This window comes from Nocardiopsis terrae (genome assembly GCF_014651695.1).
In the GTDB taxonomy this organism is placed as follows: Bacteria; Actinomycetota; Actinomycetes; order Streptosporangiales; family Streptosporangiaceae; genus Nocardiopsis; species Nocardiopsis terrae.
Map to the genome: position 1 here is coordinate 1 of NZ_BMXJ01000004.1, position 57,671 is coordinate 57,671.

At 71.5% G+C, this 57,671-nt stretch carries 42 protein-coding genes and 1 pseudogene (1 of these 43 running past the window's edge); 19 read left to right on the forward strand and 24 right to left on the reverse strand.

The features are described from left to right. The 9 genes from IE195_RS11600 to IE195_RS11640 form a co-directional block, all read left to right on the forward strand. On the forward strand, nt 1-2,747 hold a 2,747-nt coding region (locus IE195_RS11600; RefSeq protein WP_191270573.1), incomplete at its 5' end, for an SDR family NAD(P)-dependent oxidoreductase. Between the two features lie 29 nt (nt 2,748-2,776). Further along, the gene (locus IE195_RS11605) at nt 2,777-9,037 is read left to right on the forward strand and encodes a type I polyketide synthase (RefSeq protein WP_191270576.1); all 6,261 of its coding nucleotides are present in this window, start codon (nt 2,777-2,779) and stop codon (nt 9,035-9,037) included. After that, nucleotides 9,027-10,148: a DNA alkylation repair protein gene (locus IE195_RS11610; protein WP_191270578.1), complete on the forward strand. Its 1,122-nt coding sequence runs from the start codon at nt 9,027-9,029 to the stop codon at nt 10,146-10,148. Before IE195_RS11605 ends, IE195_RS11610 begins: the two co-directional genes overlap by 11 nt. Further along, the gene (locus IE195_RS11615) at nt 10,145-13,894 is read left to right on the forward strand and encodes a bifunctional SDR family oxidoreductase/pyridoxal phosphate-dependent aminotransferase family protein (RefSeq protein ID WP_191270580.1); all 3,750 of its coding nucleotides are present in this window, start codon (nt 10,145-10,147) and stop codon (nt 13,892-13,894) included. Before IE195_RS11610 ends, IE195_RS11615 begins: the two co-directional genes overlap by 4 nt. Nucleotides 13,895-13,956: 62 nt before the next feature. After that, on the forward strand, nt 13,957-14,259 hold the full coding sequence (locus tag IE195_RS11620) for a hypothetical protein (RefSeq protein WP_191270583.1): 303 nt from the start codon (nt 13,957-13,959) through the stop codon (nt 14,257-14,259). A gap of 1 nt (nt 14,260) precedes the next feature. After that, a complete protein-coding gene (locus IE195_RS11625) occupies nt 14,261-15,358 on the forward strand; it encodes a class II histone deacetylase (RefSeq protein ID WP_191270584.1) in 1,098 nt (365 codons plus the stop codon). Nucleotides 15,359-15,363: 5 nt separating this feature from the next. Then, complete coding sequence (locus IE195_RS11630) at nt 15,364-16,161, forward strand: thioesterase II family protein (protein ID WP_191270585.1); 798 nt, start codon at nt 15,364-15,366, stop codon at nt 16,159-16,161. 366 nt (nt 16,162-16,527) lie between these two features. Then, nucleotides 16,528-18,099, forward strand: a complete 1,572-nt coding sequence (locus IE195_RS11635; RefSeq protein WP_191270586.1) for an MFS transporter — start codon at nt 16,528-16,530, stop codon at nt 18,097-18,099. A gap of 89 nt (nt 18,100-18,188) precedes the next feature. Next, nucleotides 18,189-18,641: a helix-turn-helix domain-containing protein gene (locus IE195_RS11640; RefSeq protein WP_191270587.1), complete on the forward strand. Its 453-nt coding sequence runs from the start codon at nt 18,189-18,191 to the stop codon at nt 18,639-18,641. Between the two features lie 272 nt (nt 18,642-18,913). On the opposite strand, the gene IE195_RS11645 is transcribed toward IE195_RS11640, so the two are convergent. Continuing rightward, on the reverse strand, nt 18,914-19,531 hold the full coding sequence (locus IE195_RS11645; protein WP_191270588.1) for an FMN reductase: 618 nt from the start codon (nt 19,529-19,531) through the stop codon (nt 18,914-18,916). Beyond that, complete coding sequence (locus tag IE195_RS11650) at nt 19,531-20,631, reverse strand: LLM class flavin-dependent oxidoreductase (RefSeq protein ID WP_191270590.1); 1,101 nt, start codon at nt 20,629-20,631, stop codon at nt 19,531-19,533. Before IE195_RS11650 ends, IE195_RS11645 begins: the two co-directional genes overlap by 1 nt. Before the next feature lie 463 nt (nt 20,632-21,094). On the opposite strand from IE195_RS11650, the gene IE195_RS11655 reads away from it, so the two are divergent. Next, nucleotides 21,095-21,265: a hypothetical protein gene (locus tag IE195_RS11655; RefSeq protein ID WP_191270592.1), complete on the forward strand. Its 171-nt coding sequence runs from the start codon at nt 21,095-21,097 to the stop codon at nt 21,263-21,265. Between the two features lie 60 nt (nt 21,266-21,325). Here the strand turns inward: IE195_RS11655 and IE195_RS11660 are convergent. Then, nucleotides 21,326-21,609 (reverse strand): annotated as a pseudogene (locus tag IE195_RS11660) (ADP-ribosylation/crystallin J1). Nucleotides 21,610-22,290: 681 nt separating this feature from the next. Next, a complete protein-coding gene (locus tag IE195_RS11665; protein WP_191270595.1) occupies nt 22,291-24,630 on the reverse strand; it encodes a serine/threonine-protein kinase in 2,340 nt (779 codons plus the stop codon). Between the two features lie 250 nt (nt 24,631-24,880). Between IE195_RS11665 and IE195_RS11670 the strand changes: the two genes are divergently transcribed. Then, nucleotides 24,881-25,864, forward strand: coding sequence for a LacI family DNA-binding transcriptional regulator (locus IE195_RS11670; RefSeq protein WP_191270597.1), 984 nt, complete (start codon nt 24,881-24,883; stop codon nt 25,862-25,864). A gap of 329 nt (nt 25,865-26,193) precedes the next feature. Then, nucleotides 26,194-27,402 (forward strand): MFS transporter, encoded by a 1,209-nt coding sequence (locus IE195_RS11675; protein ID WP_191270599.1) that lies wholly within the window; start codon nt 26,194-26,196, stop codon nt 27,400-27,402. 38 nt (nt 27,403-27,440) lie between these two features. Here IE195_RS11675 and paaI read toward each other — a convergent pair whose 3' ends face one another. The 10 genes from paaI to IE195_RS11725 form a co-directional block, all read right to left on the reverse strand. Beyond that, nucleotides 27,441-27,863 (reverse strand): hydroxyphenylacetyl-CoA thioesterase PaaI, encoded by a 423-nt coding sequence (paaI, locus tag IE195_RS11680; protein ID WP_191270601.1) that lies wholly within the window; start codon nt 27,861-27,863, stop codon nt 27,441-27,443. Further along, entirely contained in the window at nt 27,860-28,963 is a 1,104-nt protein-coding gene (gene paaE, locus IE195_RS11685; RefSeq protein ID WP_191270603.1) for a 1,2-phenylacetyl-CoA epoxidase subunit PaaE, read from the reverse strand. The genes paaI and paaE overlap by 4 nt, the downstream gene beginning before the upstream one ends. 2 nt (nt 28,964-28,965) lie before the next feature. Next, nucleotides 28,966-29,499 (reverse strand): 1,2-phenylacetyl-CoA epoxidase subunit PaaD, encoded by a 534-nt coding sequence (paaD, locus tag IE195_RS11690; protein ID WP_191270606.1) that lies wholly within the window; start codon nt 29,497-29,499, stop codon nt 28,966-28,968. Then, the gene (gene paaC, locus IE195_RS11695) at nt 29,493-30,371 is read right to left on the reverse strand and encodes a 1,2-phenylacetyl-CoA epoxidase subunit PaaC (protein WP_191270608.1); all 879 of its coding nucleotides are present in this window, start codon (nt 30,369-30,371) and stop codon (nt 29,493-29,495) included. Before paaC ends, paaD begins: the two co-directional genes overlap by 7 nt. 48 nt (nt 30,372-30,419) lie before the next feature. After that, on the reverse strand, nt 30,420-30,731 hold the full coding sequence (paaB, locus tag IE195_RS11700; protein WP_191270610.1) for a 1,2-phenylacetyl-CoA epoxidase subunit PaaB: 312 nt from the start codon (nt 30,729-30,731) through the stop codon (nt 30,420-30,422). Continuing rightward, a complete protein-coding gene (paaA, locus tag IE195_RS11705) occupies nt 30,728-31,702 on the reverse strand; it encodes a 1,2-phenylacetyl-CoA epoxidase subunit PaaA (protein WP_191270613.1) in 975 nt (324 codons plus the stop codon). Before paaA ends, paaB begins: the two co-directional genes overlap by 4 nt. A 139-nt stretch (nt 31,703-31,841) precedes the next feature. Continuing rightward, nucleotides 31,842-32,630, reverse strand: a complete 789-nt coding sequence (locus IE195_RS11710; protein WP_191270615.1) for an enoyl-CoA hydratase/isomerase family protein — start codon at nt 32,628-32,630, stop codon at nt 31,842-31,844. Next, nucleotides 32,627-33,514: a 3-hydroxyacyl-CoA dehydrogenase family protein gene (locus tag IE195_RS11715; protein ID WP_191270618.1), complete on the reverse strand. Its 888-nt coding sequence runs from the start codon at nt 33,512-33,514 to the stop codon at nt 32,627-32,629. Before IE195_RS11715 ends, IE195_RS11710 begins: the two co-directional genes overlap by 4 nt. Beyond that, nucleotides 33,511-34,311, reverse strand: a complete 801-nt coding sequence (locus IE195_RS11720) for an enoyl-CoA hydratase/isomerase family protein (protein ID WP_191270620.1) — start codon at nt 34,309-34,311, stop codon at nt 33,511-33,513. The genes IE195_RS11715 and IE195_RS11720 overlap by 4 nt, the downstream gene beginning before the upstream one ends. Further along, nucleotides 34,308-35,543: a thiolase family protein gene (locus tag IE195_RS11725; RefSeq protein WP_191270622.1), complete on the reverse strand. Its 1,236-nt coding sequence runs from the start codon at nt 35,541-35,543 to the stop codon at nt 34,308-34,310. Before IE195_RS11725 ends, IE195_RS11720 begins: the two co-directional genes overlap by 4 nt. Nucleotides 35,544-35,875: 332 nt before the next feature. On the opposite strand from IE195_RS11725, the gene paaK reads away from it, so the two are divergent. Beyond that, nucleotides 35,876-37,234, forward strand: coding sequence for a phenylacetate--CoA ligase PaaK (gene paaK, locus IE195_RS11730; protein ID WP_191270624.1), 1,359 nt, complete (start codon nt 35,876-35,878; stop codon nt 37,232-37,234). Between the two features lie 33 nt (nt 37,235-37,267). Here paaK and IE195_RS11735 read toward each other — a convergent pair whose 3' ends face one another. Continuing rightward, nucleotides 37,268-38,536: a serine hydrolase domain-containing protein gene (locus tag IE195_RS11735; RefSeq protein ID WP_191270626.1), complete on the reverse strand. Its 1,269-nt coding sequence runs from the start codon at nt 38,534-38,536 to the stop codon at nt 37,268-37,270. A gap of 22 nt (nt 38,537-38,558) precedes the next feature. Next, nucleotides 38,559-39,362: an SAM-dependent methyltransferase gene (locus tag IE195_RS11740; RefSeq protein ID WP_191270629.1), complete on the reverse strand. Its 804-nt coding sequence runs from the start codon at nt 39,360-39,362 to the stop codon at nt 38,559-38,561. 250 nt (nt 39,363-39,612) lie between these two features. On the opposite strand from IE195_RS11740, the gene IE195_RS11745 reads away from it, so the two are divergent. After that, entirely contained in the window at nt 39,613-40,386 is a 774-nt protein-coding gene (locus tag IE195_RS11745; protein WP_191270631.1) for a nucleotidyltransferase domain-containing protein, read from the forward strand. A gap of 327 nt (nt 40,387-40,713) precedes the next feature. On the opposite strand, the gene IE195_RS11750 is transcribed toward IE195_RS11745, so the two are convergent. From IE195_RS11750 to IE195_RS11765, 4 genes are all read right to left on the reverse strand, one after another. Next, nucleotides 40,714-41,931 (reverse strand): MFS transporter, encoded by a 1,218-nt coding sequence (locus IE195_RS11750; RefSeq protein ID WP_229826177.1) that lies wholly within the window; start codon nt 41,929-41,931, stop codon nt 40,714-40,716. Between the two features lie 338 nt (nt 41,932-42,269). After that, on the reverse strand, nt 42,270-43,520 hold the full coding sequence (locus IE195_RS11755) for an ABC transporter substrate-binding protein (RefSeq protein WP_191270633.1): 1,251 nt from the start codon (nt 43,518-43,520) through the stop codon (nt 42,270-42,272). 36 nt (nt 43,521-43,556) lie between these two features. Then, nucleotides 43,557-44,381, reverse strand: a complete 825-nt coding sequence (locus tag IE195_RS11760) for a carbohydrate ABC transporter permease (RefSeq protein ID WP_191270636.1) — start codon at nt 44,379-44,381, stop codon at nt 43,557-43,559. After that, a complete protein-coding gene (locus IE195_RS11765) occupies nt 44,378-45,220 on the reverse strand; it encodes a carbohydrate ABC transporter permease (RefSeq protein WP_229826178.1) in 843 nt (280 codons plus the stop codon). Before IE195_RS11765 ends, IE195_RS11760 begins: the two co-directional genes overlap by 4 nt. A 515-nt stretch (nt 45,221-45,735) precedes the next feature. Here IE195_RS11765 and IE195_RS11770 point away from each other — a divergent pair. The 4 genes from IE195_RS11770 to IE195_RS11785 all read left to right on the forward strand — a co-directional run bounded on the left by IE195_RS11770 (nt 45,736) and on the right by IE195_RS11785 (nt 51,833). Continuing rightward, nucleotides 45,736-48,342, forward strand: coding sequence for a family 78 glycoside hydrolase catalytic domain (locus IE195_RS11770; RefSeq protein WP_191270640.1), 2,607 nt, complete (start codon nt 45,736-45,738; stop codon nt 48,340-48,342). 140 nt (nt 48,343-48,482) lie between these two features. Next, complete coding sequence (locus IE195_RS11775) at nt 48,483-49,457, forward strand: LacI family DNA-binding transcriptional regulator (protein WP_191270642.1); 975 nt, start codon at nt 48,483-48,485, stop codon at nt 49,455-49,457. A gap of 157 nt (nt 49,458-49,614) precedes the next feature. Further along, a complete protein-coding gene (locus tag IE195_RS11780) occupies nt 49,615-51,360 on the forward strand; it encodes a hypothetical protein (RefSeq protein WP_191270644.1) in 1,746 nt (581 codons plus the stop codon). A 245-nt stretch (nt 51,361-51,605) separates the two neighbouring features. Next, nucleotides 51,606-51,833: a hypothetical protein gene (locus tag IE195_RS11785; protein ID WP_191271632.1), complete on the forward strand. Its 228-nt coding sequence runs from the start codon at nt 51,606-51,608 to the stop codon at nt 51,831-51,833. 265 nt (nt 51,834-52,098) lie between these two features. Here the strand turns inward: IE195_RS11785 and IE195_RS11790 are convergent, their stop codons facing one another. Further along, nucleotides 52,099-53,493, reverse strand: coding sequence for a GH1 family beta-glucosidase (locus IE195_RS11790; RefSeq protein ID WP_191270646.1), 1,395 nt, complete (start codon nt 53,491-53,493; stop codon nt 52,099-52,101). Between the two features lie 140 nt (nt 53,494-53,633). On the opposite strand from IE195_RS11790, the gene IE195_RS11795 reads away from it, so the two are divergent. Next, the gene (locus IE195_RS11795; protein ID WP_191270648.1) at nt 53,634-55,175 is read left to right on the forward strand and encodes a hypothetical protein; all 1,542 of its coding nucleotides are present in this window, start codon (nt 53,634-53,636) and stop codon (nt 55,173-55,175) included. A gap of 57 nt (nt 55,176-55,232) precedes the next feature. Here IE195_RS11795 and IE195_RS11800 read toward each other — a convergent pair whose 3' ends face one another. The 3 genes from IE195_RS11800 to IE195_RS11810 all read right to left on the reverse strand — a co-directional run. After that, nucleotides 55,233-56,321: a CorA family divalent cation transporter gene (locus IE195_RS11800; RefSeq protein ID WP_191270650.1), complete on the reverse strand. Its 1,089-nt coding sequence runs from the start codon at nt 56,319-56,321 to the stop codon at nt 55,233-55,235. Nucleotides 56,322-56,477: 156 nt separating this feature from the next. Further along, on the reverse strand, nt 56,478-57,125 hold the full coding sequence (locus IE195_RS11805) for an alpha-ketoglutarate-dependent dioxygenase AlkB family protein (protein ID WP_191270651.1): 648 nt from the start codon (nt 57,123-57,125) through the stop codon (nt 56,478-56,480). A 64-nt stretch (nt 57,126-57,189) separates the two neighbouring features. Further along, on the reverse strand, nt 57,190-57,671 hold the 3' portion of the coding sequence (locus tag IE195_RS11810; RefSeq protein ID WP_191270654.1) for a hypothetical protein. The gene runs 1,321 nt beyond the window's last position; the window shows 482 of its 1,803 coding nt (coding positions 1,322-1,803); its start codon lies off the right edge, out of view; the stop codon is at nt 57,190-57,192.

The window sequence follows — 57,671 nt, forward strand, 5'->3', positions numbered from 1 at the left end:
TCTCCCCGACGGGGCGGTCCCGAGCCTTCGACGCCACCGCCGACGGATTCGTCCCCGGAGAAGGCGTCATCACCCTCCTGCTCAAACCCCTCCACCACGCCCTACGCGACCACGACCACATCCACACCATCATCAAGGGCACCGCCGTCAACCACGGCGGACGCACCAGCGGACTCACCGTCCCCAACAGCACCGCACAACAACAAGTCATCACCGCCGCGCTCCGCGACGCCGACACCGACCCCGACACCATCACCCTGCTCGAAGCCCACGGCACCGGCACCCCCCTGGGCGACCCCATCGAAATCGAAGGCCTCACCCACGCCTACCGCCAACACACCCCACGCCACCAGTACTGCGCCATCGGCTCCATCAAAACCAACATCGGCCACCTCGAACCCGCCGCCGGACTCGCCGGACTCGCCAAAATCATCCTGGCCATGCGCCACCACACCATCCCCCCCACACTCCACCTCCACCACCCCAACCCCAACATCAACTTCGAAACCACCCCCTTCTACACCACCACCCAACCCACCCCCTGGACCACAAACCCCCACACCCCCCGACGCGCCGGCCTCAGCGCCTTCGGCATGGGCGGAGTCAACGCCCACATCATCCTCGAAGAACCCCCCAACGAGGCCGCCCAGGACTCGAAGCCGCTCGGGGAGTACCCGATCAGGGTCAGCGGCGCCACCGAGGAGGCCGTGCGGGAACTCGCGCAGTCCTACGCGGAACGGATCGAGTCCTGCCGGAGCCCGGTCGAACTGGCGAACGTGTGCCACACCATCAACACCGGACGCGCCGAGCTGGGGTTCCAGACGGCCGTACTGGGCGAGGACGCCGCTTCGCTGGCCCGTGCCCTGCGCGAAGCAGCGGAGACCGGCGGCGCGATCGTGCCGGCTGTCGGCCCGGCCGGGGGACCAAGCGCCACGGACCCGGACGCCGCCGTGCGACTGGCCCGTCGGGGGCACACGGGAATCGACTGGGCGGCCGTGTCCGCGCCCGGCGCGCGGGTCGTACCGGACGTTCCCTCCTACCCCTTCGCCCGACGGAGCTTCTGGTCGACCCGTGACCACGCCGTGGAGGTTCCCGCCCCGCGGGAGGCCGTCCCGGCGACGGTCACCACCGAAACACCCAGGGCGCTGCGCACCCGGTGGCGCCCCTCACCCGCCCCCACCGCCCCGCACGGTGCCGGCGGACGGGTCCGCCTCGTGTGCGAGGAGAGCGACCCGCTCGGCCGCGCCCTGCACGAGGAACTCCTCTCCGCGGGGTACACCGTCTCGACCCGGGCGTCCGACACGGCCGCGCCCGTCCTGGTGGTCGTCGACCGCGGGTCGGAGGGGTTCTGGTCCGACCTGGGCGAGTGGACCCTCGCGCTGGCCCCGGGCCAGCGCCTGTCATGGATCGGCCGGGGGACGGCCGCGGTGACCCCAGGGGAACCGGCGAAGCTCGACCCCGGGGCCGCGGCGCGCGCGGCCGCGGTGCTGGCAGCCGCGGCCGAATCCCGCCTGACCGCCACCGCGACCGACCTGCTGCCGGACGCGGACCCGGCCGCTTCGGCGCGCGCGATCGTCGCCGACCTCGCGCGAGAGCAGGAGGGACCAGAGGCGGTGGCCGTGCGCGAGGGCGTCCAGTACCGACCCCACCGGGAGGCGCTCACCGAGCCCGCTCAGCTCCCCGACCTCTCGCAGGGTTTCGTGTTGGTCACCGGTGGTTCAGGGGGCGTGGGACGCCTGCTGGTGGGCCGGCTGGCGGAACTCGGTGCCCGGCGGGTGGGGATCATCGGCCGCAGAAGGCTGGACACGGCGGACCTGGCCGAGCTGTCCGACCTCGCCCCCTCCGCCGATGTGGCCTACCTGCCCTGCGACGTGACCGAGGAATCCGCGCTCAGGGCGGCCGTGCACGAATTCTCCCAGCGGTGGGGGCGCCTGACCGGAATCGTGCACGCCTCCGGGCGGGCACTGGCCTTCGGCTCACACCGCAGACGCGGCGCGGAGGAGGCCGCCCGGACCCTCTCCCCGAAGACGGCGGGCTCGGATCACGTCCTGGCCGTCGCACGGGAGCGGGAGGCCGCGTTCGTGGTCCTGGTCTCCTCGGTGGCCGGCGAGGACCCCGCGGCAGGACGGGGCCTGGTCGACTACGCCATGGCCAACGCCTACCAGCTCGGGCTGGCCGAACGGGCCGGGTCGGAGGCCGGTCCGACGGTGGTGACCGCACACGCTTGGCCCGACTGGTCCGGCGTGGGTCTGGAAGCGGACGCCTCCTTCTCGGCCACCGCGTCACTGAAGGTCCCCGAAGCCCTCGCCGGCTTCTCCGCCCACCTGTGTTCGGGCGGTCGGGTGTCCTTCCCGGGCCGCGCCTCCGCGGAGAAGCCCCCGGAACACTCCGCGCAGGCGCCGCCCGAGACCCGGAGCGCTGCGCACGCAACGGTAGGGGTGAGCGAGGGAACGGTCTCGCTGGTGCGTTCCTGCCTGTCCGAGCTGTTGGGTGAGGATCCCGGCGACCGGCCTGTCAGCGATATGGGGCTGGACTCACTGGCCATCGCCGACCTGGTGGCCCTACTGGAACGGCGCCACGGGCGCACTGTCGACCCCTCAGCCGTCATGCGGGCCCGAACGGTGGAGGACGTCGCCGCGCTCCTCGACGGTGGGGCGGCCCCCGAGGGAACCGCACCCGTCGAGAGGGATGCCTCCGCCGGATCGGCCTCCCTCAGCGCCCTACTGCGGCCCCTCGCGCGCAGATGATCCCAGACGCCCGACAAAGGAGGAGCCCCATGACGGCAGCAGGAGAGGTTTCCGGTGGAAGCACCGACACGAACGGCGACGTAGCGGTCATCGGGATGGCGCTGCGCCTTCCCGGAGCCGAAGACGTCGAGGACCTGGGCTGGCTCCTGTCAGGGGACCGGCACGAAGTGGGCCCTGTGCCTCCCGGCCGGTGGGCCCGGGGCCTGTACCCGGAAGCGACCGGGCAGGGTGCCTTCCTCCAGGGCGCCTACTGCTTCGACCACACCAGGTTCGGGCTGACCGCCGAGCAGGCCCGGCGGCTGGACCCCCAGCACAGGATGATGATGGAGGTCGGTGCGCTGGCCATGGAGGAGGCCGGACTGCTGGTGGAAGGCTCGCGGCGGCGCACCGGGGTCTTCGTCGGAAGCCGGATGAACTCCTACGGCTTCGAGAAGGGCAGGTCCGAGGACGAGGGCCGGGGGCCGGAGCGCGCCGCGGCGCTCTGGGGCCGCTCCCAGAACTTCGCCGCCGCCTGGCTGTCGGACCGGCTCGACCTGCGCGGCCCCAGTCTGGTCGTGGACACCGCGTGCTCGTCGTCGCTCACCGCGGTCTGGCTGGCCTGTCAGAGCCTGAGCTCCGGCGCGTGCTCGACCGCCCTGGTCGGGGGCGTGGACCTGTTGGTCGATCCGCTGACCCTGACCATGCTCACCAACGCTGAAGCGCTCTCCCCCGAAAGCCGCTGCCGGACCTTCGACGAACGCGCCGACGGCTACGTGCCGGGCGAAGGGGCCGTGGCTCTGGTCCTCAAACCCCTACGCGAGGCACTCGCCGACGGTGACCCCGTACTGGCCTCGATCGTGGGAGCCGCGGTCAACAACGACGGGAGGACCATGGGGGTGACCACCCCCAACCTGGACGCCCAGGTTGAACTGCTCTCCGAGGTGTACTCCCGGGTGGACGCGTCGACCGTCGGTTACGTGGAGGCCCACGGCACCGGGACCGCGATAGGCGATCCCATCGAGGTGCGGGCCCTGAGCGAGGTGTTCGGCCGGGCCGGGGCCGGACCGGAGTCGGTGGCACTGGGCTCGCTCAAACGCCGGACAGGACACCTGCACTCAGCCGCGGGGCTGGCCGGTCTGGCCAAGGCCGTTCACATCGTGCGCTCCGGCAGGGTTCCGCCCACCGCGGTGGAACGGCCCAACCCCCGGCTGCGGCTGGAGGGCAGCCCCTTCCACCTGCCCGAGCAGGAGTCCGTCTGGACCCTGGAGGGTCCGCGCCGCGCAGCGGTGAGCGGATTCGGTTTCGGCGGCACCAACGCGCACGTGGTGGTGGAGGCTCCCCCGGAGCGGCCCGGTCCCGTGGCCGGGCCCCCGTCCCTCGTACTGCCCCTGTCCGCCGACACGCCCGAGGGACTGCGCGAGCTGGCCGCACAGTGGCTGGAGCTGCTGGAGACACAGGAGGGCTCCGCCGCCGACCTGTGCGCGACGGCCCAGCTGAGGCGTCCGCACAGAGCCGTACGGGCGCTGGTGAGAGGCGGGGACGCCACCGCCCTGGCCCTGGCCCTGCGCGCCCGGCTGCTCAGCCCGGACTTCGCCGAACCCCTCCCGCACGGGACCGTGAAAGCGGGCTGGGGGGCCTCGGCCATGGACTCCCCTCCCCCCTGGCTGCCGGCGCTGTGCGCGGCCTACCGGCCGGTGGAGGAGGTCACGGCCCGCTTCGAGGAGGCGACCGGACTGGGACGGTCCGAGTTCAGCGGTCAACTCCTGGAGTTGTGCACGGGAGTAGCCGTCACCACCGCTCTGCGCGAAGCCGGGTTGGACGCGGAGTCGGTGGCCCTGCCCCCGGAGTGGGGCCCGGTCGCCGCCCACGTGTGGGAGGGGACGCCCCTGGAACAGGCGTTGGCCGAGGTGCTCGCGAGCAGACCGGGCGAACCCGAGCCCCCGGAGGGGACGGATCTCCGGGCACGCCTGTCGGCCCCCGGTGCCGACCCCGTCGAGGTCCTGGAGGCCGTCGTCGGCGAGTTCTTCGAGCGGGGGCACCGAATCGACTGGGAGAGGCGCCGCGGCGGCCTGCCCTGGGTTCCTCGCGGCCTGCCCAGGGAACAACCGCAGGGACCCACCCTGGACCTGGCCGAACAGCACCGCTCCGCCGAACCCGGAGGGCAGCTGCGGACAGAGCCCGGCCCGGGTTCCGCCTTCTCCTTCTCACGCGTGTTCGGTCCGGGTGAGGACCCCATCGCCCAGCACTGGGTCCACGGCGACTCCATGCTTCCGGGGGTCGGCTGGTTCGACTTCCTACGCGAGGGTGTCCAGGCTGCCGGAGGCCGCTTCAACGGGGTGGACGACGTCGTCTTCCACCGCCCGCTCATCCCCTCCGGGGCACACGAGGTGAGGGCCTCCGTCGAGGCCGACCGGCGCTTCACGGTGCGGGGAGAGGACGGTTCGCTCCTGGTCACCGGTCTCCTGGCCGACGCCGAGGAGTCGGACCGGGAGGGCGAACCGCTGGCCGAACTGCTCGCCGAGTGCTCCTCGCTCCGCTCGGGTTCGACGGTCTACCGGTGGCTGCGCAGGATCGGTTACCGCCACGGCCGCTACTACCGCAATGTCTCGTGGGTGGCGGCCCGCCCGGGGGGCACCCTGGCCAGGGTCGAGGGGGGAAGGCAGAAGGGGCTCAACCGGGAGGGGACGGTCCTGTACCCGGGCCTGCTCGACAGCGTGACGATCGTCGCCATCTCCCCGGAGAACCCGGTCTTCGGCAGTGAGGACTCCTCCGCCTTCATCCCCCTGTCGATCGGGCGGATGCGGGTGTTCGGCTCCATGGACGAGGCGGCCTTCGTCCGCACCGACGTCGCCTTCTGGAACGAGGAGGCGTGCCGGTGCACGCAGGTGGTGACCGATGCACGGGGCATCGTGCTCCTGACCCTGGAGGACATCACCGCCAAGAGGGTCGCGGTCGACGCCTTCACCGGGGACGGCGCCCGCACGAAACCGGTCTCCGCTCCCGGAGCGGAGACCGCGCCCAAGCCCCCGCCGCCCCCGCGGCAAGCGCCGGCCACGGGGGCGGCAGGGGTGTCGGGAGCCACGGCCTCCCGGGCCCTGGCCTGGTTCCTGGCCGTCACCGGTATCCCCGAGGAGGAGGCGGACACCGAGTTCATGTCGGCGGGCTTCGACTCGGCGGGCCTGGTCGAACTCAGCGACCGGCTCTCCACCGAGTACGGCCTGGACCTCTACCCCACCGAGTTCTTCGAGTTCCCCACTCCCGCGGCCTTCGCCGAGAACCTCGCCGAACAGCAGCCCGGGGCGGTCGCGGGTCTCGGGGTGCCGGAAGGCCCGCAGACCCGGGAAGTCCCTCCGTCGCCCGCCGGTTCCCCGTCGGAGGCCTCCGACGGGGAACCCGACCCCGGCGATCCGCCCGCCGACACCGCGGAGCCGTCACCGCGCCCGCCCCACACCGACCGGGGGTCCTCAGCGGCCAGCGGAGTGACCGCCCCGGGGACACCGGGGGAGGAGGCGTCCCCGACCCCGGACGGGAGCGGGACCACGGTCGCCGTGACCGGTATGGCACTGACGCTGCCCTGCGGGGAGGACATGGAGGACCTGTGGAAACTGCTGAGTGAGGGACGGGTGAGCGTCGGCCCGCTCCCCCGTACGCGCGAAGGCGGGGACTTCGGCGGTGAGCTCCCCCGCGCGTCCTTCCTGGAGCGGGTCGACCTCTTCGACCCGGCGCCCTTCCGCATATCACCGCGGGAGGCGCCGCTGATCGACCCGCAGGCACGACTGCTGTACGAGACCGTGTGGCGGGCCCTGGAGGACGCCGGATGGATGGGAGAGCGGTCCCGGGGCAGTCGGACCGGCCTGTGGGTGGCCTACAGCCACGACCACTACCACGAGGAGCGCCAGCGCGCGGGAGTCGCGCAGGGGCGGGGCCTGGGCCTGGAGGCGATGATCCCCAACCGCCTGTCCCACGTGATGGACTGGACCGGACCGAGCGTTCTGGTCAACACCCTGTGTTCGTCCTCGCTGGTGGCCCTGCACCAGGCGGTGCGGCACCTGCGCTCAGGGGAGATCGACACGGCGGTGGTCGCGGGCGTGCACGCGGGGATCTGCCCGGAGTACTTCAGTTCGATGCGCGAACTCGGGGCCCTGTCCCCCTCGGGCCTGTGCCGGACCTTCGACGCCACCGCCGACGGAATGGTGCCCGGAGAGGGATCGCTGGCGGTCGTACTCAGACGGACCGACGACGCCCTGGGCGAGCGCGAGCGCATCCACACCATCATCAAGGGCACCGCCGTCAACCACGGCGGACGCACCAGCCGCTACTCGGCGCCCAGCCCCCGGGGACAGCGGGAGGTCATCGCCGCGGCGCTCCGTGACGCCGACACCGACCCCGACACCATCACCCTGCTCGAAGCCCACGGCACCGGCACCCCCCTGGGCGACCCCATCGAAATCGAAGGCCTCACCCACGCCTACCGCCAACACACCCCACGCCACCAGTACTGCGCCATCGGCTCCATCAAAACCAACATCGGCCACCTCGAACCCGCCGCCGGACTCGCCGGACTCGCCAAAATCATCCTGGCCATGCGCCACCACACCATCCCCCCCACACTCCACCTCCACCACCCCAACCCCAACATCAACTTCGAAACCACCCCCTTCTACACCACCACCCAACCCACCCCCTGGACCACAAACCCCCACACCCCCCGACGCGCCGGCCTCAGCGCCTTCGGCATGGGCGGAGTCAACGCCCACATCATCCTCGAAGAACCCCCCACACCACCCCCCACCACACCACTGCCCCAACAAGCCCACCTCCTCAAGATCACCGCACCCAACGAAACCGCACTCCGCCAACTCGCCACGGACTACGCGGACGCGGTGAGCGGGAGGGACCGGGGAACAGCCGCCGGAGCACAGGAGGAGGGGGCACAGGCCTCCGAGCGGGCGAACGGGATCAGGCACAGCAGCGACCTGGCGGACTTCGCCTACACGGTGAACACCGCGCGCCCGTCGTACCGGCACCGCGCGGTGGTGGTCACCGACCAGGAGCACGTGGAGCAGGACCTGCGCGCCGTGGTGTCGGGGGAAACCCCCATCACCACCACACACAACCAACCCCCACCCACCGCCTTCATCTACACCGGCCAAGGCTCACAACACCCCAACATGGGCCACACCCTCTACACCACCGAACCCACCTACCAACACACCATCAACCACTGCGAACACCTCCTCCAACCCCACACCACCACCCCCCTCACCCAACTCCTCTACGGCAACCAACAACACCTCCTCAACCACACCCAACACGCACAAATCGCCATCGTCACCACCCAAGTCGCCCTCACCACCCTCCTCAACCACTGGGGCATCCACCCCCACATGGCCATCGGCCACAGCCTCGGAGAACTCACCGCCGCCTGGGCCTGCGGCACCCTCACCCTCCCCGACCTCCTCCACCTCACCGCCACCCGCGCCCACCACATGCAACAACAACCCACCACCGGCACCATGGCCACCATCACCGGCCCCACCCAAGACACCACCCAACTCCTCCACCACCACCCCACCATCGAAATCGCCGCCTACAACTCCCCCACCCACACCACCATCACCGGCCCCACCCCCCACATCACCCAACTCGTCCAACAACTCGGCCCCACCAAAGCCCACCTCCTCAACGTCTCCCACGCCTTCCACTCCGCCCACATGGACGGCGCCCTCACCCCCTTCACCAACACCCTCACCACCACCCCCCTCACCCCACCCCACACCCCCCTCATCAACGGACTCACCGGCACCTGGCACACCCCCACCACCGCCACCAACCCCACCACCTGGGCCCACCAAATCCGCCAACCCGTCCACTTCCACACCGGCATCACCCACCTCCACCACCACGGCGCACGCCACTACTGGGAAATCGGCCCCCAACCCCACCTCACCCCCCACGCCCGCACCACCCTCAACGACCCCACCACCCACTGGCACACCACCCTCCGCAAAAACCAACCGGAACAGCGAAACCTTCTGGCAGAGGTCGCCAAGTACCACCGCGCTTCGGGAGAAGAATTGAACTGGGCCGCACTCCACGAGGGGAAAGGCGATAGCCTGACCCGCGTCCCGGGGCACCCTCTGGAACGGAGAAGTTTCTGGATCTCCGCCCCCCAGAGGCACGAAGGCCCCGTTTCCAGTGGTGGCACCGACAGCGCCCCAGGCTCTCGCGAACTCCCTTCCGGGAACTTCCGAAGCCACCCGCTCCTCGGTGACCTCAAAACCCCAGAGGGAGACGACCATGTCCAGTGAATACGGCCTCAAGAAACACTTCACGGGAGAAACTGCGACGATCCTGGGCGATCGGATCCAGGCCTCCCTCCCCCATTTCGACACCCGGGGGTACGCCGCCGAGGTGGACCGCAGGGTCCCGGGCCTGGAGCTCAAGGACCGCGTTCTGATCCTCGCCGAAGGCCTGCGGTCGCGACTGCCCGAGAGCTACCCGAAAGCGCTTGAGGTCCTGGGAAGCACCCTCGGGGACGAACTCCCCGAGGGGCGCGGGATGTTCACCGCGAGTTGGTTCCTGATGCCGGTCGCACGTTACGTCGAAGAATACGGGCTCGGGCATCCGCAGGAGTCCCTGGACTTCCTGGAGGCCGTGACCCGTTGCCACACCGCGGAATACGCCATTCGCCCGTTCATCACGGAACACCGCGAACTCACCATGGCCCGGATCAGGGAATGGGCACACGACAGCAGCCATAATGTCAGGCGCCTGGCCAGCGAAGGAACCAGGGCCAGGCTTCCCTGGGCAAGCCAACTGCCGTTCTTCATCGAGGACCCGTCCCCCGTTCTGGAAATCCTTGAGGTGCTTCGCAGCGACCCCTCGGATTACGTGCGCAAATCCGTGGCCAACAACCTCAACGACATCTCCAAGGACCACAGTGGAACCGCTCTGGCCACCGCGGAGCGCTGGTCGAGGGAAAGCCCGACACACGAGACCGCCTGGATCGTCAGGCACGCCCTGCGCACCCTCGTCAAGAAGGGGGACCAGGAGGCCCTGGCACTCCTCGGGACCACGGGCGGCGAACACATCAGGGTGCACGACCTGAGCGTTCGGCCCGCGGTCATCAGGCTGGGCGACACCCTCACCATCCGCTTCACGGTCGAGAACACCGACACGCGCCCGCACCACGTGACCGTGGACTACGTCGTCCACCACGTACGCAAGAACGGACAGCTCATCCCCAAGGTGTTCAAGCTCTCCGAGCTCGGCCTGGCCCCCGGACAGGCCCAGAGCCTGGAGAAGTCGCACACGGTGAAGGAGGTGCAGACCCGCAGGTACTACCCGGGTGAGCACCCCGTCGACGTCCAGGTGAACGGACTGGCCATGGCCACCGACAGATTCGAGCTCCTCCTATGACCGTATTCCGCAACCTCGTGCGGCGGGACGAGCCCCTGGCCGCCGACCACCTGGTCGGCGACAGGGCGGTCCTGCCCGCCTCAGCACAACTCGATTCCCTGGTCACAGCACTGGACGCGGTGCACCCCGGAGGGTCCTGGCGCCTCGAACGCACCCATTTCCTGGCCCCGCTGGCCGTGGGCGAGGACGGTGTCGAGGTGGAGACCGCCCTGGAACAGAGCGGCACGTGCACCGTGCGTTCGCGTCCTGTCGGATCCGGGGCGTGGACCGAGAACTCCCGGGGCACCGCCGTGCGCGAGGTGTTGGCCCCGCCCCCCTACGAAGACCTCGCCACCGTCACCGGGAGCTGCCCCGACCCCGTCGACCTCGACCTCTTCCGGGAGTGGCAACAGCAGAGCGGTATCACCTACGGCCCCCACTTCCGGGCGGTGCGCTCACTGCTGCGCGGACCGGACCGCGTCCTCGCCCTCCTGCGCACGGGGGAGGAGCCCCTCAGCCCCCACACAGTCCCGCCCCCGCTGCTGGACGCCGCCTTCCAGTGCCTGGGGTTCCTGGACGGGGGACGGGCCGGCGCCTGCCTGCCCTGGGCGGTGCACACGTTCTCCGTCCGGCGCCGGATCTCAGGCAGCGTCTGGTGCCTGGCCGAACGCACCGGCGGTGACGGAAGCATGGTCAGGGGAAGGTTCAGCCTCTTCAGCCAGCAGGGCGAGATCCTGCTGGAAGCGGAGGGGGTGACGCTCCGGTCCGCGTCCCCGCCCCCGGAGGGCGCCCCGGACCCGGCCGCACGCATCGCCGCGGACCCGGCACGACTCACGCCGACGGCTCCCGCGGAGACGGTGGGCCACTTCGTCTGGGACCCGGTGGAGCCCGCCCCGGAGCCGTCCAGCGCGGACGCGGCAGAGGTGGTCCTTCGGCCGGACGCGGAAGCGGCCGGGGAACTGCCCGAGATCACGCGCACCGTCGAGGAGCTGGTGTACGTCGCCCCCCGGGGCGTACGCGGGGCCGAAGGCGCGAACGCGCTGATCCGGGGATTCTTCCGGATGGTGGCGACCGTCACGACGCAACGCCCGACTCCCTCCCTCACCGTGATCACGGACGGCGCACACGAGAGCGAACCCGCGCACACGGCACTGTGGGGGCTCGTACGCAGTCTGCGCAAGGAGCTGCCCCGGGCACGGTTGCGGCTGGTGGACTTGGGCGGCTCGCCGGAACCGACCTCGGTGCCGCGTTTCGCCGAGCCCGAACTGCGCCTGATCGACGGAGTCTGGCACCGCCCCAGGCTGGCGACCGCCCCGCCGGCGCCCGTCAAGCCCCCCACGGTGGAGGACAAGCGCTTCCTGGTCACCGGAGGCATGGGCGGGATCGGTCTCCACGTGGCCGAACACCTGGTCGACCTGGGCTGCGCACACCTAACCCTGGTCGGCAGGTCGCGGCCGGGACCGGGTGAGCGCTCCGAGCGCCTGCGCCGCCTCGCCGAACGGTGCGAACTCGTACTGCACACGGGTGACGTCTGCGACCTCGGTCCCCTGCTGGCCGGCTCCGAGCGCTTCCACGGCGTCTTCCACTGCGCGGGCGTGCTCCGGGACGGTCTGGCCCGCTCCCTGGAACCGGAACAGGTGGCGGAGGTACTCCACCCCAAGATCGGCGGTGTGCACACCCTGGCCGACGGCCTCGGGGAACGGGCCCCGGACTTCGTCGCCCTCTTCTCCTCCGTCGCCGCCGTGCACGGCAACCTGGGCCAGACCTCCTACGCGGCGGCCAACGCCTACATGGACGGGTTCGCCGCCTCCCTGCGGGAGAAGGGGCTGCCCTGGTACGGGCTGGCCTGGGGGCTGTGGGAGGTGGGCATGGGCGAGGCCGTCGGTGACGGGGCCTCCCTGCGGGGAGTACCGGCCCTGTCGGTGAAGACGGGCCTGGAGATGCTCGACACCGTCCTGGCCCACCCTCCCGGAAATTACGTGCTGACCCCAGCCGACGCAACCAAGGAGCACGACATGGCCCCCGTGACGACCACCGACGACCTGTGGGCACCACTGCGCGACATCCTGGCCGAGGCACTCCGACTGGAACGCGTGGAGCCCCAGGACAACCTGCTCGAACTCGGTCTGGACTCCATCACCGCGGTGGAGGTGGGCGCCGCGTTGGGCGCACGCGGGATCGACATCGACACGGCCGTGCTCTTCGAGCGGCCCGACATCACCGACCTCCTCGCCCACCTGTCCTCACTTCCCGCAGGTACCGCGCCCGCGCGGCCCGGGGCCCAGACCGCACCGGCAGCCGCCGGCGCCGTCCCCGGGGCGAGCACGTTCAACGCGCCCTGGGACCAGTACAGGAACGGCTCCGCTCCGGCCGAGCCGTCAGCCGGCTCGCCGGCGGTGCCGCGGACGGCACCCCCGCCCTCCCCTCCCGCAGCGCCCCCGGCGCCCCCGGCGCCCGCCGTGCGCGTACCGGAGCCGTCAGCACCCGAGCGGTCGGGCCGTCCCTCCCCCGGGCCGGCGGGACCGCACCTGACACCCCGGCGCACGCTTCCCGCGCGCCTGTCCAACCGCGCCGAGGGCACCTTCCTGGAAAGGCGCATCGACTCCCTCTCCGCCGAGGACCGCGAGATCGTCGCCCGAAACGACTACTTCTACGAGCCCGTGATCGAGGCGGCCGAGGGCCCGCGTATCCGATTCGACGGGAAGTGGTTCCTCAACCTGGCCTCCTACAGCTACCTCGGACTACTGGGGCACGACTACATCAGCGCGCAGGCCCAGGCGGCTGTGCGACGCTTCGGGACCGGAGCACACGGCGTACGCCTCCTGGCGGGAACGTACGACCTGCACCGGGAGTTGGAGCTGGCAATCGCGGACTTCCTCGGAGCCGAGGACGCCATCGTCTACTCCAGCGGCTACATGGCGAACCAGGCGACCCTCGGAGCGCTGCTCGGCCCGGGGGACGTCGTTCTCGGCGACGTGTACAACCACGCGAGCATCCTGGACGGCTACCGGCTGTCAGGCGCCCAGGTGGTCACCTACGCCCACAACGACCTCGGCGACCTGGAGCGCGTCCTGCGCCGGACCGAGGGGTCCGGACGCATACTGGTCACCGACGCGGTCTTCAGCATGGACGGCGACATCGCGGACCTCCCCGGAATCCTCGACCTGTGCGAACGCCACGACGTTCCGGTGATGGTGGACGAGGCCCACAGCATCGGTGTCCTCGGGGCGACCGGCAGAGGAATCGTCGAACACTTCGGGCTGGATCCGCATCGCGTCGATATCAAGATGGGCACCCTGTCCAAGACCATCCCGAGCTCCGGCGGCTACGTGGCCGGATCCCGGGACCTGGTCTTCGCGTTGAAGAACAACGCGCGCGGCTGGATGTTCTCCGCAGCGTCCACACCCGCCCAGATCGCGGCGGCCAGGGCCGCGTTGGAGGTCATCGACGCCGCACCGGGGATGGTCGGCCGCCTGGGCCGGCTCGCCGACCGGTACCGGGACCGGCTTCACGCACTGGGTTTCGACACGCTCAAGAGCGCCTCGCCGGTCGTCCCCGTCCTCTGCGACTCCGCGGAACAGGCTCAGGAGATGGCCCGCCTCTGCCAGGCGGACGGCCTGTTCGTGCAACCGATCGTCTACCCGGCCGTGCCCCGAGCCCTGCCCCGCCTGCGCACGATCGTCAACCTCAGTCACTCCGCCGCCGACCTGGAGGAGGCGGCCTCGGTCCTGGAGAGGGCCGGACGGCGGCTCGGCCTCATCAGGTGAGTCCGCGGTCCCGACAGCAGAACCCGCGCACCAGTACGAACACCCAGTGGAAAGGAACGGACATGAGCGAGGTCAACAGCAGCGCGTTCTTCGGTGCGGTACTGAAGGGGATCGCGTGCACCAGGAACAACGGCCCCGACGGCGAGGACTACGAGCGCGGCGTCATCGAACCCGCCCGGCGCATCCGGGAACTGGAGAAGGAGGCCTCCGGCCGTGAACTGACCTCCGCCGAGGCCGAGCGCGTGCTCGGCTGGCTGGAGACCGTGCTGGACACCAAGCGCACGCCGGCCGAGGAGCGTGAGCACCACATCCGGCACGTGTGCGAGGCAGGCGGTCTCACCGTCGTCGCACGGGTCTCGGTCTGACGTGCCCGGCTTCGCGTGGTACAGCCACGAACTCTGCCACTGGCACGACCCCGGGCCCGGTTCGGGTTACGTACCGGTGGGCCCGTGGGTCGAGCCGCTGCGGCAGTTCGCCGTCGATCCCGACCTGCGCCGTGCCGAGGGTCTGGTCAGGGCGTACGGAGTGTTGGACAGGTTCGACTGCCTGACTCCCGAGGCCGCCACGGACGAAGAACTGGAGACCGTCCACAGCGCGGCACACGTGTCCAGGATCGAGGAGGCCTCAGCCCGGGGCGGCGGCGACGCGGGAGTGTACGCCCATGTGAACTACCACAGTTCGAGGGCGGCCCGGCTGGCAGCCGGGGCGTGCGCGGCCGCGGTACGCGATGTGGTCGGGGGCGGCCACGACAGGGCCTACTGTCTGGTCCGGCCCCCCGGGCACCACGCGGAGCCGGACCGGGCCATGGCCCTGTGCCTGTTCAACAACGTGGCGATCGGGGCCCGTGCCGCCCAGGGGATGGGGCTCTCCCGGGTGATGGTGCTCGACTGGGACGTACACCACGGAAACGGCGTCCAGAAGGCGTTCGAGGAGGATCCCGATGTTCTGTACGTCTCGATCCACCAGGACGGCCTCTTCCCGCCGAACTCGGGCTCCGTCACGGAGACCGGTGTCGGAGCGGGCGAGGGCAGCACCCTGAACATCCCCCTGCCTGCGGGTTCGGGTCATGACGCCTACCTGGCGGCCTTCACCGACGTGGTGGCCCCGGCCGCACGCAGGTTCCGTCCCGAGCTGATCCTGGTGGCGGCCGGGGTGGACGCGAGCGGGCACGACCCGATGGGACGCATGCTGTGCACGAGCCTGACCTTCCACACCCTGGTCAGGAAGGTCTGCGACCTCGCCGGGGAGTTGTGCGGCGGACGTTGCGTGTTCGTGCACGAGGGCGGCTACTCAGCCTGGTACCAGCCCATGCTCGTACTCGGCACGGCGAGCGCCATCGCGGACCTGCCCGCACCGGAGGACCCGTTCCGGCACTCCCTGGACCACCTGCCCGGTCAGCGCGTCCAAGCCCACCAAAGGCGGGTACTCGACTTCCTGCGCGACCACCATCCCCTGATCCGGTGAGGACCATGTCGAACTGGCTGACACGCGTGGGCAAGGCCCACCCCCCGTTCCGAGGACGTCTGATCGCGCTGCCGCACGCAGGGGGATGGCCCTCCGCGTTCACACCTTGGCGTGCTCTGGTACCTGATGACGTGGACCTGCTCGTCGCCCAACTGCCCGGGCACGGCGCACGCATCTCGGAGGATCCCCTGCGCCGGGTGGAGCCGATGGTCGAAGGCCTGGTGGAGGCGCTGCTGGCTCGTGACCCCCTTCCTCTCGCGGTGGTCGGACACAGCTTCGGAAGCGTCCTGGGCTACGCGTTGGCCCGGGCCCTGGAGGAGCGGGGCCGACCACCGAGGCTGTTGGTGGTCTCGGCCCGGCAGCCACCGTGCTTCCCCGACGTCGCCCCCTTCGCGCACCAACGCCCCGAAGAGGAGTTGGTGGAGCACCTGGTGCGTATCGGCGGCCTGCCCTCGCGTCCGGACAGGCACAAGGTGATGACGGGACCGGTGCTGGACGCGGTGCGGGCCGACCTCGAGGCGATGGAGACCTACAGGCGTCCGGCCGAGGAAACGGGGGTACCGATCCTGGCGGTGGGCGCGGCCGACGACCCGGTCGTCGTGACGGAGCGGATGCCGCTGTGGAGCCTGGAGACGGCGTCCGCGTTCCGGTGGGAGCTCTTCGAGGGAGGGCACTTCTTTCTCTACACCCCGCAGGTCGCGTCCAGGGTCATCGCCCACGCCGTGCGCGCCCTGCCCCTCGGGGGCGGCCAGGCCGGTGAACAAGCTCTCGCCGACACGAACCTTCAGGTCGCCCGTCCCTGACCGGGGCACACCGGTCATACCTTTCCCCGACACCCATTCTTCAACGAATCTCAATACAGGGTTCGGACACGCACCCCAAAAGGGACAAAGATAATCAAGACTCCGAAGCAAGCACGAAAAACAAGAGGAACAAAGGTCTTTTTTTAACCACAAAACTAGCGATAGCATGCCCAAACCCCCCTAGGTGAAGGGTTCCCAACCGCACCGACCCCTGACGAAAACGTTCCGAAAACCCCAAAACGGGGCGAATCTGCCATGCCACTCCCCCAACCGGATCCGGGGGTGACATCCGCAAAATGTCTTACCCCCGAATGAGGATGGATCGAACCGGGGACAAGCCCCGGACACGTCAGAGAAGAAGGAAAAATGCACAACGCCCCCCCGACCCCGGCGCGAGCCGGGGCCAGGCAGTGGACCGGACTGGCCGTCCTGGCCCTGCCCACCCTGCTGGCCTCGATCGACATCAGCGTGTTGAACCTCGCCGCCCCCCACGTCAGCGCTGACCTCGGTGCCGATGGCACACAGATGCTGTGGATCATCGACATCTACGCCTTCATGATCGCCGGGTTCCTGGTCACCATGGGTACCCTCGGTGACCGGATCGGTCGGCGCAGACTCCTCCTGGTCGGCGGCACGGCCTTCGGGATCGCCTCGGTGTTGGCGGCCTACTCAACCTCTCCCGAGATGCTGATCGCCGCCCGCGCCCTGCTGGGCTTGGCCGGCGCGACCCTGATGCCGTCCACACTCGCCCTGATCAGCAACATGTTCGTGAACCCGGGTGAACGCGGAATGGCGATCGCCCTGTGGGCCACGGTCTTCTCCGTCGGCATCGCCCTGGGACCGATCGTCGGAGGCGCCCTGCTCCAGTCCTTCTGGTGGGGGTCGGTCTTCCTCATGGCTGTGCCGGTGATGATCCTCCTGCTGGCCCTGGCCCCCTTCCTGCTCCCCGAGTTCAAGGACCCCGGCGCCGGCAGGATCGACCTGTTCAGCGTCCTGCTCTCCCTGGCCGCCCTGCTGCCGTTCGTCTACGGCCTCAAGGAGTTCGCCCGGAACGGCTTCTCCGCCGTGCCGCTGGTGGCGGTCCTCCTGGGCCTGGCCGTGGGCGTCGCCTTCGTCTACCGCCAGCGGTCGCTCAGCAGCCCGCTGCTGGATCTGAGCCTGTTCCGCAGCCTTCCGTTCAGCGTCCTGCTCTGCGCCATGCTCCTGACCATGTTCGTCGCGGGCGGCACCTATCTGTTCGTGACCCAGTACATGCAGCTGGTCGTAGGCCAGTCCCCCCTGGGCGCGGGCCTGTGGCTGCTGCCCGGCGCGCTCCTGCTGATCGTGACCTCCATGACGGCACCGGTCATGGCCGCGTTCGTGCGGCCCGCATACGTGGTGGCGGCCGGTCTGCTCGTCTCCGGAGCCGGTCACGCCGTCCTCGCCTTCGTCGACGGTTCCTCGTCCGTGACCGTGGCCGTGGTGGGCTTCACCCTCATCCTCGGCGGCGGCGGCCCCCTCATCGCCCTGGGCACCGACCTGGTCCTCTCCTCCGCTCCGGACGAGCGCGCCGGATCCGCGTCAGCCCTGGCGGAGACCAGCACTGAACTGGGGACCGCATTGGGAATCGCCGTGCTGGGCAGCATCGGGGCCTTCGTCTACCGGAGCGCGGTCCTGGTGCCTGAGGACCTTCCGGCACCAGCCGCAGACTCGGCCCGGGACTCGCTGGCGGCCACCGCCGTGGCCGCCGAGGAACTTCCCTCCAGCGTCGCATCGCCTCTGCTGGAAACAGCTCAGGCCGCCTTCACCAGCGCGGTCACCGCGATCGGCGGGATCAACGCGGCCCTGTCCGTCGTGCTCGCCCTGCTGATCCTGGCGACTCTGCGGCACCTGCCTGCCATGGGCGCACAGGAGGAGGCCGCTTCCGAAGCAGCCCCGGCCGCCACCGAACAGGGGTAACCGGATTCCTCGGACTCAGCGGTGGCGGCCGCCACCGCTGAGTCCCGTCAACCGGCCAGTTCTCCGCACGACTTCAGAGGAGATGGTGCATGAAGCGTCCCGGACCCAAGCTCACGCCTTTGGAGCTGACCGATGACGAGCGCGCTGAACTACAGCGATGGACCAGGCAACGCAAGCTCTCCCAGGACGTGGTCCTGCGGGCCAGGATCGTCTTGGCCTGTGACCGGGTGGACTCCGGCGGCCTCCCCGTGTCCCAGTCCCAGGTAGCCCGTGACCTGCGGGTGAGCGTGGTGACCGTCAGAAAATGGCGTCGGCGCTTCACCGAGATGCGCCTGGCGGGCCTGGCTGATGCCCCGAGGCCGGGCCGGCCCCGCGCGCTCCCCGACGACAGGGTCGCCGAGTTGGTCGCGGAGGTCGCGGGCTCGGGACGGGAACTCCTGCCCACACGGGTGGTCGCGGCCAGGGCCGGAGTGTCGCAGTCGACCGTCTTTCGAGCCCTGCACGCGCCGGTCCCGCGCTCCGGGGGGACCGAGGTCCGGTGACCGGGGCGCGAACGACTTCCCGGTACGGCCGACACCGGGCTGGCGGCGAAGACCCGTGCGGTAACACCGGTCCCCGGAACTCCCTCTCGGCCCAGGACCGAAGACGCACCCCCCGAACAGCCTCCCGCTCCCGCGCATGAGCACGTCCGGCACCGGGCCGCCGTGCCGGGTGTCCGTAGGCGCGAGAGCCGAAGGTCCGTGCCCGGCGAAGGGAGGTGCGCACCACGGTGTGGGCGGGGAGGGCGGCCCGGGCCACCGCGCCCGTCAGACGGTCAGGTTCCCAGGCCGGACATCAGGTCGGCGAAGGGCGTCGGCTCCTCGTAGGGGTCGGCCGCGGCCGGCGCGCTCTCGGTGGCGAGCAGGGCCAGCTGCCGGGCCGCTCGCGCGATGCGCTCGGACAGCTCGCGCCCGCCGCCCTCGCCCACACCCCAGTCCTCGGACGCGGCGTAGACGCCCGTGGGCACCACGACCGAACGGGTGTAGGAGAACATCGGGCGCAGGGCGTGCTCCAGCACCAGCGAGTGGCGCGGGCTGCCCCCGGTGGCGGCCACCAGGACCGGCTTGCCGTCCAGGACACCCGACTCGACCACGTCGAAGAACGACTTGAACAGGCCGCTGTAGGAGGCGTTGAAGACCGGGGTCACCGCGATGATCCCGTCCGCCCCGGCCACGTCCTCCAGGACCCCTGGCAGTTCACCGGTGGGTACCCGGGTGGTCATGGCGTTCATGATGTCGTGGGCCAGTTCGCGCAACTCCACGACCCGGACCTCGGCCTTCTCCCCGCGGTCGGCCAGCGCCTCCTCCGCGGCGGCGGTCAGCCGGTCGGCGAGCAGGCGGGTCGAGGAGGGGTTGCTGAGCCCCGCCGTGACGGTGACGAGCTTGCGGGTCATCACTGGGCCTCCGTGTTCGTGGTCGCGCGCTCCCTCTCGGCCAGGAGCGAGGTGTGCGTGGGCGCGTCGGGTACGTGCGCGGGCTTCTTGGCGGCGAACTCCCTGCGCAGCACCGGGACGACCTCCTCGCCGAGCAGGTCCAGCTGCTCCAGGACGGTCTTGAGCGGCAGGCCCGCGTGATCCATCAGGAAGAGCTGGCGCTGGTAGTCGCCGAAGGACTCGCGGAAGCCCAGGGTACGGTCGATGACCTCCTGCGGGCTGCCGACCGTCAGCGGAGTCTCCCGGGTGAACTCCTCCAGGGAGGGCCCGCCGCCGTAGACCGGGGCGTTGTCGAAGTAGGGCCGGAACTCCCTGACCGCGTCCTGGGAGTTCTTGCGCATGAACACCTGGCCGCCGAGCCCGACGATCGCCTGGTCGGCCTTGCCGTGGCCGTAGTGCTCGAAGCGGCGGCGGTACAGCGAGATGAGCTTCTTGGTGTGGGTCGCGGGCCAGAAGATGTTGTTGTGGAAGAAGCCGTCACCGTAGTAGGCGGCCTGCTCGGCGATCTCCGGGCTGCGGATGGAGCCGTGCCAGACGAACGGCGGAACGCCGTCCAGCGGACGCGGAGTGGAGGTGAAGCCCTGCAGCGGGGTGCGGAACTTGCCCTCCCAGTCGACGACGTCCTCACGCCACAGGCGGTGCAGGAGGTTGTAGTTCTCCAGCGCCAGCGGGATGCCCTGGCGGATGTCCTGCCCGAACCAGGGGTAGACCGGCCCGGTGTTGCCGCGCCCCATCATCAGGTCCACCCGGCCCTCTGCCAGGTGCTGCAGCATCGCGAAGTCCTCGGCGATCTTGACCGGGTCGTTCGTGGTGATGAGCGTGGTGGAGGTGGACAGGATCAGCTTCTCGGTCCGAGCCGCCACGTAGCCGAGCATGGTCGTGGGCGAGGAGGCCACGAACGGCGGGTTGTGGTGCTCGCCGGTGGCGAAGACGTCCAGGCCCACCTCCTCGGCCTTGAGGGCGATCCGCACCATCGCCCTGATCCGCTCGCCCTCGGTCGGCGTGCGCCCGGTGGTGGGGTCCGGCGTCACGTCGCTGACCGAGAAGATTCCGAACTGCATGGCACGCTCCCCGAGTTTGTTTCCTAAGAAGTAATTTCCTGTGAAGCTATCATGCCCGAACAGTCGGCCCCAAACAGGTATTCCCCGACGCGCGCCCGCCACCCGGACCGGGGTTCCGGGTGGCCGGGAAAGCGCTGGTCGGACGGAACACCCGGGGATCACGACGCCCCGGGTCCGCAAGCACCACGGAGCCGGGAAGAAGGTCGGCCTGCACCGCCGGTGCGGTCGTGGCGGATCCGGACGGCACCCCGGCGACCCTCGACGGCGCCCCCGGTGCACGCCACACGGCCGGTTACGCACCCCGGTGTTCATCCACAGGCACACTCCGTATCCACCGAATGTCACCGCGGCGTGCTATTCCTGAGAGGCAGGCACCGAAACCGTCACCGGGGGTCATCCCCGGCGGAGCACGCGAGGAACGAGTAAGGAGGAGGGCGCCCCGCGGGCCGCGCCCGACACCCCCATGGCCACCACCCTCGACCCCCGACGGACCCCACACCCCCTCCCCCGCCAGCGCGAGAGCGAACAGGGCACCGGCGAGCCGGTCGTGCTCGCCGACGCCCTCGGCGATGTCATGGCCGCCCTCACCGAACTGGACCCCGACCTGGTCACCGTGTACGAGGCGGGCCGATAAAGGGATCCCGGGCGTGAACGCCCGGGCTTCCACGCCCGACACACAGGTGAAACCGGGGCCTCAGCCGGGAACGCTCCCCTCGGGGAACCCGGGCAGGAAGGAACGCACCAGTTCGATCTCCCCGCGGACACGGGAGTTGAACTCGGCCAACTCCGCCGCGGGCACCCACAACTCCAGGATCGTGCGCCCGCCCGTCTGCCGGACGGAATAGCGGGACTCGAACTCCGCCTCCACCCGGAAACGGGTGACGTGGCCCTCGCCGTCGCGTGGCAGGTTCCACTCCCGGGCGATCCGGTTCGCGTAGTCCTCGTTCGGGACCGGGTAGAAATGGGCTGTTCGGGCAGGCGGGGCGGTCACTCCCGCCCACCGGAATCCCCGAGCAGGGCGAGTTCCGCGGGCCCGGTCGGCCGCCAGAGGGGCATCGGTTCGGGCATTCGCGCCTCCTTCTGCGCCAGGGTCGGAGGGGAACTTAGGGATTCCGTGCCCGAGTCCGCACCCGCTTTTTACCGGACCGGATGAAAATCGGCTGCCAGGGCGGGAACACCAGACACAGACGAAGCGTTCTCACAGGTGAAGCACCTCAGAGCGACCCCGACCCCAACAATCCCACCAACGTCTGTGCGTAGCTTCGACATCACCTCAAGACCATGCGCGGTTGTACGCGTTCGTGTCGGCAATGGGGGTTTCTGACACGAAACCATCGCTACAACCGCCTTCCCAGCGGCCAGACCGCACCTAGTGCGTAGGCCGCGCGGTCGGGTCCCACGTTGGGGGACGTGGGACCCGGCCAGACCTAGCGAATACGAGTGCTCGTGTCGTAAATGGGGGTTTCCGACACGAAACCAACACCGTATTCGCCTCCCAGCGGCCCCCGCACTCAGTGCGCGGGCCGCGTGGCCGGTTCCACGTTGGGGGACGTGGAACCCGGCCCGACGTCGGGGGGTGCGCCGCACGGCGTGCCCCCCGCTTTCGTGTGCCCGGGCCCTTCCGTGCCCGGAACGGGCTGCCCTCCGTAGCTGTGTGGGTCAGTCCCGTTCGTGGAACTCGATCAGGGTCTCGTCCTCGGTCTCCGCGTCGTGGTATCCGTTAGAGTGCGGACTCCCTTCGACCTCGGGTTCGATCAGCTCCGAGATCGGCCCGCAGATGTCGAACGAGACACCGTGTTCGAGGGGATACGTTTCCTCGTCGATGTAGCTCTCCCCGCAGAACACCGCCTCGTCGATCGCTCTGGTGGCGCCCCCCGGGAAATCGCCCCAGAGCTGGACCTGCCGGTCCCGGTGGCTGTCCGGGTCCGCCATCACCCCAGCGATGTCCATCGCGTAGTCGCAGTCCATGTCCCAGCCGCTGGCCTGGACGTCCCACTCCACCTGGAAGGGCTCACCCGCAGCGATGGTCCCGCAGATCGGGGCGTGCACCACCATCCACCCCCTGCCGTCATCGATGTCCCAGACCTGGGGATCCTCCATCGGCACCTCGACGTCGAGCTCCTCGAACTCGACCCGCACGTCCCAGCGCTCGGAGGTGTACTCGGCCCGGAGCACCTCCCCCGCTTCGTCGAGTTCGGTCCGGCCAGCCGCGTCCACCTCGGAGAAGGACCCCTCGTCCAGGAACCCGAGCACGGTGGGCCCCGTGTACACCCCTTCCTCCTCCGTCTCGGCCTGATCCGTGTCGGCCAGGGCCCGCAGTGGCGCGGTGACAAGAGCCGCGGAGACGGAGTCGGCGCTGACGCTCTCGTCAACTTCCAGGCGGTCGGTCCGGGGCCACCATCCCTCCGACCCGGACGGCCGCGGCGCGTACACGTACAGCTCCCCCCGGTGGTTGGCGACCGCCGTGGTGTCCGGGCCCATGGCCGGCCCCCGGATGAGAAAGGTCTGGTCCGTCGCCGAGTACAGGTACTCCTCCTCGGTCCGGCTGTCCTCCACCACCTGGTCCACGGGGGTAGCGGTGCGTTCGGAGACCTGTTCGGCGTGCGCCTGGGAGAAGGCGCGTTCCACCCGGGCGGTGAACCCCGGCCCCTCCTCCAGCAAACCCGCGGCGGCGGCGACCGTCTCCGACGGGTTCTCGCTCACCTGGTCGTAGACCACGAAGCCGCCCGCCGCCAGCCCGGCCACCGCGAGCAGACCCGCGCCCGCCAGGCCGAACTTGGACGTGGCGACCCCGCTCAGCACGCCGCCGGTGGTCATGCCCGTCCCGGCGGCACCGCCGCTCGCGGCGCCACCGGCCCCTCCGGCGGTCGCCGTTCCCGAACCGGCCGCTGTGGTACCCGCCGCTCCGGTTCCACCCGCCGTGCCTGCTCCGGCGGCTCCGGTTCCGGCCGCACCTGTTCCCGCTGCGCCTCCGGAGCCCAGAACACCTGAACCCAGGACGCTCGCGCCCAGGCCGGCCGCGGAGGCCGCGCCCAGCGCCGCTGCCCAGCGTGCGGGGTCGTGTCCGGCGTCGTCCACGCCCCGCCAGTAGTCGCGCAGCATGCGGCGCAGAACGTCCGCTGTGGTGGCCCTGCCCCGCTGCCTCTCATCCGCCCCTTCCGACGGCTCGGGCAGCAGGGACCGCACCAACATCTCGGAGTTCGGTCGCTGGTCCGGGTCCACCGACAGCGCGGCCCGCACCAGGCCCAGCAGGTCCTCGGGCACACCGTCGACGTCGTACTCACCCTCGCGCACCCGGCGCGCCTTCTCCCCCGCGTCACCGGCGCCGAAGGGCTGGCGCCCGGTGGCGGCCAGCGCCACCAGCCCGCCCCAGGCGAACACGTCGGCGGCCGGGTCCGCGGCCGCTCCGGAGTAGCGTTCGGGGGCCGACCAGCCGGGGGTTCCGTAAGAGGCCGAACCGTCCTCGGAGCGCTCGGTGCCGATCTCGACCGCGATGCCGAAGTCCACGATCTTCGGCCCGTCCGGGGACAGTATGACGTTGCCCGGTTTGATGTCGCGGTGGGCGATCCCCGCCGCGTGCAGGGCGGACAGGCCTTCGGCCATGCCCAGGGCGAAGGTGCGGAACATGTCACCTTCCAGCGGACCGAACGCGCGCACGTGGGCGCGCAGGTCGCGGCCGGGAACGTAGTCGAAGGCCAGCCACGGCACCGACGCCTCGGTGTCTGCGGCGTGCAGGCGGGCGGTGCTGATCCCGCCGGCTCGCCGCAGCATCTCGACCTCGCGGGTGAAGGCCTCCCGGAAGCGGGGTCTGCGAGCGAAGTCGGCGTGGACGGTCTTGACCGCCACGCACACCCCCTGCCCGTCCAGGGCCCCGTAGACGGCTCCCATCCCGCCCGAGCCGATCCGCCCCACCACCCGGTAGGGCCCGATCCAGGCCGGGTCACCCGCCTCCAGTGGTGCGAGCCCGGGAGGCGGGGAAGTGTCAGGGGAAGTGGACATCGGTGCCTTTCAGGAGGAGGTGTGCCGAACGGGGCGGGGGGACTTCGCCCGGACAGTCTGACTCCGCTGTGTCTGCGGAGGTTCGTACGGGTTCCGAAGATTCGGTGGCCCGGAGGTTCGGTGGCCCAAGGCGTCGTTGCCCGGGCGATCACGGGGACGGGCCGTGCGGCGGTACGATGCGCCTGCGTGGGAGGGGGTCGAAGTGGCGAACGGCGTCAGGGGTGGCGGGACGCCCGGCGGGCGGCCGACGATGGCCGACGTCGCGGCGCACCTGGGTGTCTCCCGGCAGTTGGTCTCGCTCGTCCTGGGCGACCGGCCGGGCCCCAGTGCGGCCACCCGGGAGCGGGTGCTGCGCGCCGCCGAGGAACTCGGTTACCGTGCCGACACCGCCGCCCAGCTGCTGCGCCGGGCGCGCAGCCGTCAGCTCGGCGTGCTCTTCACCATGGAGCACCCGATGGACGCCGACCTGGTCGAGGCCCTGTACCCGGTGGCGGCCCGGTTCGGCTACAGCGTGGCCCTGAGCGCCATGCTGGCCAACCGCACCGAACGCCAGGCGATCGACGAGCTCGTGGGGTTGCGCTGTGAGGCGCTGGTGCTCATCGGGATGTCCGCGCAGGCCCCGGAGGACCTGGCCGGGGTCGCCGAGCGGGTCCCCGTGGTGGAGATCGGGCAGCGCACCAACGCGAGGGGGACCGACAGCGTCCGCACCGACGCCGTCTCCGGGGTGCGCCAGGCGGTCGGACACCTGGTCGGCCTGGGCCACCGGCACATCGCGCACGTGTACGGCGGCGATCTGCCCAGCGCCCCCGAACGCCGGACCGGTTACCTGGAGGGCATGCGGGAGCACGGCCTGGGTACGTACACCGACCTGGTCCCCGGCGCCTACACCGAGGAGGCGGGGGCGCGCGCCGCAACGGCGCTCCTGGCCCGGGACACACTGCCCACGGCCGTGGTCTGCTGCAACGACCAGTCCGCTCGCGGCCTGATGGAGACCCTGTTGCACGCGGGGCGCTCCGTGCCGGGGGACGTGTCCGTGGTGGGTTACGACGACAGCCGGGCCGCGCGGCTGTCGTTCCTGAACCTGACCTCGGTCCGCCAGGACGTGGCGCAGATCGCCGAGCTCACGGTCGGCGCGGCGGTCGAACGGTTGGAGGGGGGCCGCACCGAGAGCACCCACGTGGTCCTGCCGACCACCCTCACGGTGCGGGGCAGCACAGCTCCCCCTCGCTCCTGAGTTCCGTTCCCGGGCCTCCGGGCCGGGCCCGCGCCCCTCGGAGGGCAGCGCTCGGCATGCCCGGGGCGAGACAGATCACGTGCCGCCCCGTTGGCGATCGGCGTACATCGGTGACATCCTTGATTTAGCACGTGCTAAATCACTTTGCGCGGACCCCCGGAGCCCGGCTCCGCGGACCGGGAGCCGGACGTTCCGGACAACGGCCCGCCGCCCACGTCACCGGGTCCCGGGAACCCCGACGCCTCCGCGTCCGCCACCTCCCACCCACGAGGCCCGCGGCACAGAGTCCGCTCGCACACACGACCCACCGCCCGGAAGGGGGCACAGCCATGCCTCTGGCCCTGCTCGCCCTGGCCCTCGGGGCCTTCGCCATCGGCACCACCGAGTTCGTGATCATGGGCCTGCTGCCCGAGGTCGCCACCGACCTCGGCGTGCCCATCTCCACCGCCGGTTACCTCATCTCCGCCTACGCCCTGGGGGTGGTGGTCGGCGCTCCCCTGCTCACCGCCCTGGGCAACCGCCTGCCACGCAAGACCCTGCTGATGGTGTTCATGGGTGTCTTCCTGGTCGGCAACCTGGCCACCGTGGTGACCAGCTCCTACGGTGCGGTGTTCGCCTCCCGGGTACTGGCGGGTCTCCCGCACGGCGCCTACCTGGGCATGGCCGCGCTGGTCGCCGCGCACATGGCGGGTCCGGCCCGCCGGGCGACCGCCGTGGCCCGGGTGATGCTCGGCCTGACCGTGGCCAACATCGTCGGGGTGCCCGCCGGAACCCTGCTCGGGCAGCTGGTCGGCTGGCGGGCCGCCTTCCTGGTGGTCGTGGCCCTCACCGCTCTGACCATCGCGGGTGTGGCCCTGTTCGTGCCGCACACGCCCGCGTCCCGCGCCGGCGGTCTGCGCGGGGAGCTCTCGGCGCTGCGCCACCCGCAGGTCGTCCTGGGGCTGACCACCGCGGTCTTCGGCTTCGCCGGGGTGTTCGCCGTCTACAGCTACATCTCGCCGATGATGACCGAGCTGGCGGGGATGCCCAGCGCCGGGGTCCCGATCGTGCTCGCGCTGTTCGGCGTCGGTATGACGCTGGGGTCCCTGGTGGTCGGGCCGCTGGCCGACCGGTGGCTGCGCCCCACCATCTACGGGTCCCTGGCCTCCCTGGCCCTGGTCCTGGCGCTGTTCACCGTCACCGTGCACAACCCCTGGACGGCCGCGGCCACGGTGGTGGTCCTGGGCGCGGTCGGTTTCGGGGTGACCGCCCCGCTCCAGGTCCTGGTGATGAACAAGGCGGGTGCGGCCCCCACCATCGCCTCGGCCTCCAACCACTCGGCGTTCAACCTGGCCAACGCCGGCGGCGCCTGGCTGGGCGGCCTCGGGATCGGGATGGGCCTGGGCTACGTCTCCCCCGCGGTGATCGGTTCGGTCCTGGCCCTGGTCGGTCTCGGCATCGCCGTGTCGGCGGGTGTACTCGACCGCAGGGGGCCCGCCGCCGGCTCCGCGGCCGCGGAGCCCGCCCCGGAGGCCGTACGCGAGCCCGTCAGCGGCTGACCGGGGCGGGCCCGGGGGCGGGCGCCTCCGCCCCCGGGTCAGGTCCGGTCGGGCAGGGTGCGGCTGCGCCCACGGAACTCGGCGACGACGTCGCCGTCCCGGCGGACCGTGACGTCGTAGACCCCGCTGCGGCCGTGGACCACGCGCTCGACGGCGGTCGCCACCAGCATCTCGCCCTCCTTCGCCGGGGCCACGAACGTGACGTCGGCGCCCGAGGCCACCGTGACCCCGCCGCCGTCCCGGTTGCAGGCGCAGGCGAAGGCGGTGTCGGCGAGCGTGAAAACGAACCCGCCGTGGGCGATGTTGTGACCGTTGACCATCAGCGGCCCCACCGTCATCTCCACCACCGCGAAACCGTCCCGGGCCTCGACCAGGCGCATCCCCAGGTTCTTGGAGGCCCGGTCGGCCTCGAACATGCGCCAGGCGGTCTCGTTGCGCCCCTCCGGCGCCGGGCCGCTCATGAGTCGAAGTCCACGGTCACGGTGTCGGTCCGGGGCAGCGACTGGCAGGCCAGGGCGTACCCGGCCTCGACCTCGGCGGGGGTGAGCGCGTAGTTGCGGCGCATCTCGACCTCGCCGTCGCACACCTTGACCCGGCAGGTGCCGCAGACACCGCCCTTACAGGCGAAGGGCAGGTCGGGTCGGTAGCGCTGGGCGGAGTCCAGGACCGGCACCCCCTGCGGCAGGGTCAGTGTGGTGGTACGACCGTCCAGGACGACGGTGACCTCACTGGCCGGACCCTCGACCCCGGGGTCCTCGTGACGGGTCTGGGGCGGCGGCTCGGCGCCCTCGACGAAGAACAGCTCCTGGTGGATCCGGTCGCCCCGCACACCGTGCTCGGCGAGGACCTCCCGGGCGTCGGTGACCATCCCGTAGGGGCCGCACAACCACCAGTGGTCGACCGCGTCAGCGGCGACCACGGTGGACAGCAGCGCGTCCAGCTTCGCGCCGTCCAGGCGTCCGGTGAACAGCTCGGACTCGCGGGGCTCACGGGAGAGCACGTGGACGAGTTCGAGCCGGGGGCCGAAGGAGTCCTTGAGGTCGGCCAGCTCGTCGGCGAACATCACGGTGTCGCTGCGACGGTTGCCGTAGAGCAGCGTGATGCGGGAATCGGTCCGGCGCAGCAGTGAGGACGCCATGGACAGCACCGGGGTGATGCCCGAGCCGGCGGCGACGAGCACGTGGCGGGCGGCCTCGTCGAGGTCGGGGCTGAACCGGCCGGTGGGCGGGCCCACCTCGATCTCGTCGCCCGGTTCGACCTCGCGGACCAGCCACTGGGAGAACAGTCCGCCGGGGACCAGGCGCACCCCCACCCGGGGGGCCTCGCCCGCGGCCGCGCAGACGGAGTAGCTGCGCCGTTCCTCCACGCCGTCGACCACCCGGCGCAGTGTCAGCGACTGCCCCGGAGCGAAGGCGAACACCTCGGCCAGGTGGTCGGGGACGTCGAAGGTGACGGCGACGGCGTCGTCGCACAGGCGCTCGACGGCGGCCACGCGCAGCCGGTGGAACGCGGCCCGGCCGCGCGGGGCGGCGGGGACGGTCTCGGTGACGGGTGTGGTCACGGTCAGATCTCCTTGACGTGCTCGAACGGTTCGAGGCAGGTCCGGCAGCGGTGCAACGACTTACAGGAGGTCGCGCCGAACCGGGACAGCTCCTCGGTGTCGGCCGCCCCGCACAGGGGACAGCGCGGGACGGTACGGGTGGGCATCAGGGTGAGCGGGACCGGGCCCGCCGGACGCCGGGGCGCCCCTCCGGGCGGGGAGATGCCGTGCTCGGAGAGCTTGCGCCTGCCCTCGTCGGTGATCCAGTCGGTGGTCCAGGCGGGCGAGAGGGCGGTGCGCACCTCCACCTTCCCGAAGCCGGCGGCGCGCACGGCGCGGTCCACGTCCACGCGCATCTCCGCCAGAGCCGGGCAACCGGAGTAGGTGGGGGTGATCCACACCGCCGCGGTACCGTCCTCCTCGACCTCGACCTCGCGCAGGATGCCGAGGTCGGCGAGGGTGAGCATGGGCAGTTCGGGGTCGGTGACCGCGGCGGCGGCCGCCCAGAGGCGCCGACGGGTGTCGGCGTCGCGCCCGGTACCGGTCGTGGTTACCATGTCGCCTCCGGGTGCTCCCGGGCCACGCGCTGGAGCTCCTCCAGCAGCGGGGCGAGTTCACCGGTGTGCCTGCCGTCGCGCCCGGCGACACCGGCCTCGGGGAAGTCCCCGGGGGCGGGCAGGGTGGCGGTGGTCAGCACCTGGTCGAGGACCCCGCGGACCTCCTCGCGCACCGAGGCCGGGTCCACACCCGCGCCCCGGTCCGCCAGTGCGGCCTCGACGGGGTGGGTGGCGAAGAGTTCGCCGGTGCGGGGCCACACGTCGGCGACGGCCTCGCGCATGCGCTCGTTGGAGTAGGGGGTGCCGTCTCCCAGGCGCAGGGCCCAGGACACGGCGTACTCACGGTGGTAGGCCAGTTCGTTGACGCCCTTGGCCGCGATGGCGGCCAGCACCGGGTCCCTGCTGTCGGCCAGGCGGGTGAACAGTGCCAGGCGCCAGGTGGAGAGCACGAGCAGCGTGGTGACGCAGCGGGCGAAGTCACCGCGCGGGATCTCGGTCAGACACACGTTGCGGAACTCCGCGGCCGGTCGCCGGTAGGCGAAGGCGTCCTCGTCGCGTCCGGTGCCGTCGGCCTGTCCGGCACGGGCCAGCAACAGGCGGGCCTGGCCGAGCAGATCCAGTGCGATGTTGGCCAGGGCCACCTCCTCCTCCAGTTCCGGGGCGTCGGTCACCCAGTGGATGAGGCGCTGGGACTGGATGAGGGCGTCGTCGCCGAGCATCTGGCAGTACGCCGCCAGGTCCGCGCCGTCCACCCCCTCGGGCAGGGTGGTGTCCACGCCCGCGAGCGCCTCGGTGAAGCCGGTGCCGAAGGCCCAACGGGCGTCGCCGCCGTGCTCCTCGGTCAGTCCGGTGAAGATGTTCTCGCCGCTCATGTCGTTCCTTGAAGACTCGTACTGGCCCGGCCCCGGTGTCCCCCGGACCTAGATGTGGGGGACGTCCTCGGGGATGGGGTAGAAGGTCGGGTGGCGGTAGACCTTGTCACCGCTGGGCTCGAAGTAGGGGTCCTTCTCGTCCGGGCTGGAGGCGGTGATGTCCTCGGCGAGCACGACCCAGATGCTCACGCCCTCGTTGCGGCGGGTGTAGAGGTTGCGGGCGTTGTGCAGCGCCATGGTCTCGTCGGGGGCGTGCAGCGAACCCACGTGCACGTGGTTCAGGCCGCGCTTGCCGCGGACGAAGACCTCGTAGAGGGGCCATTCGGGGCGGGCCGGTGTCGCGTCGTCGTTCCTGCTCATGCCGCGGCCTCCCGGGCGCTCTGCTGCTTCCTGGCGTAGGCGGTGGCGGCCTCGCGGACCCACGCGCCCTTCTCGTGGGCGGTGCGCCGGCGGGCGACGCGCTCGGCGTTCTTGGGACCGCTTCCGGAGATGACCTGTTTGAACTCGTTCCAGTCGGGCTCACCGAAGTCGTAGCGCTCGCGCTCGGCGTTCCAGGCCAGTTCGGGGTCGGGCAGGGTGACGCCCAGCTTCTCCGCCTGCGGGACGGTCATGTCGACGAACTTCTGGCGCAGGTCGTCGTTGGTGTCGATCTTGATGCCCCAGGTCATGGACTGCTGAGTGTTGGGCGAGTCCGCGTCGGGCGGGCCGAACATCATCAGGGACGGCCACCACCAGCGGTCGACGGCGTCCTGGACCATCGCGCGCTGGCCCCCGGTTCCCTCCATCATGCGCATGAGCAGTTCGTAGCCCTGACGCTGGTGGAAGGACTCCTCCTTGCAGATGCGCACCATCGCCCGGGCGTAGGGGCCGAAGGAGGTGCGGCACAGCGGGACCTGGTTGCAGATCGCGGCGCCGTCGACCAGCCAGCCGATGACGCCGACGTCGGCGTAGTTCAGGGAGGGGTAGTTGAAGATCGAGGAGTACTTCTGGCGGCCCTCGATCAGGCGTTCGGTGAGTTCGGCGCGGTCCACACCGAGGGTTTCGGCGGCCGCGTACAGGTACAGGCCGTGTCCGGCCTCGTCCTGGACCTTGGCCAGGAGGATGGCCTTGCGGCGCAGGCTGGGCGCGGTCGCGATCCAGTCGCCCTCGGGCTGCATGCCGATGATCTCCGAGTGCGCGTGCTGGGAGACCTGGCGGATGAGGGTCCGGCGGTAGGCCTCGGGCATCCAGTCGCGCGGTTCGATGCGCTGGTTGTCGGCGATCCGGGCGTCGAACTCCGCCTGGAGCGCCTCGTCGGCGCCGGGGGGCGCTTCCTGGGCCGTGGTCGGCATTGATCTTTCCCCATTCATAACCGAACGTTCGGTCAGTAATTAGTATCCCCGGAGCCGGGTGTCCGACGCAAGTCCTCGGACACCCGAATCCGAGCAGGTCACCCTGTTCCGCGGGGCCCGCGCTCCGCTTCGGCGCGTGCTAGCGGCCGGTGAAGGCGGGCCTCTCCTTGTTGAGGAAGGCCTTGACCGCGCCGACGTGGTCGGCGGTGGCGCCCAGCTGGTTCTGCAGCTCGGCCTCCTCCTCCAGCAGCTCCGGCAGGTCCGCCTCACCCGACGCGGCGGAGCGCACCTCGCGCTTGGCCGCCACGAACGCGGACGTGGGCCCCGAGGCCAGCTGGACGGCGACCTCCCGGGCGCGCGCCTCCCAGTCCCCGTCGTCCACGACCTCGGTGACCAGACCCAGCTCCTGCGCACGGTCGGCACCGAACACCGTGGCCATAAGCATCAGCTCCATCGCGCGGGCCTGACCCAGCGAACGCACCAGCCGGTAGGCCAGAGCCGAGTCCGAGGCCAGCCCGATCCCGGTGAACGCCGTACCGAACTTCGCCCTGCGGGCGGCCACGCGCACGTCACCGGCGAGGGCGAAACCCAGCCCGGCCCCCACGCAGGCACCGCCGATCCCGACCACGAGGGGGACCTGGATCCCCTCCAGGGCCAGCACGATCCGGTTGTAGTGCTCACGCACCGTGCTCAGCGCCTGATCGGGCTCCTCCTGCTGGATCCGGGCGTGTTCGGCCAGGTCCTGACCCACGCAGAAGGCCTTGTCCGTCCCCAGGAACAGCACCGCGCGGGCGGTGGTGGACTCGCTGGCCTGGCGGACCGCCGCCAGCAGCTCCTCCTTGACCTGCCGGGTCAGCGCCGGCCGGTTCAGCCGGACGACGGCGAGCCCGTCGGTCTCAACGAACTCCGCAGCCCTGTCTTCACTCACGCCTTGTCTCCCTTGTCCCAGATGTGAAAGCCCTCGCCGCTCTTGCGGCCGAGCCTGCCTTCGGCGACCTTACGGCGCAGGAGCTCCGGCGGGGCGAACCGGTCCCCCAGTTCGGCGGCCAGGTGCTCGGCGATGGCCAGGCGCACGTCCAGGCCGACCAGGTCGGTGAGCCTGAGCGGACCCATCGGGTGGCGGTAGCCGAGCTCCATGGCGGTGTCGATGTCGGCGGGCGAGGCCACACCCTCCTCGACCATGCGGATGGCCTCCAGGCCCAGCATGACGCCGAGCCGGCTGGTGGCGAAGCCCGGCGCGTCCCGGACCACGATCTCGGTCTTGCCCAGGGCCCCGACCCAGCCGCGCACCGACTCCAGGACGGCCGGCTCGGTCTCGGGTGCGGTCACGAGCTCCACGAGTTTGGAGGCGGGGACCGGGTTGAAGAAGTGGGTTCCCAGGAAGCGCCCGGGGCGCCGGAGCGCGGCGGCCAGCTCGGTGACCGACAGCGAACTGGTGTTGGAGGCCAGGACGGTGTCCTCGCCGACCGCGGCCTCGGCCGCGGTCAGCACCGCGATCTTCAGGTCCGGCCGCTCCGGAACGGCCTCCACGACCAGACCCGTCCCGGCCGGGATCTGCGAGGCGTCGGTGACGGTGTCGAACCGGGCCAGGTATGAGGCGGGTTCGGCGTCGATCCTGCCGCGCTCGCGCGCCTTGTCCAGTCCGGCCGCGACCCGGTCGCGTCCGGACCCGGCGGCCTCCGCGGTGGCCTCGACCAGCACCACGCGCGCCCCTGCGGTCAGGAACTGCTGGACGATACCGGCGCCCATGGTTCCGCCGCCGATGACGGCGACGGAGGCGGGCACACCCTGTACGGGGTTGTCGGAGGTCAACGCTTCTTCCTCTCCAGGAAACGGGTCATGCGGTCGTGTTTGTCAGCGCTCTCGAACAGCACCGCCTGTGTGAGGTCGTCGGCCAGCGGGTGCACACCGTCGGCGTCCAGCACCATCTTGGTCAACCGCAGGGCCGCCGCCGAGGAGGCGGCCATCCGGTCCAGCAGACCGTGCGCGCGCTCGCGCAGCTCCTCGGAGGGGACGATCTCGGCCACCAGGCCGTGGCGCAGCGCGGCCTCGGCGTCCAGTCCGAACCCGCCGAGCAGCACCTGCTTGGCCACCGAGGCGCCGACCAGTTCCTTCAGGCGCCAGCAGGCGCCGGCGCCGGCGATGATGCCCAGTCCCGGCTCGGGCTGGGCGAACACGGCGGTGGGGGTGGCGATCCGGATGTCACAGGCGTAGGACAGTTCGGCGCCTCCGCCCAGCGCGAACCCGTCGACCGCCGCCACGGTGGGCGCCCGGAGCCGGTGCAGCCGCTCGAACAGACGGCTGTTGATCCCGGCCAGGGCCTCCTCACGGCCGCGTTCGCGCAGTTCGGCGATGTCGGCTCCGCCCGCGAACACGGTGCCGTGCCCGGTCAGCAGCAGGGGTTTGGGGTCGGCCTCGAGCTCGGCGCACACCCGGTGCAGCTCGGAGATCATCCGGCCGTTGATGGCGTTGCGGGCCTCGGGACGGTGCAGCTCGACCACCACCCGGTCCTCGCGCCACTCGACGGCGAGGGTCTCGAACTCCGCCTCCGCGGCCCGGGGCCCGCGGTGCCCGCCGTCCTGGTCCCGGTCGTACTGGTCGTGGTTCATACGCGCTCCACCAGCAGGGCGGTGCCCTGGCCGACACCCACGCACAGGGTGGCCAGGCCGCGCTGGGCGTCCTCGCGCTCCATCCGGTTCACCAGCGTGACCACCAGACGGGAGCCGGAGGAGCCGAGCGGGTGGCCCAGGGCGATCGCGCCGCCGTCGGCGTTGACCCGGGACTCCTCCAGGCCGAGCTGGCGCATCACGCCCAGGGACTGGGCGGCGAAGGCCTCGTTGAGCTCGACCGAACCGACCTCGTCGAGCTTCCACCCCGCGCGGTCCAGGACCTTGCGGGTGGCCGGAACCGGCCCCAGACCCATGACCTGCGGGTCGACCCCGGCCGAGGCGGAGGCGACCACCCGGGCGCGCGGGGTGAGCCCGTACCTGCGTACGGCCTCGGCGCTGGCCAGGACGAGGGCGGAGGCGCCGTCGGAGAGGGAGGAGGAGTTGCCCGCGGTGACGATGCCGCCTTCGCGGAAGACCGGGCGCAGCCTGCCCAGGCTCTCCGCGGTGGAACCGGGGCGCGGGCCCTCGTCCTCGGTGACCTCGTGGGTCCGGCCCTTGCGTCCGTGGACGGTGACGGGGACGATCTCGCGCGCGAAGCGGCCCGCCTCCGCGGCGGCGACGGCGCGTTCGTGGCTGCGCAGCGCGAAGGCGTCGCACTCCTGGCGGGTGAGGCCCTCCAGGGTCGCGACCTCCTCGGCGGTCTCGCCCATCGACAGGGTGTAACGCAGCTCGTCGGGTGCGGCGTCGGCGGGGGCCTGGTGGTCGGCCGCGGCGAAGCGCGGGTTGGTGAACCGCCAGCCCAGGGAGGTGTCGGCGACCTCCCCCGGTTTGGCCCAGGGGGTCCCGGGCTTGGCCATCACCCAGGGGGCGCGGGTCATCGACTCCACCCCGCCCGCGACGACCACACCGGCCTCACCTGCACGGATGGCCTGGGCGGCCGAGGCGACGGCGGTCAGGCCGCTGGCACACAGCCGGTTGACGGTGTAACCGGGGACCCCGGAGCCCAGACCCGCCAGCAGGGCGGCCATCCGCGCCACGTTGCGGTTGTCCTCACCCGCCTGGTTCGCGGCGCCGAGGATGACCTCGTCCACGACCCCCTCGGGGAGGCCGGCGCGGCGGACCACCTCGGACACGGCCAGGGCCGCCAGGTCGTCCGGGCGGACGGCCGCGAGGGCGCCCCCGTAACGGCCCTGGGGTGTGCGTACCCCGTCGACCACGTAGACGTCGCTCACGAACGGCCTCCCATGCTGACTACGGTGGCCTGTGCCACCGTCCTGTGTGAACCCATCGACACGTCTCCTTGACACGGCAGGTCAGAGACTGAGTAAATGCATTAGTAACCGAACGTTCGGTCAGTAAGCAAGTCGGCCCCCTCACCCGGACCGGCAACGGACCCACCTCAGCGCGACGGACCCCGCCGACCCGCCCGGGCACCCGTCCCGGCCGTGCTCACCGGACCGCTTCGGCCCGGGGCCGCCGCACGGTCCCACCCGGCGCCGAGGCACCGAGAGCATCCGCGGCGTACTCCCCGGCGGGACACCGCGCACAGTACCCGGAGAGACCCATGGCAATCCAGGACAGCACCAAGCAGCCGGTCGGCACCGCCACGCGGCAGCGCCTCGGCCAGGCCCCCGACCCGGGGACCCTGGACCCGGCCGAGCGCATGAGCACCGACGAACTGCGCGCCCTCCAGTTCGAACGGCTGCGTTGGACCCTGGAGCACGCCTACACGAACGTGCCCCTGTACCGGCGCAAGTTCGACGAGGCCGGAGTACGCCCCGAGGACCTGGGGAGCCTGGAGGACCTCGCCCTCTTCCCGCACACCACCAAGGCCGACCTGCGCGAGAACTACCCCTTCGGGATGTTCGCCGTCCCCCAGGACCAGGTCAGCCGCATCCACGCCTCCAGCGGGACCACCGGCAAACCCACCGTGGTCGGCTACACCCGCGAGGACATCGACACCTGGGCCACCGTCGTGGCCCGTTCGATCCGCGCCGCGGGCGGCCGCCCCGGCCACAAGGTCCACGTCTCCTACGGTTACGGCCTGTTCACCGGCGGCCTCGGAGCCCACTACGGCGCCGAGAAGCTCGGCTGCACGGTCATCCCCGCCTCCGGTGGCCAGACCGCCAAACAGGTCCAGCTCATCCAGGACTTCCGGCCCGAGATCATCATGGTCACCCCCAGCTACATGCTGACCCTGATGGACGAGTTCGAACGCCAGGGCATCGACCCCCGCACGACCTCACTCAAGGTCGGGATCTTCGGCGCCGAACCCTGGACCGAGAAGATGCGCCTGGAGATCGAGGAGCGCTTCGACATCAACGCCGTCGACATCTACGGCCTCTCCGAGGTCATGGGCCCGGGCGTGGCCAACGAGTGCGTGGAGACCAAGGACGGACTGCACGTCTGGGAGGACCACTTCTACCCCGAGGTGCTCGACCCCCTCACCCAGGACGTCCTGCCCGACGGCGAGAACGGCGAACTGGTCTTCACCTCGCTGACCAAGCAGGCCATGCCGGTCATCCGCTACCGCACCCGCGACCTGACCACCCTGCGCCCGGGCACGGCCCGCCCGATGCGGCGCATGGACAAGGTCACCGGCCGCAGCGACGACATGATCATCCTGCGCGGGGTCAACGTCTTCCCCACCCAGATCGAGGAGATCGTGCTCGGCCTGGACGGGCTCGCCCCGCACTTCCAACTGGTGCTCACCAAGGAGGGCCGCCTGGACGGCATGACCGTGCGCGTCGAGGCGGCTCCGGACTGCACCGCCGACCGTCGCACGGCCCTGAGCAGGGAGATCACCGCGACGGTCAAGGACAGGGTCGGGGTGAGCGTGACCGTCGACGTCGTCGACCCCGAACAGATCGAACGCTCGGTCGGCAAGTTCCGCCGCATCATCGACCAGCGTCCCCGGGACTGAGGACCCGGCGGTCCCGGTACCGACGCGCGCAGGTCACGGCGTGCCGGAACCGGGCCCGCCCACCAGGGGCAGGGCCCGTCCGCCGAAATGCGCGTACTCCTCCCCCGTCGCCAGGATGTAGAGGGTGAGCGCGGCCCACGTGCGCTGGCCCCCGGGCCGAACCGCGTACCGGCCCGGTCCGACCGGAACCATCGGGCACTCCCGGACGGGTTCGGGTTCGAGTTCGGCCAACGGGCCCAGGGCGGTCATCCGCAGCACCCGCCCCCGCGCGTCCTCCAGCACCTCCAGGCGCTGCGAAGCGTTCTCGTACACACTCCGGGGAAGCGTGCCGGTCGCCGCCGACGGCTCCCGCGGGGGTGTCAGCGGCTCCTGGATCCGCACCCCGGCGACCGCGTCGAAGACCTCCCCGTACAACTCCTGGTACAGGTCGCGGGTCTGACCGCCGTTGGTCAGCAGGACCACCGCCAGCCCGGCCCGCGGCAGCAGGCGCAGGAACGCGGCCTGGCCGATGGTGTTGCCGTCGTGGCCCAGCAGCCGGTGACCGTCCCAGCCGTAGCGGATCCAGCCCAGGCCCCAGGAGTCCCCCAGGGTGTACGGGTCGGGCAGGCCCACCACGTGGCCGAGGGCCGCCCCGTGCAGCAGCGCCTCCTCCGGGAGCGTGCCCGTGCGGGTCAGCCCCAACGGGGTGAACAACCGCTCGCGCATCGCCTCGTCCCAGGTCAGCCCGGTGACCTTCTCGACGACCCGGCCCAACAGCGGAAAACCCGAGTTGCAGTAGGAGAAGGTCGCGCCCAGCGGATGGATCACGACGGCCCCGGCCAGCTCGGCGACGTAGCGCTCCAGAACGTCGTCGCCGCGGCCGGTGTCGGTGAAGACGTCCCCGTCGATCCCGCTCGTGTGGTTGAGCAGGTGCCGGACGGTCAGCCCGGCGGCCGGTCCCGGTTCGGCCAGACGCAGCTCGGGAAGCACCTCGGCGATCCGGGTGTCCACGGTCAGGGCCCCCTCGTCGACCAGGCCCATGACCAGGGTCGCGGTCAGCACCTTGGTGATCGAACCGATCTGGAAGACCGACCCCGCGGTGACCGGATGCCCGGTCCCGGTGTTGAGGACGCCGTGCTCGACCTGGACCAGCTCCCCGGCCCCGCCCGGAGCGGGGCCGGTCCGCAGGATCCCGAGCTGCGCACCGGGGACCCCGTGCCGTTCGGCCAGTTCGGCGAGCCGCCCCCGCCAGTGCCCCTCGTCGATCACGGGCGAAGGCGGCCGGTCCGGCACCGGGCCGCCGGCACGTGTCACCTGCTCCACGGTGTGCTCCTCCGGGGGACGGCTACGGCTTCCGTGCGACGCCGCCGTACTCGGCGACCGGGCGGATCTCGCCGACCTCGGTCGGCGCCGAGCGCCACAGCGAGCAGGAGACCACGCCCGGCTCCAGGAGTTCGAGGCCGTCGAAGAGCGCCCGGATCCCCGCGGCACTGCGGATCGTGAGCTTGGGGGTGCCCCGCTCGTTCCACGCCGCGGCCACCTGGTGGGCGCGTTCGTGGTCGATGTCGTCGGTCGGGTGGGAGACCACCAGATAGCTCCCGGGGGCGAGCGCGTCCAGCAACCGGTCCAGGATCGAACGCACCTCGGCGTCGTCGGCCACGAAGTTCACCACGCCCAGCAGCATCAGGGCCACCGGCTTGGAGAAGTCCAGGGTCTTCCCCGCGGCGGCCAGGATGCTCTCCGGGTCGCGCAGGTCGGCGTCGACGTAGTCGGTGGCCCCCTGGTCGGTGCCGGTCAGCAGGGCACGGGCGTGCGTGAGCACCAGCGGGTCGTTGTCCACGTACACCACCCGGGCCTCCGGGGCCGCGGTCTGGGCCACCTCGTGGGTGTTGTTGTGGCTGGGAAGTCCGGTACCGATGTCCAGGAACTGCCGGATCCCTTGTTCCTCGGCCAGGTAGGTGACGGTACGGACCAGGAACCCGCGGTCGGCCACCGCGTTGTCGACGATCTCGGGGAAGAACGAGCGGATCTGGTCGCCCATCTCCCTGTCGACCGGGTAGTTGTCCTTGCCGCCCAACCAGTAGTTCCAGATACGGGCGTTGTGCGGAACGGAGGTGTCGATCTTGGCGTCGGGGATCTCGGAGGGCACGGTCCTGTCTTTCCACTGCTTGGTCCGGCCGGACGCCGGACGGTTCGACCAGTAAAACGGCCCCGGGAACGCACCGGCAAGTGCCGGAGGAGATGGTTCCCTTACCGTTAGGCGCTTTGCGGCGGTCCGACCGTGTCGGGGGCGGGGGTCGGCCGCCCGGGGCACTGGCGGCCCGGCGAAAACGACTCGTGGTCCGGGAGGGGATCGCGGTAGCTTTCGGCGACCGCACCCCGACCGCGTTGGAGATCAGGTGAAGCACTCGACCGAGGAGTTCGCCCGCATCGCCGAACAGGGCACCGTGCTGCGCTGCCAGGTGGGCTCCGGCGTCCACGGCCTCGGCCTCGACGGCCGGAACGACCGCGACGAGATGGGGATCTGCGTCGAGCCGCCCGAGTACGTCATCGGTCTGCGCGTCTTCGAGCAGTACGTCCACCGCACCCGGCCCGCGCACACCCGGTCCGGCCCCGGCGACCTGGACCTGACCGTGTACTCGCTGCGAAAGTGGACCCGGCTGGCCCTGGACGGCAACCCCACCGTCCTGCTGCCCCTCTTCGTGCCCGACGAGGACGTCCGCACCCTCACCCCGGTCGGCCGGGAACTGCGCGCCAACGCCCACCGCTTCCCGTCCCGACGGGCCGGAGAACGCTTCCTGGGCTACCTGCGCGCCCAGCGCGAACGGCTGGCGGGCACCCGCGGCGGCCGACACACCAACCGCCCCGAACTGGTGGAACGGTACGGCTTCGACACCAAGTACGCCTACCACATGGTCCGGCTGGGTCTCCAGGGCGTGGAACTGCTGGAAACCGGCGGCCTCACCCTGCCGGTGCCCGAACCCGACCGCGCCTGGCTGCTCGCCCTGCGCCGCGGGGAGCACAGCCGCGAGGAGGCCCTGGAGCGCGCCGCGGAACTGGAGGCCCGGCTCGCCGGGTTGTGCGGGAGCAGCGACCTGCCCGCGACGGCCGACGCCGCCTGGGCCGACCGCTGGCTGTGCGAGGTCTACCAACGGGTCTGGAACGAGCGCTGAACCACGCTGGTCAGAGCGGGAACCCGGCGCGGCACCGCCGCGACGGCGAGATAGGGTGATCCATCGAAGAGGTACATGCCGCGCCCGAAACTCCGGGTGCCCCGGTGTGCCGGGTGCCGGGGGCACGGTCCGCGGCGCCCGGGGGACGACACAGTGAAGGAAACACCATGGTCGGAACCATCGCGTTCGTGCTCATGATCATCAGCCTGTCGATGATGCTCATCTCCGGTCTCCTCGCGGCCGTCATCAAGACCCGCTAGGCCCCGGAGCCTCCCGGCGCCGGACGTCCCGGCCCGGGAGGCTCCTCAGGGCACCGCGGATCCCCGGTCAGTCGCCCGGCCCGTTCAGCGGCGTCCGGGTCCGCAGGGTGAGGAGCAGCAGGAGGGCCACCGCCGCCGCGGCGGCGCCCAGCAGCCCCAGGGCGGACCTCAGGTCGGCTCCGGCCGCACCGAGCCCGGTGATGACGAGGGGGCAGGTGAACTGGCCGATGAACAGCGCCCCGGTCCACAGCCCGGTTCCGCGCCCGCGCTGCTCGAAGCTGAGCCGGTGGACGGCCCACACCACCAGGGTGGGCAGCAGCAGACCGGTTCCGAAACCGGTGATGACCGCGCCCGCGATGACGGCCGCCACCGAGGGGGCCGCGAAGACGATCCCCAGCCCCAGGGCGGAGAGACCGAACTCGACCGGGACGAGTACGCGCGGCGTCACGGAGGAGACCCGGGTGAACAGTCCCGCGCCCAGGGCGGTGGCCAGCGACATGACCGCGCTGATCGCCCCCACCGTGCCGGGGGACGTGACACCGGCGCCGTCCAGTACGTAGGACAGGTGCACGATCAGCGCGTAGAACACGACCCCGCCGAAGAGGGTGACCGCGCAGGGGCCGAGCAGTTGGCGCCAGGGAACCCGGACCAGCCCCTGCCTCGCGGTGTGCTGCGGCTGCCACAGGAGCGCCGCCATCGGCAGTACCAGGACCACCGCGCTGAGGTAGAGCCAGAACGGCGCCCGCCATCCCCAGGCCCCGAGCAGTCCGCCCAGGAGCAGGAACACGGTCGCGGCGCAGGTGGTCGTCAGTACCTGCATCCCCAGGTAGCGCGCCCGGCGCGCGCCGGACCAGTAGTCGCCGATCAGGGTCGTGCAGCAGGTCATGATGGCTGCCTCGAACAGGCCCAGGAGCACCCTGCTGGCGATGATCGCGTCGAGTGTGTCGAGGTACAGGGGCGCGGTACCGACCACCGAGTAGCCGACCATCGCCACCAGCAGGACGCGTTTGCGGTCCACCCGGTCCACGAGCGCCCCCGCGAAGGGCGCCGTCAGCCCGATCACCAGGGCGGGGACGGTCAGTACCACGGGGACGAGCACGTGCACACCCGCGACGTCGGCGAAGTCACGGGCCATCCGGGGCAGGACCGGGGCGATCAGGACGCTGCCGAGGATCGGCATACAGCTGGCCGCCAGGAGCAGCAGTAGCTGGGTGAGGCCGGCCTCGCGCCGGCTGCCCGTGTGTTCTGGTGCCCCGGGAGGGGGCGGGAGCGTCTTGTCGGGCACTGGGTACCTCGCTGTCGGGGGGGGATCGGAAGCCGCTGCCGGACGACGGCGGTGCGACGGGGAGGACGAAGGGGGCGGGTTCTGGTCCCTCGCCGCTCCGTTCGCGTCCGTCCAGCCTGCATGTGTTCCACGTCACCGGGAAGAGCGAATTCGCTATACCGCGCATCCACCGCGTGGATGCGCGGGCCGGGGGCGGCGAGGCGGCGGTCCGCGCTCCGACGTGCGGGCGTGCCGGGGAACGACAGCGCACCCCGCCCCCGGAGCGGTGTCGTTCCGGGGGCGGGGTGCGCGGTGCGGACCCGAGCCGGCGAGGGTGCCGGGCTCCGGGCGGGTCCGGCCTACTCGGCCTCGTAGGCCTCGTCCATCTCGGTCAGGGCCTCCTCCACGGTGACGTCACCGGCGAACAGCTGCTGGACGACGGTGAAGTGGGCCTGCTGGACGCGGGGGTTGGGCCAGCGCTGGTCCATGAACGGCACCGTGCGGCCCTCGGTCTGGAACTCGGTGAGGGTGGTCAGGGCCGGGTCGATCTCCCGGTCCTCGTCGGGCAGCGCGGTCAGGGTGCCGCCCTCGGTGGCGTAGATGTCCTGGGCCTCCGGGGAGGCGAGGAACTCGACGAAGGCCGTGGCCTGAGCGGAGTCCGCGCTCTCGGCGTTGAGGCCGTAGGCGGCCGAGACGGACCCCGGCATGAGGGTCTGGTCGGCGTCGTCGGTGGCCGGCAGGGCGAACATGCCGAGTTCGGTGTCACCTGCCTCGGACTGCACCTGGGACAGGGTCGTGGCCACCTGGACCAGGCCCACCGCGTCCCCCTGCGCGACGTTGCTGACGGAGGCCTCGTAACTGGTACCGAGGGGGTCCTCGTTGAAGCAGCCCTCCTCCTCCATCTCCAGGTACTTCTCCATCGCCGTCTGCCAGCCGGAGTCGGCGAAGGCGGCCTCACCCGCGGCCATCTGCTCGTCGAACTCCGGGTTGTCGGCGTAGACGGTGGTGCCGGCCAGCGCGTAGGTGACCAGCTGGGTCACCCACGGGGTCTGGTTGCCCAGGGCCAGCAGGCTCACCCCCTCGTCGCGGGCGGTGCCGCACAGGTCGATGAGCTCACTCCAGGTGGTCGGCTCCTCGGCCCCCAGGTCCGCGAGCGCCTCCTTGCCGTAGATGACGCCGATACCGCTGTAGGTGACGGGAACGACGTAGGTGGCGCCCTCGTACTCGGTGACGGGGCGGTCCCCCTCGGGGATCCGGGAGGTGAACTCCATGTCGCTGAGGTCGGCGAGGTAGCCGCTCGGTGCCAACAGCTCCACCGCGGCGGGGTTGCCGTTGCCGGGCCAGACGGTGAAGACGTCCGGGGCGGTGCCCGAGGAGAGCTGAGTGCGCAGTGTGCTCTGGAGCTGGTCGGTGTCCGCGTAGGTGACGGTCACCTCGGTGTCGGGGTTGGCCTCCTGGAAGGCGGCGACCACCGCGTCCATGGGGACGCGGTCGGTGGAGTTGGCGGTGACGGTGAGGCCGTCTCCCCCGTCTCCGCCGTCGGCGCTGCACGCGGTCAGTGCGGCCGCGGCGGCCAGGCAGGTCAGCGGGGCGAGGATTCTCCTGGACATGTCTGTCTCCGAAAGGTGTGCGGGGGTGGTGGGGCGTCAGCCCTTCAGGCCTCCGGCGAAGCCCTGGATGACGCGTTTCTGCATGGCGAAGTAGACCGTGAGTACGGGGATCGACCCGATGATCAGGCCGGCGAACACCAGTGGCCACTGGGAGACGTACTGTCCGACGAATCCGAACAGGGCCACGGGGATCGTCTGGTTTCCCGATCCGCTGAGGTAGAGCAGCGGTGTGAGGAAGTCGTTCCAGACGAAGATGACGTTGAGGATGACGACCGTCCCGGTGATCGGACGGAGCAGCGGCAGCACGACGCTGAAGAACGCCCGCAGCGGCCCGGCGCCGTCCATCATGGCGGCCTCCTCGTAACCGCGGTCGAGACCGCGGAGGAACCCGGTGTACAGGAAGACGGAGAAGGGCATCTGGAGGCCGGTGTAGAAGATGACCAGCGCCAGCGGGTTGCCCAGCAGGCCCAGGTCGCGCATGGTCTGGTAGAGCGGGATGAGTGCCAGCTGGAACGGCAGCAGCAGCCCCAGCATGAACAGGGCGAAGACGGCGCGCGACCATCCGCGGGTGGAGCGCGCGATCGGGTACGCGGCCAGCGACGAGAGTACGACCAGCAGCACCACGCTGCCGACGGTGACCAGAGCGCTGTTGAGGATGGCCGGGCCCAGGCCCGCCTGCTGCCAGGCCTGGACGAAGTTGTCCAGGGTCGGTCGGGCCGAGGGGACCAGCGGTGAGGCGCCGGTCTCCGTCGCGGGGCGGAACGCCTGGACGGCAAGGATGTAGATCGGGAAGGCGAAGACGAGGGCCGCGGCGATCATGACCGCTTCCAGCACGCCCGTTCGCCATGTGTAGCGCTTCACGAGTTCCTCTTCTCCTGGCGGCCGAGGTAGCCGTACTGGACGCCGCTCAGCACGATCACGAACAGGGTCAGCACGACCGCCATGGCAGTGCTGTAGGCGAAGGCGTTGAACTGGAAGGCCTCGCGGTAGATGACCGTGGACAGGGTGTCGGTGGCACCGCCCGGCCCGCCCTGGGTCATCACCCACACCTGGTCGAACAGTTTCAGCCCGCCGATGAGGGAGAGCATCAGGTTGATGGTGAGGGCGGGGGCGAGCATGGGCCGCACGATGTGCCAGAAGCGGCGGAAGGGCCCGGCCCCGTCCATGTCGGAGGCCTCGTAGATCTCCTGCGGGATGGACTGCAGTCCGGCCAGGAAGATGACCATGGAGTACCCGGAGAACTGCCAGACGATGACGGCGACGACCGACCACAGGGCGATGTCGCTGTCCCCGAGCCAGTCCTGGCCGACGGCGCCCAGGCCCACGGAGTCGAGGGCGGCGTTGATCGCGCCCTGCGGGGAGTAGAGGTACTTCCACAGGTAGGCGGTGACGACCGGGGTGATGACGGCGGGAGCGAAGAAGAAGACGCGCAGGACGTTGCGTGACTTGATCCTGCTGTTGACGCCGAGCGCGAGAAGCAGTCCGACGGCGTTCTGCACGACGGTGACCGCGAAGGCGATCAGCAGGGTGTGCCCCAGGGCCGAGCGGGCGTTGCCGTCGGAGAACAGGGCCCGGTACTGGTCCAGCCCGACGAAGGCGTAGTCGCGGGCGAGCCCGTCCCAGTCGGTGAAGGAGTAGAGCGCGCCGCGCGCGCTGGGGACCAGGGCCGCGAACGCGAAGAAGGCGAGTGCGGGGAGCACGAACCACCAGGGTACGGCGGTTCGACCGGAGCGGCCCCTCCCCCCTTTCGGGGAACGGGGCGGGCTCTTGCTTCCCGCCGGTGTGGCCGACTGGGCCTGCGTGGCCATGGCTGTCTCCATCGGGTCTTCCTCGTGGGGTGCCGGAGGTGTCGGCAAGTGCACGACCTCCTGCCAGACTCTGCGGTTTAACAGAGTTGAAACGATTCATTTAATGGCCCGAAGCTAGGCGCAGGGAGTGACGTGCGTCAACCCCAACGAGCGAACGAAACCTCTTCGCAACCTGACCGCCACCAACGGCCAACCCCATGCACCCACTTCACAGGAAAGCCTATGAACTGGCCTTTTGGCGAACAGGAACGGGTCTCTGCAGAAGACTGACTCCCCACGGGAACGAGTCGACCCCTTGACGGCACCGCACCCCCGTTCCTACGGTTACGGTTGTCTTACTGATTGAACCGTTTCAATAGGACGTTCACACCCGAGTGTCCTGACCTCGTTCCCACCCAGGAGTCCCCTTGCCCCGCCCCGGAAAAGCCCCCGTCGGCCCCCTCCCCGGCACACCCACCGCCGAGCACCACCGCACCGCCCTGGGCATCGGCGAGTCCGCTCCGCGCCTGTCGTGGACCATGGACCGGACACCCTCCGGCTGGCGGCAGACCGCCTACGAGGTCGAGGTCGCGGACGGGGAGCGCAGACGGACGAGCGGCCGCATCACCAGCCCGGACTCCGTGCTCGTGCCCTGGCCGGACGAACCGTTGGCAGCCAGGGCGCGCCGGTCGGTGCGCGTCCGCGTGTGGGGTGGGGAATCGTCCGACCCCTCGCCCTGGAGCCCCGCACTGGAGCTGGAGACGGGGCTGCTGGAGGCGGCCGACTGGCGGACGGTAATGGTCGGCCCGCCGGCCGGCCTGGGCGAGCGGGAGCGCCCCGTCCTGCTGCGCGGCGCGCTCACCCTGCCCGCGCCGCCCCGGTCCGCACGCCTGTACGTCACCGCGCACGGCGTCTTCGAGGCCGAGGTCAACGGGGTCCGTGTCGGCGACGAGGTACTCGCTCCCGGATGGACCACCTACCCCGCGCGGCTGCGCTACCGCACCCACGACGTGACCGGGCTGCTGCGCGAGGGCTCCAACGTGCTCGGCGCGCACCTCGCGGACGGCTGGTACCGGGGGCGGATCGGCTTCCACGGCGGACGGCGCGACACCTACGGCGACCGCACCGGATTGCTCGCCCAGCTGGAGGTCGAGTGCGAGGACGGGTCGACGGTGCTCTTCGGTACCGGCCCCGACTGGCGGTGCGCACCCTCACCGACCCTGGCCTCCAGCCTCTACGACGGCGAGCGCCACGACGCGCGCCTGGAGCGGACCGGCTGGTCCGAGCCGGGGTTCGACGACGCGGACTGGGCTGCCGCGGTACCGGTCGAACGCGATCCGGCCACACTGGTGGCCCCGCTCTCGCCCCCGGTGCGGTGCACCGAGGAGGTGGAGCCCGTGTCGGTCACTCCGGCCGGCTCCGGCCGGCTGCTGCTGGACTTCGGCCAGAACCTCGTGGGGCGGTTGCGGCTGCGCCTGCGCGCCCCGGAGGGCACCGAGGTGACCGTACGCCACGCCGAGGTGTTGGAGGACGGCGAACTGTGCACCCGCCCCCTGCGCTTCGCCGAGGCCACCGACACCTACGTGGCGGCGGGCACCGGAGCGGTGGAGGAATGGGAGCCGCGCTTCACCTACCACGGCTTCCGCTACGCGGAGGTCACCGGCTGGCCCGGCGAGCCGGAGCCCGGCGCGGTGGTCGCCCGGGTGCTGCACACCGACATGCGCCCCACCGGTGAGTTCAGCTGCTCCGATCCGCTCGTGGAACGGCTGCACGAGAACGTGCGCTGGAGCATGCGCGGCAACTTCGTCGACGTGCCCACGGACTGCCCCCAGCGCGACGAGCGCCTGGGCTGGACCGGCGACATCCAGGTGTTCGCCCCCACGGCCTCCTTCCTCTACGACTGCGCGGGGATGCTGCGCTCCTGGCTGGCGGACCTGGCGGCCGAGCAGTACCCGGACGGCACGGTGCCGTTCATCGTTCCGACCATCCACGCCCCCACCTGGACCCCCGCCTGGCCCGCCGCGGTGTGGGGTGACGCCGCCGTGCTCACCCCGTGGCGGGTCTACGAACACTTCGGGGACGAGCGCGTGCTCAGCGACCAGTACGCCAGCGCCGGGGCGTGGATGGAGCTGGTGGCCGGCCGGCTGGACGAGGACGGCACCTGGCGGCGCGACCGGCAGCTGGGCGACTGGCTCGACCCCGCGGCGCCGCCGGAGGACCCGTTCCGGGGGCGCACCGACCCGACCCTGGTGGCCACGGCCTACGCCGCCGAGTCGGCCCGCACGATGTCCGAGACCGCGCGGGTCCTGGGGAAGGAGGCCGACCGCGAGCGCTACGCGCGACTGGCGGAACACGTGCGGAGCGGGTTCCGCGCGGCCTACGCCCCGCAGGGCGGGCTGCTCAGCAGCGACACCCAGGCGGCCTACGCGCTGGCGCTGTGCTTCGGCCTGCTGCCCGAGGGGGACGAGCGCACGGCGGCGGCCGACCGGCTCGCGGCGCTGGTGGCCCGGGACGGGTACCGCATCGCCACCGGGTTCGCCGGTACGCCGCTGGTCTGCGACGCGCTGACGCGCCACGGCCACACCGAGACCGCCTACCGGTTGCTGCTGCAGCAGGAGGCGCCCTCCTGGCTCTACCCGGTGCGGATGGGGGCGACCACGGTCTGGGAGCGCTGGGACAGCATGCTGCCCGACGGCCGGGTCAACCCGGGCGAGATGACCTCCTTCAACCACTACGCGCTCGGCGCGGTGGCCGACTGGCTGCACCGCACGGTGGCGGGTCTGGCCCCCGAGGCCCCCGGCTACCGCCGTATCCGCTTCGCGCCCCGGCCCGGCGGCGGGATGGAGCGGGCCGGAGCCGCACACGAGACCCCCTACGGAACGGCGAGTGTGCGCTGGCACCGTGACGGGGCCCGGTTGCACGTGGCCGCGGTCGTACCGGCGGGCACCACTGCAGTGGTCGACCTGCCGGGGGCGGACCCGTTCGAGGTCGGCAGCGGCGAGCACCGCTTCGAGGCCCCCTGGCCGTCCGCCTGACCGGCTTTCGCCACCGGGCGGGGCGCGCTCGACGCGTCCCGCCCCACTACCATCGGAGCACCTGGATTGAACCGTGACAACTCAAACCCTCCGGGGACGCGGGGAGCACACACGCCGTGAAGGCCGTCAGCATAAGACAAGTGGCCGAGAAGGCCGGGGTCTCCGTGGCCACGGTGTCCAACTTCCTGAACCGGCCCGAGCTCGTCGCACCGGCCACCAGGGAGCGGGTGCACGGGGCCGTCGAAGCGTTGGGGTACCGCCCCAACCAGGCCGCACGCCAGCTCAGCAACGGCTACGGCACCGGTGTGGGTCTGGTGTTGTTCGATGTGCGCAATCCCTTCCTCACCGGGGTGGCCCGCGGCGCCGAGGACCACCTGCACACCGCCGGGCGGACCGTGGTGCTGTGCAACACCGACGTGGATCCGGTGAAGGAGGAGCGCTACCTGGACCTGCTGCTGCAGCAGCAGGCGCAGGGGGTCCTCATCACCCCGGCGGACCTGTCCCGGTCCTGGGTGGACCGGGTCCGTTCTCGGGGGCTGCGCACCGTGCTCTTCCACAACTCGACCGACTTCCCCGACGTGTGCTCGGTGGCCGTCGACGACGTGGCGGGGGGTGAGATGGCCGCCACGCACCTGTTGGCCAGGGGGCACGACCGGATCACCTGTGTCACGGGGCCCGCGCACATGCGCCAGTCCGTCGACCGGTTGGCCGGGTGCCGTCGCGCGGCGGCTCTGGCGGGGCGGCCCGAGGAGGCCGTGGAGGTGGTCGAGGCGGGTGCGTTCACCCTGGACCAGGGGCGGCGCGCGGGTGAGCGGATCCTGGCCTCGCCGCATCCGTCCACCGCGGTGTTCTGCGCCAACGACCTGTTGGCGCTGGGCGTGATGCAGGCCGCCACCCGGGCGGGCAGGCGGGTGCCCGACGACCTGGCGGTGGTGGGGTTCGACGACATCGAGTCGGCTGCCACCGCCGGGGTCCCGTTGACCTCGGTGCACGTGGACAGCCACGCGCTGGGCCGGGCCGCGGCCCGGCTGCTGGTCGAGGAGGTCGAGGACCCCGGTCACACCCACCGTCGCCTGTCGTTCGCCCCGCACCTGGTCGAACGTGCTTCCAGCTAGGTCGCGCCGGACGGGCGGTCCTGCGGGGCTCCGGCCCGTGGTCCGGCGGGACCCCCGGTAGGACATTTCCGGCATAGGCCGCGGCTTTCGGTGTTCACCGGGTGCGGGGAGGACGCCTTCCCTAGGGTCACTCGAAGAGATCTCCGAGGAGCCTTCGATGCCCAGAACCCCGGAGCAGCCCCTTCCCCGCTCCCCCTACCGGAACCTGACCCTGCTCTGCCTGGTCACCCTCTCCGGGCACCGGGAGCCGCACGGCCTGCTCGAACACGCCCACCGGCTGGTGACCGGAGCGCTTCCGCGCGGGCGGCGCCACCCACGACCCCACGAGTACCCGCGGATCCGTCACAAGGTCCTGCGCAGGTCGCTCTTCCCCCGGCGGTGGCACCCGCGCGGCCAGTCCGGTCTGCGGGTCTCACCCGTCGACGGCCTCGGCGGCGAGACCCGCGGTTTGGAAGCTTTGGACGGCTTGGACGCGTCGGCCCGCGCGGCCTACGTCCTCCTGCGGACGGAGGGGCTGGACGCCCGCGGCGCGACCGAACTCCTCTCCTCGGTCGGGGTCCGCGACGCCGCGACCGCCGTGGAACGCGCCACCGGGGCACCGGCCGGGCTGCCCCTGCCCGACCCCACACTCGTCCGGGTCAGCGGCAAGGGGCCCCTGGTGCACCGGCGCGGCCTGGTCGCCTCCGTCGGCCTCCTCGCCCTCGCGGTGACGGTGCTGGGACTGACCGCTGCCGGGCCCGACACCGGGGTGGGCGTCACCGCGCCCGCCGCTGCCCCGGTCCGGCTGGCCGGGGCCGCCGCACCGGACGCCTGGCGGACGAGCTTCCGGTTGGACCTGACTGCCTGGCACCCCAGGGGCGACGCGGTCGACGACCAGTCACTCACCCGACGGGCCCTGGCCGTCTGGGCCGAGCAGGAGAACGGTGACGGCGCCCCCGCCTCGCCCTCCCTCCTCTTCGCCGGCGGGGTGGCCGACCGCGAGGTCGTGCTCCTGCACGACGGACCCCGGCTCGCCCGCTACACGCGTGCGGGCTCCGAGGAACTGGTCGAGGTGTTCGCCGAGCCCGGCAACGGTGTGGCCAACTGGCCCGCCCTCCGTCTGGCCGACACCGAGGACGGCACCCACTACCTGCTGCCCCCCTGGGTGACCGAGGCCGCCGGCGCCCAGCTCGGCCGAGGCGGCGCCGGCTGGTCCGACATCGAACACCGGGACGGGGTGACCGAGGCGGTACCCGCCGGGGAGCACTGTGGTGCGGGCCCCGTCCTGCGGTTGCGCGCCCCCGAGGTGGCGCACGGTCAGCCGTACACGGTGATCGACCTGGGAGGAGCGGACACCGCCCACCTGGGGTACATGCCTCCGCCTCCCGCCGAGATCCGCAGGTTGGGGCCGCACGAGGTCCTCGGCCCCGAGCAGGGCTTCGACCTGTGGAGTGAGCTGGCCTGCGCCGGGGACCCGCCCGAAGGCCCCGTGCTCACCGCGACGGCCTGGGAGTTCGCCGTCCAGGAACTGCCCGGTGGCGGAGACGGCCGGTGGACGTGCGTGCGGTTCGGCGGGCACGACGGCGGCGGGCTGGCCCGGGCAGTGTTGGTCGCGGAGACCGACGACGGTACCGAGGCCGTCCCCGCCGGGGAGAGCGAGGGCGGCTGGGACTGCAGCAACCTCAACCGTCAGGTGGCCGCGGGCACCTGGTGGCAGGATTCCGAGAGCCGCTGGCACTATCTGGCGGCCGCCTCCCGTGAGGTCGCCTCGATCACCGCGGAGGGCGTGGTCGAGGGGACCGACGAGGACGGCGGGGGCGTTCTGGCGGTGGCCGGTCCGCGCTCGCAGGACCGCCCCTCGGGGGAGGTCGCCCTGACCGCCGTCGACGTGCGGGGCGAGGAGATGACCGTCCTCGGACAGTGAGTCCGCGGCCGCTCCCGCTGGCCGGATCCGGCCATGCACCGAGGTGAGTGCACGTGCAGGTGCACTGTCGGTGATATCACTGGGTACACAGTCCCTCGCCCCGTCCGGGGAGGCCGGGGAACTGACGAAGCGGAGGTTCCGGGCCGGGTGCACCCGTCGCGGAACCTCCCGGGCCCCCGCCGGGCCGCTCCCCCGGTCGCGGGTCGGCTCCGCTGACGGCCCTGGGCCGTAGTTAGGGTGAACGCATGTCGATATGGGCGCGGGGAGACCGCACCGGAAGGGTCGGGGAGGCCCTCCTGATGTTGGAGGGCCAACGGCTCATCGACGGCCTGGAGATCCTGCCCGCCGAGAACAAGCCCTACCGCGTGCGCGTCCCCGCCGGGATCGTCCACATGGACGAGGACGAGGCCGCCATGTTCGCTCTCGGGGCGGTCGTCGGAGCCTTCGGCAGCGTAGCCCGGCAGAGGGTCTGACGCGCGTCCCCGGTATTCGGGAGCCGGTCGGCTACCTCCGGGCCCATCGTGCGCGGGAGCGCGTCGAGCAGTAGGTCGCGGACCGTCGTGCGGTACTCCTCGCTGTGCCCGACCGCCAACTCGTCGTTGAAGGCCGACTGGCACAGCACCACCGTCGTCTGCGCCAGCGGCAGCGCGGGGCTCCCGTCACCGGGCAGCCCCCTCCGCCTGCCCCGGATCGGAGCGGACGCCGACACGGCGTCGGGCGTCCGGGAATCCCTGCGGGTCAGGAGGGAGCGCCCGGTGCCCGGCGGAGCCTGTGCGAGGTCAGGTAGTCCCGGTACCAGTGGTAACTGTCCTTGGGGTGGCGCTCCAGGTTCTCGTAGTCCACCCGCACCAGGCCGAACCTGCGGTCGTAGCCGTAGGCCCACTCGAAGTTGTCCAGCAGCGACCACACGAAGTACCCGCGCACGTCCACCCCGGCGTCGATCGCGCGCGCCAGCGCGGACAGGTGGTCGCGCAGGTAGGCGATGCGGTCCTCGTCGTGGACCCGGCCGTCCTCGTCGGGTTCGTCCGCCTCTGCGGACCCGTTCTCCGTGATGAGGATCGGCGGCAGTCCGGGGTAGCGGCGGTCCAGGTCCACGAGCAGGTCCGCGAAGCTCTCCGGGACCACGGGCCAGCCCATGGTGGTGTGCCGGGCACCCTGGAAGGAGACCTGTTCGGCCCCGATGTCGACGGCCGTGCGCAGCCGCGGGTCCGCCTGCTCGTGCGGGACGTCGCGGAGCATGATGGGGCGGTAGAAGTTGACCCCGAGGAAGTCCAGGGGCTGGCCGATGGCCTCCAGGTCGCCCTCCCGCCGGTAGGAACCGTCGGCCAGCTCGCCCCAGACCTCCTGCTCGTTGTCGGGGTAGGCACCGGTGAAGAGGGGGTCGAACCAGGTGCGGTTGTGCAGGGTGCGTGCGCGCTCCACGGCGGCCCGGTCGGCCTCGGTCTCGGTGGCGGGCAGCAGGTGGTCGGGGTTGAGCGTGATGCCGACCCGTCCCGCGTCACAGGCGCGCAGCTCGCCGACCGCGGCGCCGTGGGCGAGGAGCAGGTGGTGCGCCGCGGCCAGGGCGGGGGTCCCCTCCCGGGTCCCGGGGGCGTGGCGGCCGACGGCGTGCCCGACGAAGGCGGAGCAGAAGGGTTCGTTGAGGGTGATCCAGTGGTTCACCCGGTCGCCGAGGTGCTCGGCCACGATCCGGGCGTACTCGCCGAAGCGGCGGGCGGTGTCGCGGACGCGCCAGCCGCCCTCGTCCTCCAGGGCCTGGGGCAGGTCCCAGTGGTAGAGGGTGAGGACCGGCTCGACTCCGGCTGCGAGGACCGTGTCGACCAGGCGGTCGTAGAAGGCCAGCCCGGCGGGGTTGGGCCGGCCCCGGCCGCTGGGCTGGATCCGGGGCCAGGACACGGAGAAGCGGTACAGGTCCACCCCGAGCTCGGCGAGCAGGGCGACGTCCTCGGCGTAGCGGTGGTAGTGGTCGCAGGCCACGTCCCCACTCTCGCCGCGGGCCACGCGCCCGGGGGTGCGGCAGTAGGTGTCCCAGATCGAGGGACCCCGTCCGTCCTCACCGGCAGCGCCCTCGACCTGGTAGGCGGCGGTGGCGGTACCGAACAGCAGGCCCGGTGGGAGCTTCGGTTCGTTCATGGGGGGACCCTTCCCTTGGGAGCGCTCCCAGTCTGGTTCAGGGAGCACCGCGCGCGCAACCCCCGAACCGGAGCGGCTCCACCGCCGTCACAACCTCCGGCGCGCCACCGTCCCGCAGGCGCGGAGAAAGGAAGACAGACTTGAGTTGGATCGACTACTCGCAGAACGCGCGGATCAGGGAACTCCAGGAGGACCTGAGCGACACGCACTCGCAGATGGCGCGGGAACGCAGGCGCATGCGCTCCGAACTGGGCCGGATCCGGGGAACCCTGGAGCAGAGACTCGACCGGGTCTCCGCGACCCTGGACGCCTTCATCGAACTCAGCGACGTCCGCGCCACCCTGGCGATGTTCGACGACGCCGCGATCGCGCGCCACCGCACCCTCCAGATGCTGGCCGGCACCGCCCCGGCCGACCCCGGGCTCGAGGACGTACCCGGATACTGGCTGGTCCCCGCCGCCCGGGGTCTGCACGCGCTGCTCGACGACGACCTCGCCCGGGCCCGCCTGTGCTTCGACGAGGCCGCCGCCGTCGACCCGGAGAGGGCCCGCTGCTTCGCCGCGTTGGCCTCGGCCCTCACCCGCGCCGAGCACGCGCGCACCCTGGGCGAGGGAGTGTCCGCCGACCTCCTGCCCCACCTCCCCGGACCGCGGGTCCAGCTGACCCGCGGCCAGCGCGCCCTGTGGCTGCTGACCGCCGACGGCTCCTTCGGCGACGACGCCCGGGAGCACCTGTTGCTGTCCACGCTGCGCCGGTGGACCGCCGAGGGTGTCCGGCTCTCCCCTGCCCACGACTGGGTCGCCGTTCCGGCGGTGTCCGGCCGGGGGCGGGGTGCCGCAGCCTCCGCCGCCTCCCAGCACCAGGCCGCCCAGGCCCTGGCCCGCCTGCGCGAACGGGTCGCCGAGGTCACCGCGCTGGGCACCGAGGACACCTCCTCGGAGGCCATGGCGCCCGACGAGGCCAGCTCCGGCTTCCTCCGGGAGACGCTGCGCCTGCTCGTGGAGGAGGGCAGCCCCGAGGAGGCGCCCCTGCTGGCCGAGTCCAACCGGCTACGGGCGGTGGTCGAGAACGGCGGCCGGGAGAGCGCCCTGCCCGCCTGGGGCGACACCGTCGACAGTGTCGAGGCCCTCCTCAGGCAGGACCTGACCCGTGAGGACGTACCACCGCACCGCCGCACCTTCGCGCTCGTCCTCCAGCGCGCCGCCGTCATGGACGCGGCGGAGGACCTGGCGGCACGGGCCACCGCCCTGGTCCCCGACACCACGGACACGACCTTCCAGGGCCTGTCCATCGCCGTCACCGAGTCCGGCGCCGACCAGCGGCAGGTCGAGCGCGCCCGCCGCAGGCTGCGTGAACGCCACAGCGCCGACCGCGGCCACCACGGTTTCCTCTGGGTGAGCCTGGCCACGGCGGTGGTCCTGCTCGTCCTGTCCCTGCTGACGGCGAACGTCTTCCTGTGGATCCTGACCCTGGGGGCCGCGGTCGCCACCGGGATCGCCTACACCTCCTCCGAGCGGGCGGGGAAGGACGGCGACGCCGTCCTCAGCTCGCAGACGCGCGGGTTGGACCAGCAGGTCGCCCGGGCCGTGGAGAAGTTGCGCCGCACCAGGACGGAGAGCGAGGAGCTCGCTTCCGCGGCCAGGAGCGACCTGGACCACCTCCGGAGCCTGCTCGACCCGTGAGCCGCACGGCAGGGCCCGGCGCCGGGGATCCCCCGCGCAGCTCCGCCGGCCCCGCCGCTACAACCAGCCGTTGCGTCTGAAGAGCACGTAGAGCAGCAGCGCGGACAGGAGCATGAGGGAGAGCACGAGCGGCCAGCTGAAGACCCAGTGGAATCCGGGCTGGGGGGAGATGTTCATCCCGAAGACCGAGGAGATCAGCGTCGGAACGACCAGAATGCCGCCCCAGGAGGAGATCTTCTTCATCGCCTCGTTCTGTGCCTGGCTGATGAGGGCGCTGTGGACCTCGGTGATGTTCTCCAGCAGCTGGCGGAAGCTGTCGGCGTGTTCACGGGTCGCGCGGACGTGGTCGGCGACGTCGCGCAGGTAGTGGTACAGCTCGGTGCGGTGTTCCGGGCCCGGGCGGGGCAGCAGATGGGAACCGGCCCGCTCAGGGCGCTCCAACGGAGCCATGAGGTGGTCGAGGAGTTCGTCCAGGGGGTCGATGGCGCGTTGGAGGCGGATCGCCTGGCGCGCCAGACGGTAGGTGCGCCGGGAGGCGTCCCGGTCACCGGCGAAGACCTCGTTCTCCACCTCGTCGATGTCGTCCTGGAGTCCGGCTATGGCCGGGGCGTAGGCATCCACGACCTGGTCCAGGACCCCGTAGACCACGGCCGGCGTGCCGTGGGCGAGCATCCCCGGTTCGGCCTCCAGACGGGAGCGGACCGCCTCGAAGTCGACCTGCTCGGTGTGCCGGATGGTGATCACGAAGTCGCGGGAGCCGAAGACGTGGACCTCCCCGACCTCCACGAGTTCCCTTTCCTGGTCGTAGCGGGCCGGTCGCAGCACGACGAACAGCACGTCGCCGTAGGTCTCGACCTTGGGCCGCTGGTGGGCGACGATCGCGTCCTCCAGGGCCAGCCGGGGCAGGTCGAAGTGGTGGGCGGCGTCCAGCAGCTGTTCCCGGTTGGGGGCGCTCATGCTGACCCACGCCATCAGCCCCGAACCGGTGTGGACGGCCTCGCCCGCCTCGGCGAGGGAGCGGGTTTCGCGCTGGCGGTGCCCGTCCCGGTAGAGGCCGACCCGAACCTCGCCGGGTGGGGCGTCGGCGGGCGGGACGCCTCCCCCACCGCCCAGGGCCATGGTGCGCTCGGGCGCGGATTCGGTCATGGTCTGCCCTCCCGTGTGCGGCCTGCCCTGCCCGATCCTGACCCGGTGCGGGCACGGGCGCGCGCCGACACGCCACGGGGACCGGGCCGCGGCGGCGATCCCCTCCGCTCGGCCCTCCGGTCGGCCCGCCGGGTCGGGGCGCGGCCGACGGGCCGGTCAGTCCTGCAGGCCGGAGGCGCGGACCGTGATGTTGAGCCTGCCGGTCAGGCCCAGGCCGGGGTCCGCGCTTCCCGGGCGGGTGCGCGGAACCCCGTGGTAGGCCATCCGGGAGGGGCCGCCGAAGACGAACAGGTCGCCGCCGCGCAGTTCGACGTCGGTGTAGGGCCGGTTCCGGGTCTCGGTGTTGCCGAACCGGAAGACGCAGCTGTCGCCGAGGCTGAACGAGACCACGGGGGCACGGGAGCGTTCGTCCCGGTCCTGGTGCATGCCCATCCGGGCGTCGGCGTCGTAGAAGTTGACCAGGGCCACGTCGTAGGGGTCCCCCCGGTGCGGGGCCCCGTGGGCGGCCTCGACTGCGCGGGCCGCCAGGTCGCCCAGCAGGTCGGGGAAGGGCTGGACCGGGGTACCGTCGGGCAGCTCGCGGGCGTAGGAGTAGGGCTGCCAGTGCCAGCCGAGCGAGACCATCGAGACGCTCATCCGCCCGCCGCGCGGCATGGGGTGCCGACGCATCCCCGCAGGCCCGCGCGCCCACTCCCGGCAGCGCCGGACCAGGTCGGCCTGGGTCTGCGGGGACAGCCAGCCGGGCAGGTGGACGGCGCCCGGGGCGACGGTGACCGGTGGTGAACCGAACAGTGCTTCGTCCATGCCCCCATGGTGCCCCGCGCGGGTGACGGAACCGCGCGGGGCGCGGGCGGGAAGGGGGTCCGGATCAGCGGCGCATGAGGTCGCGGACGTTGACCACCAGGAGCACGACCACGATGAGCACGATCGGGACGGTGACGGCGATCCGCCAGTCGGCGATGAAGGCCGCCACCACCCCCACGATCAGGCCTGTGACGACGGCGGCGATCGCCAGTCCGGTGAGGTACTGGACGAACTTGCGGCGGGCGACGGCGTCGATCGCCGCGAAGCCCAGGACGACCCCGAGCATGGCCCACAGGGTCATGTGCCCGTCCAGCAGGAACAGGGGCAGCGCCAGGGAGATGAGCAGCAGGGGCGTGCTCAACGCGACCCACAGGTGCAGGAAGCGGTTGGTGCGCTGCTCGCCGGAGGCGTAGGGCAGGTGCGGTGCCTTGAGGTGGCCCGTGGGCGAGGGCACCAGCGGGGTGTCGCTGTCCAGGGAGCGTTGGAGCGTCTCGCGTTCGTCGGCGATCAGGACCCGCTTCTCGTACACCTCGGCGAGTTCCTTCT

Bases quoted from the DNA above. Each gene is read 5' to 3' on its own strand.
- IE195_RS11605 (WP_191270576.1), top strand. From the start codon at position 2,777: ATGACGGCAGCAGGAGAGGTTTCCGGTGGAAGCACCGACACGAACGGC.
- IE195_RS11610 (WP_191270578.1), top strand. From the start codon at position 9,027: ATGTCCAGTGAATACGGCCTCAAGAAACACTTCACGGGAGAAACTGCG.
- IE195_RS11615 (WP_191270580.1), top strand. From the start codon at position 10,145: ATGACCGTATTCCGCAACCTCGTGCGGCGGGACGAGCCCCTGGCCGCC.
- IE195_RS11620 (WP_191270583.1), top strand. From the start codon at position 13,957: ATGAGCGAGGTCAACAGCAGCGCGTTCTTCGGTGCGGTACTGAAGGGG.
- IE195_RS11630 (WP_191270585.1), top strand. From the start codon at position 15,364: ATGTCGAACTGGCTGACACGCGTGGGCAAGGCCCACCCCCCGTTCCGA.
- IE195_RS11635 (WP_191270586.1), top strand. From the start codon at position 16,528: ATGCACAACGCCCCCCCGACCCCGGCGCGAGCCGGGGCCAGGCAGTGG.
- IE195_RS11640 (WP_191270587.1), top strand. From the start codon at position 18,189: ATGAAGCGTCCCGGACCCAAGCTCACGCCTTTGGAGCTGACCGATGAC.
- IE195_RS11645 (WP_191270588.1), bottom strand. From the start codon at position 19,531: ATGACCCGCAAGCTCGTCACCGTCACGGCGGGGCTCAGCAACCCCTCC.
- IE195_RS11650 (WP_191270590.1), bottom strand. From the start codon at position 20,631: ATGCAGTTCGGAATCTTCTCGGTCAGCGACGTGACGCCGGACCCCACC.
- IE195_RS11655 (WP_191270592.1), top strand. From the start codon at position 21,095: ATGGCCACCACCCTCGACCCCCGACGGACCCCACACCCCCTCCCCCGC.
- IE195_RS11665 (WP_191270595.1), bottom strand. From the start codon at position 24,630: ATGTCCACTTCCCCTGACACTTCCCCGCCTCCCGGGCTCGCACCACTG.
- IE195_RS11670 (WP_191270597.1), top strand. From the start codon at position 24,881: ATGGCCGACGTCGCGGCGCACCTGGGTGTCTCCCGGCAGTTGGTCTCG.
- IE195_RS11675 (WP_191270599.1), top strand. From the start codon at position 26,194: ATGCCTCTGGCCCTGCTCGCCCTGGCCCTCGGGGCCTTCGCCATCGGC.
- paaI (WP_191270601.1), bottom strand. From the start codon at position 27,863: ATGAGCGGCCCGGCGCCGGAGGGGCGCAACGAGACCGCCTGGCGCATG.
- paaD (WP_191270606.1), bottom strand. From the start codon at position 29,499: ATGGTAACCACGACCGGTACCGGGCGCGACGCCGACACCCGTCGGCGC.
- paaC (WP_191270608.1), bottom strand. From the start codon at position 30,371: ATGAGCGGCGAGAACATCTTCACCGGACTGACCGAGGAGCACGGCGGC.
- paaB (WP_191270610.1), bottom strand. From the start codon at position 30,731: ATGAGCAGGAACGACGACGCGACACCGGCCCGCCCCGAATGGCCCCTC.
- paaA (WP_191270613.1), bottom strand. From the start codon at position 31,702: ATGCCGACCACGGCCCAGGAAGCGCCCCCCGGCGCCGACGAGGCGCTC.
- IE195_RS11720 (WP_191270620.1), bottom strand. From the start codon at position 34,311: ATGAACCACGACCAGTACGACCGGGACCAGGACGGCGGGCACCGCGGG.
- paaK (WP_191270624.1), top strand. From the start codon at position 35,876: ATGGCAATCCAGGACAGCACCAAGCAGCCGGTCGGCACCGCCACGCGG.
- IE195_RS11755 (WP_191270633.1), bottom strand. From the start codon at position 43,520: ATGTCCAGGAGAATCCTCGCCCCGCTGACCTGCCTGGCCGCCGCGGCC.
- IE195_RS11780 (WP_191270644.1), top strand. From the start codon at position 49,615: ATGCCCAGAACCCCGGAGCAGCCCCTTCCCCGCTCCCCCTACCGGAAC.
- IE195_RS11785 (WP_191271632.1), top strand. From the start codon at position 51,606: ATGTCGATATGGGCGCGGGGAGACCGCACCGGAAGGGTCGGGGAGGCC.
- IE195_RS11790 (WP_191270646.1), bottom strand. From the start codon at position 53,493: ATGAACGAACCGAAGCTCCCACCGGGCCTGCTGTTCGGTACCGCCACC.
- IE195_RS11800 (WP_191270650.1), bottom strand. From the start codon at position 56,321: ATGACCGAATCCGCGCCCGAGCGCACCATGGCCCTGGGCGGTGGGGGA.
- IE195_RS11805 (WP_191270651.1), bottom strand. From the start codon at position 57,125: ATGGACGAAGCACTGTTCGGTTCACCACCGGTCACCGTCGCCCCGGGC.